At 30.2% G+C, this 57,671-nt stretch carries 61 protein-coding genes (1 of these 61 running past the window's edge); 31 read left to right on the plus strand and 30 right to left on the minus strand.

All coding sequences use genetic code 11. The features are described 5' to 3' along the window. Window positions 1-893: 893 nt before the first annotated feature. The gene (locus ACWYN7_RS14725; RefSeq protein WP_462860731.1) at window positions 894-1,706 is read right to left on the minus strand and encodes an RDD family protein; all 813 of its coding nucleotides are present in this window, start codon (window positions 1,704-1,706) and stop codon (window positions 894-896) included. Window positions 1,707-1,727: 21 nt separating this feature from the next. Between ACWYN7_RS14725 and ACWYN7_RS14730 the strand changes: the two genes are divergently transcribed. The 8 genes from ACWYN7_RS14730 to ACWYN7_RS14765 all read left to right on the plus strand — a co-directional run bounded on the left by ACWYN7_RS14730 (window position 1,728) and on the right by ACWYN7_RS14765 (window position 9,396). Continuing rightward, on the plus strand, window positions 1,728-2,693 hold the full coding sequence (locus tag ACWYN7_RS14730; protein ID WP_462860732.1) for a stage II sporulation protein M: 966 nt from the start codon (window positions 1,728-1,730) through the stop codon (window positions 2,691-2,693). Further along, a complete protein-coding gene (locus ACWYN7_RS14735; protein WP_462860733.1) occupies window positions 2,694-3,458 on the plus strand; it encodes a hypothetical protein in 765 nt (254 codons plus the stop codon). Beyond that, the gene (locus ACWYN7_RS14740; protein WP_462860734.1) at window positions 3,458-4,675 is read left to right on the plus strand and encodes a DUF4350 domain-containing protein; all 1,218 of its coding nucleotides are present in this window, start codon (window positions 3,458-3,460) and stop codon (window positions 4,673-4,675) included. Before ACWYN7_RS14735 ends, ACWYN7_RS14740 begins: the two co-directional genes overlap by 1 nt. 4 nt (window positions 4,676-4,679) lie before the next feature. After that, window positions 4,680-5,705 carry an AAA family ATPase gene (locus ACWYN7_RS14745; protein ID WP_462860735.1) on the plus strand — a complete coding sequence of 342 codons (1,026 nt, stop codon included), beginning with the start codon at window positions 4,680-4,682 and terminating at the stop codon, window positions 5,703-5,705. Window positions 5,706-5,837: 132 nt separating this feature from the next. Continuing rightward, window positions 5,838-7,172 carry a DUF58 domain-containing protein gene (locus tag ACWYN7_RS14750; RefSeq protein WP_462860736.1) on the plus strand — a complete coding sequence of 445 codons (1,335 nt, stop codon included), beginning with the start codon at window positions 5,838-5,840 and terminating at the stop codon, window positions 7,170-7,172. A gap of 28 nt (window positions 7,173-7,200) precedes the next feature. Beyond that, complete coding sequence (locus ACWYN7_RS14755) at window positions 7,201-7,584, plus strand: DUF805 domain-containing protein (protein WP_462860737.1); 384 nt, start codon at window positions 7,201-7,203, stop codon at window positions 7,582-7,584. Between the two features lie 12 nt (window positions 7,585-7,596). Beyond that, window positions 7,597-8,013 carry a DUF805 domain-containing protein gene (locus ACWYN7_RS14760; protein WP_462860738.1) on the plus strand — a complete coding sequence of 139 codons (417 nt, stop codon included), beginning with the start codon at window positions 7,597-7,599 and terminating at the stop codon, window positions 8,011-8,013. A 177-nt stretch (window positions 8,014-8,190) separates the two neighbouring features. Next, entirely contained in the window at window positions 8,191-9,396 is a 1,206-nt protein-coding gene (locus ACWYN7_RS14765; protein WP_462860739.1) for a multidrug effflux MFS transporter, read from the plus strand. Window positions 9,397-9,399: 3 nt separating this feature from the next. Here the strand turns inward: ACWYN7_RS14765 and ACWYN7_RS14770 are convergent, their stop codons facing one another. Next, window positions 9,400-9,942 carry a DUF4251 domain-containing protein gene (locus tag ACWYN7_RS14770; RefSeq protein ID WP_462860740.1) on the minus strand — a complete coding sequence of 181 codons (543 nt, stop codon included), beginning with the start codon at window positions 9,940-9,942 and terminating at the stop codon, window positions 9,400-9,402. A gap of 113 nt (window positions 9,943-10,055) precedes the next feature. On the opposite strand from ACWYN7_RS14770, the gene ACWYN7_RS14775 reads away from it, so the two are divergent. Continuing rightward, window positions 10,056-10,760: a pseudouridine synthase gene (locus tag ACWYN7_RS14775; RefSeq protein WP_462860741.1), complete on the plus strand. Its 705-nt coding sequence runs from the start codon at window positions 10,056-10,058 to the stop codon at window positions 10,758-10,760. A gap of 82 nt (window positions 10,761-10,842) precedes the next feature. Here ACWYN7_RS14775 and ACWYN7_RS14780 read toward each other — a convergent pair whose 3' ends face one another. From ACWYN7_RS14780 to ACWYN7_RS14800, 5 genes are all read right to left on the minus strand, one after another. Continuing rightward, window positions 10,843-11,025, minus strand: coding sequence for a CPXCG motif-containing cysteine-rich protein (locus ACWYN7_RS14780; protein WP_462860787.1), 183 nt, complete (start codon window positions 11,023-11,025; stop codon window positions 10,843-10,845). After that, complete coding sequence (locus tag ACWYN7_RS14785; protein ID WP_462860742.1) at window positions 11,022-12,029, minus strand: NADP-dependent oxidoreductase; 1,008 nt, start codon at window positions 12,027-12,029, stop codon at window positions 11,022-11,024. Before ACWYN7_RS14785 ends, ACWYN7_RS14780 begins: the two co-directional genes overlap by 4 nt. Window positions 12,030-12,040: 11 nt before the next feature. Continuing rightward, the gene (locus ACWYN7_RS14790) at window positions 12,041-14,032 is read right to left on the minus strand and encodes an alpha-ketoacid dehydrogenase subunit alpha/beta (RefSeq protein WP_462860743.1); all 1,992 of its coding nucleotides are present in this window, start codon (window positions 14,030-14,032) and stop codon (window positions 12,041-12,043) included. A gap of 105 nt (window positions 14,033-14,137) precedes the next feature. Further along, window positions 14,138-14,617 carry an Lrp/AsnC family transcriptional regulator gene (locus tag ACWYN7_RS14795; protein WP_068359914.1) on the minus strand — a complete coding sequence of 160 codons (480 nt, stop codon included), beginning with the start codon at window positions 14,615-14,617 and terminating at the stop codon, window positions 14,138-14,140. 75 nt (window positions 14,618-14,692) lie between these two features. After that, entirely contained in the window at window positions 14,693-15,751 is a 1,059-nt protein-coding gene (locus ACWYN7_RS14800; RefSeq protein ID WP_462860744.1) for a M14 family metallopeptidase, read from the minus strand. A gap of 343 nt (window positions 15,752-16,094) precedes the next feature. Here ACWYN7_RS14800 and ACWYN7_RS14805 point away from each other — a divergent pair, with 343 nt between their 5' ends. The 3 genes from ACWYN7_RS14805 to ACWYN7_RS14815 are packed head-to-tail and all read left to right on the plus strand — an operon-like array spanning window position 16,095 to window position 17,615. Further along, window positions 16,095-16,448, plus strand: a complete 354-nt coding sequence (locus tag ACWYN7_RS14805; protein ID WP_459485871.1) for a helix-turn-helix domain-containing protein — start codon at window positions 16,095-16,097, stop codon at window positions 16,446-16,448. Window positions 16,449-16,462: 14 nt separating this feature from the next. Next, window positions 16,463-17,242 (plus strand): HipA family kinase, encoded by a 780-nt coding sequence (locus ACWYN7_RS14810; protein ID WP_462860745.1) that lies wholly within the window; start codon window positions 16,463-16,465, stop codon window positions 17,240-17,242. After that, window positions 17,232-17,615 carry a DUF3037 domain-containing protein gene (locus ACWYN7_RS14815; RefSeq protein ID WP_462860746.1) on the plus strand — a complete coding sequence of 128 codons (384 nt, stop codon included), beginning with the start codon at window positions 17,232-17,234 and terminating at the stop codon, window positions 17,613-17,615. Before ACWYN7_RS14810 ends, ACWYN7_RS14815 begins: the two co-directional genes overlap by 11 nt. On the opposite strand, the gene ACWYN7_RS14820 is transcribed toward ACWYN7_RS14815, so the two are convergent. The 6 genes from ACWYN7_RS14820 to ACWYN7_RS14845 all read right to left on the minus strand — a co-directional run bounded on the left by ACWYN7_RS14820 (window position 17,610) and on the right by ACWYN7_RS14845 (window position 23,678). Further along, on the minus strand, window positions 17,610-18,914 hold the full coding sequence (locus ACWYN7_RS14820) for a leucine-rich repeat-containing protein kinase family protein (protein WP_462860747.1): 1,305 nt from the start codon (window positions 18,912-18,914) through the stop codon (window positions 17,610-17,612). The genes ACWYN7_RS14815 and ACWYN7_RS14820 overlap by 6 nt on opposite strands. Window positions 18,915-18,969: 55 nt before the next feature. Further along, window positions 18,970-21,408: a M1 family aminopeptidase gene (locus ACWYN7_RS14825; protein WP_462860748.1), complete on the minus strand. Its 2,439-nt coding sequence runs from the start codon at window positions 21,406-21,408 to the stop codon at window positions 18,970-18,972. 178 nt (window positions 21,409-21,586) lie between these two features. Further along, entirely contained in the window at window positions 21,587-22,126 is a 540-nt protein-coding gene (locus ACWYN7_RS14830; RefSeq protein WP_462860749.1) for a DUF4252 domain-containing protein, read from the minus strand. Between the two features lie 60 nt (window positions 22,127-22,186). Then, on the minus strand, window positions 22,187-22,705 hold the full coding sequence (locus ACWYN7_RS14835; protein ID WP_462860750.1) for a DUF4252 domain-containing protein: 519 nt from the start codon (window positions 22,703-22,705) through the stop codon (window positions 22,187-22,189). Window positions 22,706-22,747: 42 nt separating this feature from the next. Then, the gene (locus ACWYN7_RS14840) at window positions 22,748-23,182 is read right to left on the minus strand and encodes a hypothetical protein (RefSeq protein ID WP_215995417.1); all 435 of its coding nucleotides are present in this window, start codon (window positions 23,180-23,182) and stop codon (window positions 22,748-22,750) included. Next, entirely contained in the window at window positions 23,169-23,678 is a 510-nt protein-coding gene (locus ACWYN7_RS14845) for an RNA polymerase sigma factor (protein WP_462860751.1), read from the minus strand. Before ACWYN7_RS14845 ends, ACWYN7_RS14840 begins: the two co-directional genes overlap by 14 nt. Window positions 23,679-23,871: 193 nt before the next feature. Here ACWYN7_RS14845 and ACWYN7_RS14850 point away from each other — a divergent pair, with 193 nt between their 5' ends. Together ACWYN7_RS14850 and ACWYN7_RS14855 are read left to right on the plus strand one after the other, a co-directional pair. Beyond that, window positions 23,872-25,287 (plus strand): S41 family peptidase, encoded by a 1,416-nt coding sequence (locus tag ACWYN7_RS14850; RefSeq protein WP_462860752.1) that lies wholly within the window; start codon window positions 23,872-23,874, stop codon window positions 25,285-25,287. A 3-nt stretch (window positions 25,288-25,290) separates the two neighbouring features. Next, the gene (locus tag ACWYN7_RS14855) at window positions 25,291-26,757 is read left to right on the plus strand and encodes a S41 family peptidase (RefSeq protein WP_462860753.1); all 1,467 of its coding nucleotides are present in this window, start codon (window positions 25,291-25,293) and stop codon (window positions 26,755-26,757) included. Window positions 26,758-26,767: 10 nt separating this feature from the next. Here ACWYN7_RS14855 and ACWYN7_RS14860 read toward each other — a convergent pair whose 3' ends face one another. Next, window positions 26,768-27,736, minus strand: coding sequence for a patatin-like phospholipase family protein (locus tag ACWYN7_RS14860; protein ID WP_462860754.1), 969 nt, complete (start codon window positions 27,734-27,736; stop codon window positions 26,768-26,770). Window positions 27,737-27,778: 42 nt separating this feature from the next. Between ACWYN7_RS14860 and ACWYN7_RS14865 the strand changes: the two genes are divergently transcribed. The 3 genes from ACWYN7_RS14865 (at window position 27,779) to pepT (ending at window position 30,764) form a co-directional block, all read left to right on the plus strand. Beyond that, window positions 27,779-28,822: a WD40/YVTN/BNR-like repeat-containing protein gene (locus ACWYN7_RS14865; RefSeq protein ID WP_462860755.1), complete on the plus strand. Its 1,044-nt coding sequence runs from the start codon at window positions 27,779-27,781 to the stop codon at window positions 28,820-28,822. Between the two features lie 163 nt (window positions 28,823-28,985). After that, complete coding sequence (locus ACWYN7_RS14870) at window positions 28,986-29,501, plus strand: hypothetical protein (protein ID WP_462860756.1); 516 nt, start codon at window positions 28,986-28,988, stop codon at window positions 29,499-29,501. A 21-nt stretch (window positions 29,502-29,522) separates the two neighbouring features. Beyond that, window positions 29,523-30,764, plus strand: coding sequence for a peptidase T (gene pepT, locus ACWYN7_RS14875; RefSeq protein WP_462860757.1), 1,242 nt, complete (start codon window positions 29,523-29,525; stop codon window positions 30,762-30,764). A 197-nt stretch (window positions 30,765-30,961) separates the two neighbouring features. On the opposite strand, the gene ACWYN7_RS14880 is transcribed toward pepT, so the two are convergent. Further along, window positions 30,962-31,501 (minus strand): 1-acyl-sn-glycerol-3-phosphate acyltransferase, encoded by a 540-nt coding sequence (locus ACWYN7_RS14880; RefSeq protein WP_462860758.1) that lies wholly within the window; start codon window positions 31,499-31,501, stop codon window positions 30,962-30,964. 44 nt (window positions 31,502-31,545) lie between these two features. Between ACWYN7_RS14880 and ACWYN7_RS14885 the strand changes: the two genes are divergently transcribed. From ACWYN7_RS14885 to ACWYN7_RS14900, 4 genes are all read left to right on the plus strand, one after another. Then, a complete protein-coding gene (locus ACWYN7_RS14885; RefSeq protein WP_462860759.1) occupies window positions 31,546-32,886 on the plus strand; it encodes a DNA recombination protein RmuC in 1,341 nt (446 codons plus the stop codon). Between the two features lie 99 nt (window positions 32,887-32,985). Then, a complete protein-coding gene (locus ACWYN7_RS14890) occupies window positions 32,986-33,222 on the plus strand; it encodes a hypothetical protein (RefSeq protein ID WP_462860760.1) in 237 nt (78 codons plus the stop codon). Between the two features lie 32 nt (window positions 33,223-33,254). After that, window positions 33,255-33,440, plus strand: a complete 186-nt coding sequence (locus tag ACWYN7_RS14895; protein ID WP_462860761.1) for a hypothetical protein — start codon at window positions 33,255-33,257, stop codon at window positions 33,438-33,440. Between the two features lie 52 nt (window positions 33,441-33,492). Next, a complete protein-coding gene (locus ACWYN7_RS14900) occupies window positions 33,493-33,678 on the plus strand; it encodes a CsbD family protein (protein ID WP_462860762.1) in 186 nt (61 codons plus the stop codon). 52 nt (window positions 33,679-33,730) lie between these two features. On the opposite strand, the gene ACWYN7_RS14905 is transcribed toward ACWYN7_RS14900, so the two are convergent. Both ACWYN7_RS14905 and glyA read right to left on the minus strand, forming a co-directional pair. Next, the gene (locus ACWYN7_RS14905; RefSeq protein ID WP_462860763.1) at window positions 33,731-34,975 is read right to left on the minus strand and encodes a cation:proton antiporter; all 1,245 of its coding nucleotides are present in this window, start codon (window positions 34,973-34,975) and stop codon (window positions 33,731-33,733) included. 89 nt (window positions 34,976-35,064) lie between these two features. Then, window positions 35,065-36,339, minus strand: a complete 1,275-nt coding sequence (gene glyA / locus ACWYN7_RS14910; protein WP_462860764.1) for a serine hydroxymethyltransferase — start codon at window positions 36,337-36,339, stop codon at window positions 35,065-35,067. A gap of 197 nt (window positions 36,340-36,536) precedes the next feature. On the opposite strand from glyA, the gene fahA reads away from it, so the two are divergent. Genes fahA through ACWYN7_RS14925 form a run of 3 tightly spaced genes read left to right on the plus strand, consistent with a single transcriptional unit; the run spans window position 36,537 to window position 38,406 of the window. Beyond that, entirely contained in the window at window positions 36,537-37,814 is a 1,278-nt protein-coding gene (gene fahA / locus ACWYN7_RS14915) for a fumarylacetoacetase (protein ID WP_462860765.1), read from the plus strand. A 49-nt stretch (window positions 37,815-37,863) separates the two neighbouring features. Further along, entirely contained in the window at window positions 37,864-38,103 is a 240-nt protein-coding gene (locus ACWYN7_RS14920) for a hypothetical protein (RefSeq protein WP_462860766.1), read from the plus strand. 9 nt (window positions 38,104-38,112) lie between these two features. Next, window positions 38,113-38,406 (plus strand): type II toxin-antitoxin system RelE/ParE family toxin, encoded by a 294-nt coding sequence (locus ACWYN7_RS14925; protein WP_462860767.1) that lies wholly within the window; start codon window positions 38,113-38,115, stop codon window positions 38,404-38,406. A gap of 34 nt (window positions 38,407-38,440) precedes the next feature. Here ACWYN7_RS14925 and ACWYN7_RS14930 read toward each other — a convergent pair whose 3' ends face one another. The 7 genes from ACWYN7_RS14930 to ytxJ all read right to left on the minus strand — a co-directional run bounded on the left by ACWYN7_RS14930 (window position 38,441) and on the right by ytxJ (window position 46,342). Next, the gene (locus ACWYN7_RS14930; protein WP_462860768.1) at window positions 38,441-38,716 is read right to left on the minus strand and encodes a hypothetical protein; all 276 of its coding nucleotides are present in this window, start codon (window positions 38,714-38,716) and stop codon (window positions 38,441-38,443) included. A 74-nt stretch (window positions 38,717-38,790) separates the two neighbouring features. Then, window positions 38,791-39,759, minus strand: a complete 969-nt coding sequence (locus ACWYN7_RS14935) for a deoxyhypusine synthase family protein (protein ID WP_459486573.1) — start codon at window positions 39,757-39,759, stop codon at window positions 38,791-38,793. Window positions 39,760-39,907: 148 nt separating this feature from the next. After that, window positions 39,908-41,431: a GNAT family N-acetyltransferase gene (locus tag ACWYN7_RS14940; protein WP_459486574.1), complete on the minus strand. Its 1,524-nt coding sequence runs from the start codon at window positions 41,429-41,431 to the stop codon at window positions 39,908-39,910. Window positions 41,432-41,440: 9 nt separating this feature from the next. After that, window positions 41,441-42,385, minus strand: a complete 945-nt coding sequence (gene speB / locus ACWYN7_RS14945) for an agmatinase (protein ID WP_462860769.1) — start codon at window positions 42,383-42,385, stop codon at window positions 41,441-41,443. 17 nt (window positions 42,386-42,402) lie between these two features. Further along, the gene (locus ACWYN7_RS14950; RefSeq protein ID WP_462860770.1) at window positions 42,403-43,851 is read right to left on the minus strand and encodes a type III PLP-dependent enzyme domain-containing protein; all 1,449 of its coding nucleotides are present in this window, start codon (window positions 43,849-43,851) and stop codon (window positions 42,403-42,405) included. Between the two features lie 481 nt (window positions 43,852-44,332). Continuing rightward, on the minus strand, window positions 44,333-45,880 hold the full coding sequence (locus ACWYN7_RS14955; RefSeq protein WP_462860771.1) for a DEAD/DEAH box helicase: 1,548 nt from the start codon (window positions 45,878-45,880) through the stop codon (window positions 44,333-44,335). A gap of 60 nt (window positions 45,881-45,940) precedes the next feature. Continuing rightward, window positions 45,941-46,342: a bacillithiol system redox-active protein YtxJ gene (gene ytxJ, locus ACWYN7_RS14960; protein WP_462860772.1), complete on the minus strand. Its 402-nt coding sequence runs from the start codon at window positions 46,340-46,342 to the stop codon at window positions 45,941-45,943. Window positions 46,343-46,533: 191 nt separating this feature from the next. Between ytxJ and clpB the strand changes: the two genes are divergently transcribed. From clpB to ACWYN7_RS14975, 3 genes are all read left to right on the plus strand, one after another. Then, window positions 46,534-49,146, plus strand: a complete 2,613-nt coding sequence (clpB, locus tag ACWYN7_RS14965; RefSeq protein WP_462860773.1) for an ATP-dependent chaperone ClpB — start codon at window positions 46,534-46,536, stop codon at window positions 49,144-49,146. A 230-nt stretch (window positions 49,147-49,376) separates the two neighbouring features. Then, window positions 49,377-49,805: an Hsp20/alpha crystallin family protein gene (locus tag ACWYN7_RS14970; RefSeq protein WP_462860774.1), complete on the plus strand. Its 429-nt coding sequence runs from the start codon at window positions 49,377-49,379 to the stop codon at window positions 49,803-49,805. Between the two features lie 87 nt (window positions 49,806-49,892). Then, complete coding sequence (locus tag ACWYN7_RS14975) at window positions 49,893-50,393, plus strand: SixA phosphatase family protein (protein ID WP_462860775.1); 501 nt, start codon at window positions 49,893-49,895, stop codon at window positions 50,391-50,393. Between the two features lie 19 nt (window positions 50,394-50,412). Here the strand turns inward: ACWYN7_RS14975 and ACWYN7_RS14980 are convergent, their stop codons facing one another. The 5 genes from ACWYN7_RS14980 to ACWYN7_RS15000 all read right to left on the minus strand — a co-directional run bounded on the left by ACWYN7_RS14980 (window position 50,413) and on the right by ACWYN7_RS15000 (window position 54,616). Continuing rightward, window positions 50,413-51,069: an MCP four helix bundle domain-containing protein gene (locus tag ACWYN7_RS14980; RefSeq protein WP_462860776.1), complete on the minus strand. Its 657-nt coding sequence runs from the start codon at window positions 51,067-51,069 to the stop codon at window positions 50,413-50,415. 44 nt (window positions 51,070-51,113) lie between these two features. Then, complete coding sequence (locus ACWYN7_RS14985) at window positions 51,114-51,422, minus strand: hypothetical protein (protein WP_462860777.1); 309 nt, start codon at window positions 51,420-51,422, stop codon at window positions 51,114-51,116. Between the two features lie 128 nt (window positions 51,423-51,550). Beyond that, complete coding sequence (locus ACWYN7_RS14990; RefSeq protein ID WP_462860778.1) at window positions 51,551-52,177, minus strand: response regulator; 627 nt, start codon at window positions 52,175-52,177, stop codon at window positions 51,551-51,553. 10 nt (window positions 52,178-52,187) lie between these two features. Beyond that, the gene (locus tag ACWYN7_RS14995; protein ID WP_462860779.1) at window positions 52,188-53,831 is read right to left on the minus strand and encodes a sensor histidine kinase; all 1,644 of its coding nucleotides are present in this window, start codon (window positions 53,829-53,831) and stop codon (window positions 52,188-52,190) included. 41 nt (window positions 53,832-53,872) lie between these two features. Then, window positions 53,873-54,616 (minus strand): DUF6503 family protein, encoded by a 744-nt coding sequence (locus ACWYN7_RS15000; protein ID WP_462860781.1) that lies wholly within the window; start codon window positions 54,614-54,616, stop codon window positions 53,873-53,875. 87 nt (window positions 54,617-54,703) lie between these two features. Here ACWYN7_RS15000 and smpB point away from each other — a divergent pair, with 87 nt between their 5' ends. The 4 genes from smpB (at window position 54,704) to ACWYN7_RS15020 (ending at window position 57,475) form a co-directional block, all read left to right on the plus strand. After that, window positions 54,704-55,165, plus strand: a complete 462-nt coding sequence (gene smpB / locus ACWYN7_RS15005; RefSeq protein WP_462860782.1) for an SsrA-binding protein SmpB — start codon at window positions 54,704-54,706, stop codon at window positions 55,163-55,165. Next, entirely contained in the window at window positions 55,158-55,733 is a 576-nt protein-coding gene (locus ACWYN7_RS15010; RefSeq protein ID WP_462860783.1) for a Maf family nucleotide pyrophosphatase, read from the plus strand. Before smpB ends, ACWYN7_RS15010 begins: the two co-directional genes overlap by 8 nt. Window positions 55,734-55,874: 141 nt before the next feature. Further along, window positions 55,875-56,825 carry a transketolase family protein gene (locus tag ACWYN7_RS15015; protein ID WP_462860784.1) on the plus strand — a complete coding sequence of 317 codons (951 nt, stop codon included), beginning with the start codon at window positions 55,875-55,877 and terminating at the stop codon, window positions 56,823-56,825. A 50-nt stretch (window positions 56,826-56,875) separates the two neighbouring features. Beyond that, complete coding sequence (locus tag ACWYN7_RS15020) at window positions 56,876-57,475, plus strand: porin family protein (protein WP_462860785.1); 600 nt, start codon at window positions 56,876-56,878, stop codon at window positions 57,473-57,475. Between the two features lie 78 nt (window positions 57,476-57,553). Here ACWYN7_RS15020 and bcp read toward each other — a convergent pair whose 3' ends face one another. Continuing rightward, on the minus strand, window positions 57,554-57,671 hold the final stretch of the coding sequence (gene bcp, locus ACWYN7_RS15025; RefSeq protein ID WP_462860786.1) for a thioredoxin-dependent thiol peroxidase. The gene runs 335 nt beyond the window's last position; the window shows 118 of its 453 coding nt (coding positions 336-453); the start codon falls outside the window, past its right edge — the gene reads right to left on this strand; it ends in the stop codon at window positions 57,554-57,556.

Raw genomic sequence — 57,671 nt, forward strand, 5'->3', positions numbered from 1 at the left:
TACTCAAGCGGCCAACGAGGACGGACTGTAACTCCGTTGACTATGTCTTCGCAGGTTCGAATCCTGCTCTCCCCACACTTTAAACCAGTCGTCATTGCGAACGAAACGATAGTGCAGTAAAGCAATCTTTGAATGTCAACTAACAATTTACTATAACAGTAAATAACTTCATAAATACAATTCTACAAACAATTACAATTAACATTCAATTACTGTCATTCCTGCGTAGGCAGGAATCTCCTCATTAACTATTAGACCTTTTAAAAACAATAGGAGAGAGGAATGTAATATTTTAGTGAGTTAGTAATAAATATCATTGACTAAAAAAATATTAAGATATTTATAAAGTTAGAATCTATTCTAAAATATAGAGAAACGAACCGTAATTGTTTCCAAAATTATATGTAAATCTTGATTTTTTTGTTAAAGTCTGTGCTGAACATGATTCAGTATTTTAATCAAGGAAAAATGAAAATACTAATAAATGAATAGTAAAATCTTTTTTCTATTTAACATAATAACACAAGTGTTTTGTATATCTAAATATTAGATTTCTCAATCGCATGACATTTCGTTTTAAATGGCAGTTTATAATTTACAGTTTATTTATGAATACAGATATTTCCGATACACATACAAAGAACTTAAATACATTATAAATTTTAAACACCATAATTTCACTTCATTAAGCATAGTTTACAAATAATGTCATCTCGAATGTAATGGAGAAATCATATATAAAAAACTATATATAGTATATTAATCATTTTAAATAAAATGGCTATTAAACATCACTAGAATCAAACAACACTAATAGTGTTATAATTTATATTATGTAAAATAGAATATTTTAAAACCAACCTATTGGCGGAGATTCAACATAAAATATCAAATTACATGTTTTGTGTGTAGTAATTGTAATCCTTTAAAATAGTATCAATAAATTCAGAATCACTTTTGTGTACAGATTTAATGTCGGTTACTTCCAAGATTTTGGTACGCAATTTAATTAAGGTCTTAAAATCGTTATTTTTAACGGCATTCTTAAAGGTCTCTTTAATAATTCTTGCATCGTTGTCAGATAATTTAATAACGTTGGCATATGTAGGCACATAAGTATCCTTAATATTTTCTAAAATGGTTTCAGAAAATTTAACATCATCCTTTAAATAAATCACTATGGTATTGGCAATAATATCACCAAAACGCTGACTCTTTGGGGTTAAAATAATCAACAGAAACCCCACCAGTTTCCCAAAAACAAATAAGCTCATTAACAACCCTGCTTGATCGCCAAATCCTAAGGAAGCTGCGTAAATAAAAATAAGAATAAACAAATTAAAATCGATAATGCGTAAAAACCATCTAATAATATAATCGGTAATAGACGGTTTAAAACCATCTACATTAATCACTTTAATTTTTAACAGGCGTTTGCCTAAGGTTTGCCCATCCATCAGAATTTCAGAATACAGCGTATAAAATGTAATGGGCAATAAAAAAAGCACTTCTATGGCTCTTATGGTCCAACCATCGTTGCTTAAAGTATCGTCTAACAGGTTAAATCCAAACAATTTAGCAGCAAAATAGAAATAGGCAAACTTAATTACATTATCTACCGTAAAAGCCAAAAGACGCTGAAATACATTTGCTGCCGTAAATTTAATGTTTACATTTTGTGCTGTTTTTATTTGGAGTGTTTTCATGCAATGATTAAATTCGCTCTAATGAGAGAGGTCGCTTTTATAAAGCAAAATAAAGAAAAATGGCTTGAATTTGAACAAGGATTTAAAAATAATAACAAAAAAAATCCTGATGATATTGCCAACTTGCATATAAAAATTATGAATGATTTGGTATATGCGCAAACCTATTACCCTAAAAGTAAGGTTACTGTATATTTAAACAAGTTAGCCAAAAACAGTTTCGACCATGTGTACGATGCCAAAAGAACGGATAAAAATCCGTTTCTCTACTTCTTTTTAGACAAAGTACCACTACTCTGCTACAAATACCGCAGTTATTTCTATTTGTCTTTCATTGTCTTTTTTGTCTGTTTTTTTGTAGGATTATTATCTACCTTTAATGATGAAACCTTTGCCAGACAAATTCTAGGAGACAATTATATAGACATGACCCTAGAAAATATAGAAAGTGGCGATGCTATGGCTGTTTACAAAGGCGGCAGCAATTGGGGGACTTTTATTGGCATTTACGACAACAACCAACGTGTAGGATTGTACATGTTTTTATCGGGAATTTTTCTGGGGATTGGTACTGCTTTTTACATTATTAAAAATGCCATTATGGTGGCTGTGTTTCAGGCGTTCTTTTACCAATACAATAGTTTGTTCGATAGTTTAAAGGGCATTTGGATTCATGGAACTTACGAGATTTTCGGAATAATTATAGAAGCTGCAGCTGGTTATATTATTGGCGCAAGTATTTTATTTCCAGGCACTTTAAAACGTTTTGAATCCTTTAAAAAAGGAATTAGAGATGCTTTTTATATCTTTATCAGTACCATTCCGTTTACCATAATTGCTGCATTTTTAGAAGGTTATGTTACACGATATTCCAACAAAATGCCGGTTGTTTTTTGCTTTTTAATTATTGGTTTTAGTTTGGTAAGCATTAGTTATTATTATTTGATTTTGCCTTATAAAGTGGCACGTAAACACAGTTTAAGGTAAATGAAAACACTATTGGCTTCCCTCCTTTTTTGGTGTACATTTTTTGTACAAGCGCAAGTAAATTCGGCTGTAGATTCCGTTTATATTCAGGTTGATGATATTGTAGAGGCTATAATAGATTCTACAGCGTTTCAAAAAGATACGATTGTGTATCAGAAAAACACAGTTATAGCTGCAGAAAGAGTGTTTACAACCGATATTAACGAAAAATACAAAGGCAAAGATTTTGAATATACAGAAGACAAAACAGTAAAACAAGAAGAAGCACCTAAAAAGAATTCAGGGTCACCACTACTAGGAATGTTTGCTTTTTTTATGTCGACTATTTTCCCTTTTCTATTAGGAGGTTTTGTCATATTTGTCATTTTAAAATCCGTTTTGGGTATCGATGCCCGTTTTTGGCAAAAAACCAATAAGGCCAAGGTAACATCAACGCAATTGATTTACGAAGACGAAGACATTAACGAAATGAACTTACAAGGCCTATTGCAACAAGCCATTGACCGCAAAGAGTATCGCTTGGCCATTAGATATTATTATTTAACCACTTTAAAAGCACTGTCTAACAAACAATTCATCGATTATCATAAAGACAAAACCAATTCAGAATACCTTTTCGAGATAGAAAACACTCAAACCAGAACCGAGTTTTCTTACCTTTCTTATGTGTTTTCTTATGTTTGGTATGGCGAATTTGCTGTGGATGAAAATAGCTTTCAAATAGCCCAAAATAAGTATCAATCTTTTTTAAAAACTTTAGTTTGATGCTGATAAGGAAAATAGTAAAAATACCATTGCTCTTTATAACAACTTTAGTTCTACTTACAAGTTGTAACAAAACCAATTGGGACGAAAATTACCGCGAAAAAGAAAAAAGTCCTTTTGGTACTTATATCATTTACAATGAGGTGGATGATCTTTTCCCCAACCAAGAAATTGTACAATTAAAAGAAAACTTCTACGATTATCTATTTTTAAATTACGATAGCTCTAAAGCTGATTTTGGCAACTATATTTGTATTAAAAATACTGCCAATAAATTACCAGAAGAGGGTGTAACAGATTTGTTATCTTTTGTATACAATGGTAATAATGCTTTTATTTCTTTAAATTATTTTAGTGATGATTTGTTAACTCAGTTAGACATCACCACCAATAATCTAGACAAAAATGTGTACAATAAGGCAGCATTAAAAGCCTTAAAAGGTGAATTCTCTCTAGTAGATGAACGTTTTGAAGATCAGCAATTTACCTTTGATAGAAACATACAAAGGCACTATTTTGTAACGTATAACGAAGACAAAACCATGGTATTAGGCAATGCCAAAATAGACGGAGAATTAGTACCGAACTTTTTAAAGATTTATCATGGTAAAGGGGCTATTTATGTACATAGCAACCCGATTGTATTTACCAATTACAATTTATTAAAAGACAAAGAGAAGTATGCAGCACACCTACTCTCCTATTTGCCATCGAATACCATTTTTTGGGATCCTCAAATAAAATGGAGCAAATATGCCAACAATAGAGCCAAAGACCAAGACTCCGTGTTTAAATTCTTTCTACAACACAAAACCCTTACTTGGTTTTTGTTTGTGGCTTTGGCAGGCGTTTTATTGTTTATGCTTTTTAATTTTAGAAGAAAACAACGTGCCATACCTGTAATACATCCGTTGCAAAATACCACAGTTGCTTTTACACAAACCATTGCAAGTTTGTATTTAAAAGAGCAGAATCATAAGAATTTAGTCGATAAGAAGATCGCCTATTTCTTAGAAAAAGTACGCACAAAATACTTGCTAAATACCACCAATTTAAACAAAGAGTTTATTAGAGATTTAGCAGCAAAATCGGATAATGAAATTAGAAATACCAAATATTTAATCAATACAATAATCACTTTAAATAAAAAGTCAGAATGCTCTGAAGAAGAGTTAATTGTACTTCATAAAATGATTGTAAAATTCTTTAAAAAATAAGTTTATGGAAACACCAAATGAGCCATTGCAACAACCAGAACATATAGAAACACCAAACAACCTAGCCTTTGAGAGTAGAATCGATTTGTCTGAATTGCAAGAAAGTGTTTTTAAAATAAAACAACAACTGCAAAAGGTAATTGTAGGTCAAAAAGAAATGATGGATTTGCTGCTAGTTTCGTTATTAGCAAATGGCCATATTTTAATAGAAGGTGTACCAGGAGTTGCCAAAACCATTACAGCCAAATTATTGTCTAAAACCATTAATGTAGGCTTTAGTAGAATTCAGTTTACACCAGATTTAATGCCTTCGGATATTTTGGGTACTTCTGTTTTTAATGTAAAAACCTCTGAATTTGAGTTTAAAAAAGGGCCTATATTCTCTAACATGATTTTAATTGACGAGATTAACAGAGCACCAGCCAAAACACAAGCAGCCATGTTTGAAGTAATGGAAGAAAAGCAAGTAACTATGGATGGAACAACTTATACCATGCAAGAGCCATTTATAGTATTAGCCACGCAAAACCCTATAGAACAAGAAGGTACTTACAGATTGCCAGAAGCACAATTAGATCGTTTTCTGTTTAAAGTGATTATAGAATACCCAAATGCAGAAGAGGAATTGCAAATTATAATGCGAGAACAAGCCTTAGAAAACACCACTAAAGTGGAAAAAATTGAAGCAATTATAGATGGTGCTAAAATAGTAGAATACAGAAGTTTAGTCAACCAAATAAAAATAGAAGAAAACCTGTTAAAATACATTGCGAATATTGTAGTGAATACACGTACCAATTCCTTTTTGTATTTAGGGGCTTCACCAAGAGCTAGTATTGCTATTTTATCGGCATCTAAAGCCTTTGCAGCCATAGAAGGTCGTGATTTTGTTACACCAGAAGACATTAAAAAAGCCACCATTCCTGTTTTGCAACACAGAGTTATTGTTACACCAGAAAGAGAAATGGAAGGATTAACAAGCAAACAAATTATAGCACAAATTATAGAGGCAGTAGAAATACCTAGGTAGGTTTACAGTGGGCAGTAGGCAGTAAGCAGTTGGCACTAAGCAGTAAAACAATCTATTGAGATGTCATTTCGAGTGATTTTGAGGAACAAAAAATAGTATCGAGAAATCTAAACATAAACAATTACACAGTAAGTGAAACATTTTTACAACACATTATTCTTAAACCATCGATTCTTTTATGCACTCGCCATAATTGCAACCTTATTTGTTGTTGGTTTTTTTGCGCCTATCTTTTTCGAGGTTTCTAAAGTGTTGTTATTTATGCTAATTGTGCTAACATTTATAGATATTTTAATCTTATATCAAACTAAAAAAGGAATTCATATAGATCGTAATTTACCAGAAAGGTTGTCTAATGGCGATGAAAATAAGATCTCGTTGTTCATCAAAAACAATTATCCTTTTGTAGCACATTTATCATTAATAGAAGAATTGCCTTATCAGTTTCAAAAGCGTGACTTTATTTTTAAACAAATCATTCTAAAAAAAGAAGACAAAACACTGCATTACAAATTAACTCCCAAAGAAAGAGGTGTTTATTTGTTTGGTCATGTAAATGTATATGCCAATTCAGCCTTGCAATTGGCAACACGAAAATATGTTTTAGGTGATGAAAAAGAACTCAAATGCTATCCATCCTTCTTAAAATTAAAAGAGTTTGATATTCAGAATTTTAACAGTTCTACCACTTCTTATGGATCTAAAAAAGTACGTAGAATTGGGCATTCTTTAGAATTTGAACAAATTAAAGAATATGTTTCTGGTGATGATATTAGAACCCTAAACTGGAAAGCCACTGCCAAAAGAAGTCAATTAATGGTGAATCAATATGTAGAAGAAAGATCGCAATCGGTTTATGCCATTATCGATAAAGGACGTGCCATGCAAATGACTTTTGATGGATTAAGTCTGTTAGATTATGCTGTAAATGCAACTTTAGCCATTAGCAATGTCATCTTAAAAAAACAAGACAAAGCTGGGATGCTCTCTTTTTCTACAAAATTAGAAGATTGGGTGGTTGCCGAACGCAGAAACTCGCAAATGAGCTTAATTTCTGAGGCCTTACACAATATTAAAACCAATTTCGAAGAACCTGATTTTAGTACTTTATATTCCGTGGTAAAAAGAAAAATAACCCACAGAAGTTTATTAATTCTTTTCACCAACTTCGAAACTATTGATGGTTTAAACAGACAACTCCCCTATTTAAGAGCCTTAGCTAAAAACCATTTGGTATTAGTGGTGTTCTTTAAAAACACAACATTAGATGCTTTAATTGATTCAGAATCAGAAGATATTCAAGGAGTTTATGACAGTATTATTGCAGAGAAGTTTATGTACGAAAAGAAACGTATTGTAAACGAATTAAAAAAGTACGGCATACAGTCTGTATTGACCAAACCACAAGATTTAACAGGCGCAAGTATCAACAAATATTTAGAATTAAAATCGAGAGGTTTGTTCTAATTTATTAAATTTGAAAAAAAATGTAACTATGAATTGGTATTTAAAAGTATTAAAACAATACGCAGATTTTAAAGGTAGAGCAAGACGAAAAGAATATTGGATGTTTGTATTAATTAATACAATCATTTCTATGTTAATGATGTTATTAGATGAACTTTTAGGTACAACTTATGGACCTTTAAATGAAGAAGGTTATTTTGATACATTTTATACTTTAGCCACTCTTGTCCCTTACTTGGCTGTAAGCGCTAGAAGATTGCACGACGTTGGTAAAAGTGGTTGGTATATGTTAATCCCAATTTACAATTTAATTCTTTTTTGCACAGATGGCGAATATGATGTTAATAAATGGGGAGCAAACCCAAAGCACGATCAGCAAGAGTTAATGATAAATGAAATAGGAAAAGAATAAAAAAAGGCAACTATGAATTGGTATGTAAAAGTATTAAAACAATACGCAGATTTTAAAGGTAGAGCAAGGCGAAAAGAATATTGGATGTTTTTTTTAATTCATCTACTCATTTTAATTGGTTTATCCTTTTTACTTGTATTTATTTCTGGTGGATTGGTTGATAATGGTGAACCAAGCACACTAGGTTTGGTAATTATTGGTGGCTATTTTTTAGCGACTATTTTACCAACATTGGCTGTTACTGTAAGAAGATTACATGATACTGATAAAAGTGGTTGGTGGTATTTAATTACATTAGTACCGTATATTGGTCGTTTTATCATATTAATTTTTACTTGTATGGAGAGTTATCATGGCACAAACAAATGGGGAGAAAACCCAAAAGGTGTTGGTAACGAAAAACTAATCAACCAAATAGGAAAAGAATAATAAAATATCTTGATTGGTTCCTAAAAGGAATCCAAACTGTAGTGCAAGCCAAATAACTTTTTAACCAAAGGATTTTCTATTCAAAAATATATTTATTCGATTATCTTCTTTTTTTTTTTGCATTTGTTTTAGAGTTTTAACTATTTAGTGTAAGTAATATCACCTAATTTTGCGGCCATGAAAATAAAGCAAAAATCGGAGTTAGAATTTATTATTGTAATGGCCTCTTTAATGTCTTTAGTTGCCTTATCTATAGACGCATTATTGCCAGCCATTGAAAGTATTAGCACTTCGTTAAATGTTGTAGATCAGCACAATAATCAATTGTTAATTACAATGATTTTTTTAGGTTTAGGAGTGGGACAATTAATTTCTGGACCATTATCAGATAGTTTTGGGAGAAAACCTGTTATTTATGTAGGATTTATCATTTTTGCGATAGCCAGTTTTATTTGCATTTTTTCCACAAGCTTAGAAATGATGATTTTTGGAAGAATACTACAAGGTATGGGGCTTTCTGCACCAAGAACCATAAGTATTGCCATGGTTAGAGATCGTTTTAGTGGTAATTATATGGCTAAAGTAATGTCTTTTGTAGTGGCTATATTTATTCTTGTACCTGTAATTGCGCCTGCTATTGGTAAAATAATAGTAGATGCTTATGGTTGGAAAGCCATTTTTTACAGTCAGTTAATGTTAGGTGCTTTTTTTATGATTTGGTTCTGGCAAAGACAGCCAGAAACCTTAAAACCAGAAAATAAAAAGAAGTTTAAATTCACTCTGTTTATAGAAGGTAGCAAAACGTTTATAAAGGATAAATATGCCGTAATTTTTACTATTTTTTCAGGATTTATCACAGGTTCTTTTATGGTCTATTTAAGCGCTAGTCAGCAAATCTTCGAAAGTCAATACAATTTAAAAGAAGAGTTTCCTTTTATTTTTGCAGGTTTAGCTTTTGGTATCGGACTTTCTACTTTTTTAAATGGGACGTTAGTCGTAAAATTCGGAATGTTGAAATTGGTAAAAATGTTTGCAATCATTTTTACAATCATTCCTTTAATCTATACAGTTTTGTTTTATGGAGAACCTAACCCAAGTGTGTCTGTTTTAATTGTCTTTTTCTGGTTTCAATTTTTCGCTTTAGGATTTTTATTCGGAAATACAAGAGCATTAGCCATGAACAATATTGGGCATATTGCAGGAATTGGAGCTGCTTTAAATGGATTTGTTTCTACAATTATGGCTGTGCCTATTGCCACATTTATAGGTAGTTATATCAGCACTTCTGCTTTACCCCTATTTTTAGGCTTTCTATTCTGTGGTACAATTTCTTTAGGATTAATTCAATATTTGGAATTTTCTAAGAGAAAAGCAATTTCGTAAAAACTAATTTGTTTCTACTGATTCTTGCCAAGTACCATTGTAACTGATATTGCTTCTATGGCTGCTGTTAATTGATAAAGTAGCTTTGTTATTTACAAACAGAATTAAATTAATATTTAGGTTTTCATCTTTGGTTTTTACAAAGTATTTTAGAGAATACCTGTTTTTCTTTTTGTTAAAAGTAGTAGATGTTTTTTCTGGAATGCCTTCAAATTTTAGCCCCACATCAGAACCATAAGTACCACCAATTTGTCTTACTCCATAATAAGGTAATTCAAAAGAAATAGAATCGTTGTTTACTCTAAAATAATTCGAATTCCCAATTAAATTGATGTTTGCCATATTGCTACCTACAGGCAATAAATTTTCTAAACCTCTAACATTAGCCATAGGCATTGGGTTTGCAGAACCTGCAGTAAACTCAAAATGATTGTTGGCAACCATTTTTTGTAAAGCCTCAAGTTCTGGTATGCTAACTGTACTTTTACAAGCTGTAAAAAACAGTACAGAAATCACTAAAAATAAATATCGAAATTTGAAATTCATAAAATATTGATATATAGTGTTTTAAATTTACTAAAAAAGAATTGAAAATCAATTAAAATAATCTTAAAAATTTAATACTAAAATATAGTATTTTTATCCTCTTAAATTAAAAAATGAGTTTAGAAATTATTTTTGAAGACGATTATTTGCTATGTGTAAGTAAACCTAATAATGTTTTGGTACATCATGCCTATCATTCTAGAAATGTGGCAGATGAAGCCTCTTTATTGCAAATTATAAAAAATGAAACGGATTTAAAAGTATATCCCATTCATAGATTAGATCGTAAAACCTCAGGAATTATTTTATTGGCAAAAGAAAAAGAATATGTTGCTAAGTTTCAAGAATTGTTTACTAACGATGTAATTCAGAAAACCTATTTTGGGGTCGTTCGTGGTTTTTCTCCGGATGTAAAAACCATAGATTCTCCTGTAAAAGGTCGCGATGCAAATGTACACAAAGATGCATTAACAGAATTAAAAACATTAGCAAACATCACTTTAGATATTCCTGTAAAACCCTATGATTCTTCACGTTACAGTTTGGTTCAATTATCACCAAAAACAGGAAGAATGCATCAATTAAGAGTGCATATGAATAAAATCAGTCACCCTTTAATTGGCGATGCAAAATATGGTGATAAAAATCACGATGTAATGTATGCTGAAAACTTTGGCTGGCAAAACTTGTTTTTACACGCAGGGAAATTAGAGTTTACACATCCTTTTTCATCAGAAAAACTAATTTTACAAGCTAGTTTTCCAAAAGATTGGTTGGCTTTGTTTGATGAGTTTGATTGGGAAAATCCTTTAGTATAAAGAAAATAAGAAAACTATATGGAGTTCAAAACTTTAGGAACTTATGAAACCTACAAGGTTTTAAAAACCTTGCAGGTTGTTTTTACTGTTCTATAGACTGTGCATTAAAACCAATTAATTCGCCGTTTTCAAAGGCAGGTGAAACCTCAATAGGATTGCAACAAACCTCACAATCTTCGATATATGTTTGTTGTTGAACACTACTATCTAATAACATTGAAATTTCTTCCCAACAATAAGGGCATTGAAAAAAATGTTCCACTATTCTTCGATTACTTTTAAAACTAATTTGCCTTTTTTATCCCCAGAAAATAATCTGTGATAGGTTTCTTGAAAGTTTTCTATGCCTTCGTAAATATCTTCTTTCGATTTTAATTTACCTTCTTGCATCCAAGTGCCCAATTGTTGTGCAGCTTCACCAAACTTATCAGCATAATCCATAACTACCATGCCTTGCATTGTAGATCTGGTGATTAATAACGACAAGTAATTGCTTGGTCCGTTTATTTTAGATGTATTGTTGTATTGAGAAATGGCGCCACAAATTACCACTCTTGCATGTTTATTTAATTTAGTCAATGCTGCATCTAAAATTGCGCCACCAACATTATCGAAATACACATCAATTCCATCAGGACATTTTTTCTTTAAAGCTGTATAAATATTTTCTGATTTATAGTCGATTGCATCATCAAAACCTAATTCATTTACTACATAATCGCACTTTTCTTTTCCACCAGCAATTCCGATAACTGTACAACCTTTAATTTTTGCTATTTGCCCTACAATACTACCAACAGCGCCAGCAGCTCCAGAAACCAAGACAATATCTCCTTTTTTAATTTTACCAACTTCTGTAATTCCGAAATAAGCAGTCATACCAGGCATCCCTAAAGTACCAATATACACAGGCATTTGCGCTAAATTGGTGTCAACTTTATACCAATTATCGCCATTGGTAATTACAAATTGTTGTACACCACCCCAACCCGAAATTACATCGCCAACGCTAAAATTTGGGTTACCATTATTTTTGATAATTGTACCAATAGAACCCGCTCTCATAACAGCATCTAAAGCAACTGGTGGAATGTAAGATTTAGAATCATTCATCCAACCACGCATTGCAGGATCTAATGAAATATAATGCTGTTGTACTAAAATTTCGCCTTCTTTTAACTCCGGAATTTTATTTGATTCTAATTGCCAAGTATCAGAATCTGGGGCTCCTACAGGACGTTTTTTTAAGATGATTTGTTTATTTTTCATGTATGTTTTAATTAATATTGATGTAAAAATTGTATTCTTTCTTTTAATTTATTTTTTGATAAATATTGTTGTTCTAAATCTGCTTGAAAAGGAATGGGTGTATCTAAACTTGCCACACGTTGCACAGGCGCATCTAAAAATTCAAAACAATTTTCGTTGATTAATGCTGATATTTCACTTGCAATTCCGCCAAAAAGTGAATCTTCTTGTACAATCATTGCTTTTCCTGTTTTTTTAACGGATGAATAAATCGTATCAATATCTAAAGGTTGTAAAGTTCTTAAATCAATTACATCAGCATAAATATTTGATAGATTTTCTAATGCTTCTAAAACCCAATGCACTGCAGCTCCATAGCTAATAATTGTAAGGTGTATTCCTTGTTGTACTAAGTTTGCTTTGCCTATTTCTGTAGTATAATACTCTTCAGAAACATCTTGATACACAGATCTATACAATGCTTTATGTTCAAAAAACAAAACAGGATTTGGGTCTTGAATTGCACTAATTAATAACCCTTTTGCATCTTGAGGAAATGCAGGATAAACAACCTTTAATCCAGGCGTTTTTGTAAACCAAGCCTCATTAGTTTGACTGTGAAAAGGACCAGCCCCAACTCCTGCTCCACAAGGCATTCTAATAACAACATCTACAGCTTGTCCCCATCTGTAATGCGATTTTGCTAATAGATTTACAATCGGATTAAAACCAGAAGAAACAAAATCTGCAAACTGCATTTCTACCACTGATTTAATGCCATTTACAGCCAAACCATAAGCTGTGCTTACAATTATGGATTCGCAAATAGGTGTATTTCTCACTCTTTCTTTTCCAAATTTTTCTAAAAAACCTTCTGTAATTTTAAACACTCCACCATATGCTGCAATATCTTGACCCATAATTACCAAATCAGCATGTTTTTCCATGGCTAATTTTAATCCATCAGAAATTGCATCAACAAAACGAATCTTTTTTTTGTTTGATGAAGGTTTGATTAGCTGATAATTAAAAGGTTTAAAAACATCATTCAATTCTGTTTCTAAATTCGGAATTATGTTTTCTTCGTCAAACGCGAGTTGTAAATGCTCATTGATTTCAGCCGTAATTTCTTTTTTATATTCATCGATTAAAGAACTGGTTAAAACCCCTTTATTTATTAAGTAGTTTTCAAAATTATCAATTGGATCTCTGGCTTTCCAAAACGCTAACACATCTTCAGGAACATATTTTGTGCCACTAGCCTCTTCATGACCACGAACTCGAAATGTTTTAAACTCAATTAAAATGGGTCTCGGATTTTTACGAATACTTTTCGCAAGTTCATCCACTTTAGTGTAAACTTCTAAAATATTATTGCCATCTATAATAAGACTTTCCATTCCATAGCCAATACCTTTATCAGCAATATTTTTACAATTAAATTGCTCTGAATTGGGCGTAGACAAGCCATAACCATTATTTTCTATGCAAAATAAAACGGGTAAATTCCAAACAGACGCAACATTTAACGCTTCATGAAAATCGCCTTCACTTGTGCCACCTTCACCAGAAAAAACAGCACAAATTTTATTATTGTTTTTTAGTTTGTTGGCCAAGGCAATTCCGTTTGCAATTCCCAATTGAGGCCCTAAATGCGAAATCATACCAACAATCTTGAATTCTTGTGTACCAAAATGAAAACTTCTGTCTCTGCCTTTGGTAAATCCGTTTGCTTTACCTTGCCACTGAGAAAATAATCGATGTAAAGGAATCCCTCTATTTGTAAAAACACCAAGATTTCGATGCATGGGTAAAATATATTCCTCTTTCTCTAAAGCTAAAGTTACACCTACAGCAATCGCTTCTTGCCCAATACCAGAAAACCATTTCGATATTTTGCCTTGACGCAACAGAATTAGCATCTTTTCCTCGATTAAACGAGGTTTTAATAAACTTTTGTATAAATGCAATAAAGAAGCAGTATTAAAGCTTGTATTTAAAGAATAATCAATATTTAAAGGCATTAAATCTGTTTTTGGCAACCCTAACAAATATAAATAACTTTATTCCATAAAAAAATCCTTATCATTTTTTGTGATAAGGATTGTAGAATTGATGTGATTTTATTTCTATAATTCAGCAAAAATTGCGTGCATCATACGTTTTTTATCGTTAATGCTTTCTTCTAGTGCAATCATTGTTTCAGTTCTGTTTACACCTGGTACATCATCAATTTGATAAATAATGTCTTTAGCATCGTTAGTGCCTTTAGCTCTTACTTTACAAAAGATATTGTATTTGCCAGCAGTTACATACGCAACAGTTACGTTTGGTATTTTTCTTAAGTTTTCGATAACACTTTGCGTCATAGATGTTTTCTCTAAATAAACCCCAACATGAGCTATAAAAGAATACCCCATTTTTTCGTAATTTAAGGTTAACGTAGAGCCTTGAATAATGCCTTCATCTTCCATTTTTTTAACACGAACGTGAATGGTTCCTGCAGAAACTAACAGTTGCTTAGCAATGTCTGTAAAGGGAGTTCTAGCATTTTCAATTAATATATCTAAAATTTGATGATCGATTTCGTCTAAGATAAATTTTTTCATTTTTATATATAATTCAATTTATAAGACAAATTTATGAATTTAATTTAACTAAACAAGTATAATTTTGATAAATACCTAAATAATTTTATCTTCGAAAACGATTTCGTTATGTCCGAATTTGCCATTTAGTGCTGTTTCCTCTTGCTCAATTAATTTAGAAACCAATTGATTATTTACAATTTCATCTTGGTATTGATAGGCTTTATTAAGTTGATTATCAGTATATTTATGAATTACATCGTAAAATATTTTAGCATTATTTGGGATGTCGAAATAAGGCGAGTAATGAGAAAAATCGTCAGAAACTGCAATGTGAAAAATACCTTGTAAAATTGAATAAAAAGTATATTCTCTAGAAATTTCTCTGTCATAATCATCAGGATAATGTCCTGACTCAATTAAAATGGTATTATACCCTAATTTCTGAAAATTATCTCCTGTAGCTGTTGGATAAAACTCATCTGTGTATCTACCCACAAAACCAGGAATCATTTGTTGTAATAAACTATTCATGGCTACAATTACATTCATAGTTTCTTTTCTGCCTTCTGTAATTGCTCTTGTTTCTTCTTCTGATGGCGCTAAAAATGATATTGTTGCTGGATTTTTAGTGCCTTCTACTCCAAAAATAGTTCTTTGATCGTGCAAATTGAAACAAAACTGCGGATTAAATTGCTCTAAAGTGTTTCTTAACAATAAGCTTTCTTTTGCAACTCGATCTACAGCATCTCTGTTTAAATCAATTCCATTAGCGTTAATTCTTGTGTAGGCTTGTGCACCATCAGGATTTAACATCGGAATAAATACTAACGTACATTCTTTTAAAATGGTTTCTAAAATTTGATTTGAGGTATTAGAAAAACAATTAAACAGATCAAAAAGTGCTTTAGTACCTGTACTTTCGTTTCCATGCATTTGAGACCATAACAAAATCTTCTTTTTACCTGAACCAATTTTTAAAGTATAAATAAGTCGTTCTTCTTCCGAAGTTCCAAGTTCATGTATTTCGAAAACTGCAAGATGCTTCTTAAGTAATTTTTCGATGTCTTTAAATGTAATCCATTTGCCAAAAAGCTCGGTTTCTTTTTGTTCTTTAAAAATGGTTTTTAAAATTTCGGGTGATAAAATATTCACTGAGTTGTATTTAGAACGACAAATTTAGACTATTGTAAATTAGTATACAATTCTATATTTACAATTGTAAATTGCTGTGATGTTACAAATGTAAATCAGAAAACACTGTCCATTTGTTAACTTTGTAAACTAATTTTTCAGAATAGGTTTTTAAGTTATTTTAAAAAATAAAAATAATCAATACTAGAATTAAAAATACCTGTAAAATACTTATAATAAATTGTTTAATAAGTTTTATTAAAGTATTGGTTTAATCAATATATTATCAATTAAAAGAATCAGTATAAAAAAATTGGATGCTATTTTATATTGATTTACATTTGTAATAAACAAGCTATTTACAATGTTAAACAGTTTAGAATTTACAACTCGAATAAAAAAAATAATGGATTATCATCAACTAACAGCATCTTTATTTGCTGATAAAATTGGTGTACAACGTTCTAGTATTTCTCATATTTTATCAGGCAGAAATAAACCGAGTTTAGATTTTATTCTTAAAATTACTTCTCAATTTAATGATGTAGATATTGATTGGTTGATAAAAGGAGAAGGAACTTATCCAAAGAAAATTGAAAAAAAAGAGGTTGCTTCTACTCCAACTTTGTTTTCAAATCCGTCTACAAGTGATGAAAAAAAGATTCAAAGAATTGTTGTTTTTTATTCTGATGGAACTTTTGAGGAATATCACAAATAACATATCTTAGTTTTATGAAAACAATTGATATTAGAACTGTAAATGTGGTGCAGTATGTTCAACCTTTAAGAGAAGGTGGTTCTTTGCCTGCTATTGTAAAAGCTGATGACGGATTTTTATATGTTCTAAAATTTAGAGGTGCAGGACAAGGAAAAAAGGCTTTGATATCAGAATTTATTGGTGGCGAATTGGCTAGAGCTATTGGTTTACATGTTCCTGAATTGGTTTTTATGAATTTAGATGATTCTTTCAGTAAAACTGAACCTGATGAAGAAATTCAAGATTTATTAAAATTTAGTGTAGGCCTTAATTTAGGATTACATTTTTTATCTAGCGCTATTACCTACGATCCTTTAGTTTCTATTGCAGATGAATTTACAGCCTCTAAAGTGGTCATTTTAGACAGTTTAATTAGCAATATTGATAGAACAGCAAAAAACACCAATCTTTTAAATTGGAACAACGAACTTTGGATTATAGATAATGGAGCGAGTTTCTATTTTCATCATAATTGGGAAACTTGGGAAAATCATTTAACTCGAACTTTTCCTTTAATTAAAGATCATGTTTTACTACCCAAAGCGACTCAATTACAAGAAGCTTCTAAAGAAATTAAGCAATTGATTACTCATGATGTAATAACAGAAATTGTTTCTAATATTCCTGAAGATTGGTTGATTAACGAAGGTGAAACTTTAACAACCAACGAAATGAGAGCTGCTTACAATCAGTTTTTATGTGCAAAACTTACAATGATTGATAAATTGGTAAAAGAAGCTGAAGATGCAAGATAAAGTTACTTTTGAATATGCCATTATTAGAATTGTACCCAAAGTGGAGCGTGAAGAATTCTTTAATATTGGCGTGATTCTTTTCTCGAAAAGAAAGAAGTTTTTAAATATGAAATATCATATTAATCCTGATAAATTAAAGGCTTTTGCTCCAGATTTAGAAGTTGATTTTTTAAATGATTATCTAAAAGCCTGGAAATTAATTTGCGATGGAAAATCTACAGGAGGAAAAATAGCCGAGTTTGAAATTTCTGATCGTTTTAGATGGTTGGCTGCTTGTAGAAGTACTATTATTCAGAGTTCTAAAACACATCCAGGCCTATGTGATGATCCAGAAAAAGAGCTTCAAGATATTTTTAAAAAATATGTTTTATAAAGTAAAACTATCGAGTTTAGCTAAAATATCTGAAAAATTAGGACGCTGATTTACAATAGAATATAAGCAATCATCCATCAAATTAACTAGTGCTTTGTATTTAGAATTTTCAATTTCTGATTTATCAACTAAATTTAATAAATCTTCTAATAAGCAACCAAAAGCCCTAACTTCTACCCTTTCAATTTTTTTTGAAATTTGAGAATTTCTATCATAAAAAGAAGCTGCTCCAAAATCACCAAAAAGAATTTCTGAAGTATTATTGATTAAAATATTATGCGCATACAAATCTCCATGATGAATCCCTTTATTGTGCAAATGATTAGCAACTGAAGCCATACTTTTGGCTATTTTTAAAACTTCATCCATCGTAAAATGCTTATCCTCAAAAACATCTCTTGTGCAAGTTGCTAAACTTGGCGGATTTCCTAAATTGATAAAACTCGGCGCTATCAATTTCATTAATAAAGCATTTTTATTTTCTGGATGCTCCTTAATTTTTCCTAAAATCGGGATTAAATTTTTATGATTTCCTGCAGCAATAGACGCTTTCATTTCATCTTCTGGCAAACCATCACTCGTAACATCACCTTTAAAAACTTTTAGAGCAACATCTTGATTTTTAGAAACCCAATGCGCTTTTGATATAATTCCTGAAGCTCCTTGACCCAACACATCATTTACTTTAAAATCATTCCAATCATAAGATTTTATTGTAGATTCAACTTTTATAGAATTAGTAATCGGATTTCCTCCAAAAGCAATCCAAGATAATTTTGGCAAAGAAAACAACCAAGTTGGTAACGTTTCTAATTGATTTGATGAAATTCTAAGCAGCTCTAAATTGTGGCAGTTTGCCATTTCTTTGGGCAATTCTTTAATCTGATTTCCTGCGATTGGAAATTTTTGTAGAAACTGACAAGTACCAATGCTTTTGGGTAATTTTTTAATTTTATTGTTGGTTAAAATCAACCATCTTAATAAAGGCGGAAATGCATTTTCTGGAACGATTTCAATTTGATTGGCTTTAAAACCAATCATGCTTAATAAAGGTAATTGCGATAAAATTTTTGGAAATTCAGAAAACTTATTGTTTTCGAAAAAAACGATTCTTAAATTTTTAAGTAAAATAAAATCATCTGGTAAAGCTGACAAGTGATTGTCAGACAAATCTAAAATTTCTAAACTATCTGCTAAACTGTAGATTTCTTTAGGAAAATCGGTTAAACCCGCTGCTAATTTTAGCTTTTTAATTCCTTTTAATTTACCCGCTTTTAAATCCTTTAAAGTATGCATCATATTTGGCAAATTTAAACCAAATAAACCAAGTCTAAAAATGAGTCTGAATTAAAAATTACAGCAATTTTGCCATTCCAGTTCTAATAATTTGGATATTTCTTTCTCTGTTGGGCTTATTCGCTTTTTTCTGATCTTCTACCATAGTACGCATGTAGTTAATCATAACTTTATCGAAATTAAAACCTTTGTATTGCTTGCCTTTTACAACCATATCTTCTACAACATTCTGAATAGCAAGGGTGTTGTTACTTTCGGAAATTTGTTTAAATGCTTTTTGATAAATTACTTTTACAGCGTTGTCATTTGCCAAGAACATTCCAGAAACTACAGATTTTGCAATGAATGGTAATTCAGATTCGTCTTTTTCTTCGATAAAAATTTGCGTTAATGGAGTTGCTAAAATTTGACGGACTTCATCTGGCAATGCTTTCGATTTTTTTATGGCCAAATCTTTATCAACATAATACATAGAAACCAAAGCTTTACCTAAAACTGAATATGATTTACTTTCCAATCCTTTTTCGAAAATTGGTTTTAACTCAGGATCAGTTAATTTACCCAAAGTATTGATTGCTTCTGCTTGTACTAAGGTTTTGCTATCATTATTTGCCATCTGCATAATTTTTCTGATGGCATCTTTTTTAGAAAATTTATTGATTAAATCTATCTTTTGCAATGCCAAAATTCTAATTTTATACGCATTATCATCTAAAGCGCTAACAACAGCATTAAAAGCATCTTTATCTTCTTGTTTTTTAACAACCTCTAACAAAGCTGCTCTTCTGTGTGCAAAATTATCCGCATTTTTTAATTGAAAAATATAATCGCTTAACACCTTGTTTTCGTTGATATTACAAACTAAAGTGTTGTCTGCATTTACTTGAATTAAATCTGGTTGCTTAATATAAGGAAATGTAAAAGATGCATCTTTGCTATCTACAAAAACTTGATGTCTTGTTCTTTTTGTGCCTTCAAAAATATCAATAGCAAAAGGGAATTTAAAAGTTTCTGCCTGCAATTGTATAATATTTATAGTAACTGTTTTTCGTAAAGTATTGTAATCGTAAGAAATTTCTAAGTTTGGATGATTCGCTCCAAAATACCATTGGTTAAAAAACCAGTTTAAATCTTTACCTGTTAATTCTTCGAAAATTAATCTTAGTTGATGTACTTCTGCAGTTTTGTATTTGTAAGTGGTTAAATAGGTGTTTAAGCCTGTAAAAAAAGCTTCATCACCCAAATAATTACGCAACATGTGCAATATTGCTCCACCTTTGTTATAACTAACTAAATCGAACATATCTTCTTTATCATCATACTGAAAACGGACTAAACTTTTGCTTTCATTTTGACCCGTTTTATAAGCTTCTACTTGCTCATAATAATGCATTTCTGCAGCCACTTTTCCGTATTTATATTCTCTCCATAAATACTCGCCATAATTGGCAAAAGATTCATTTAGTGTTAAATTAGACCAGCTTTCTGAGGTTACCAAATCTCCAAACCAATGATGCATAATTTCATGCGCAATTGTATTTTCTTGCACATTTTGATCTATTAATTGTCCTGGTTTTTGATAAGCTTGCTCTCCATGAACAACAGCTGTTGTATTTTCCATAGCACCAGAAACATAATCTCTAACCACAATTTGACTGTATTTGTTAAAAGAATATTCAACCCCCAATTTGTCTGCAAAAAAACCAATCATTTCAGGAGTTAAACCAAAAATATCTTTGGCATAAGGCGCATATTCTTTTTCTACATAATAGTTTACAGGAATGTTTTTATAAAAATCTTTTATGATTTCAAATTCACCTATTCCCATAAAAAATAAATATGGAGCATGTTTTTGATCGAATTTCCAATAATCTGTTCTGTTGTTTCCAGATTTTGTTTGACTAACTAATTCCCCATTAGAAAGTGTTTGATATTGATTAGGAACTGTAATGTAAATTTCTTGTGAAGTTTTCTGATTTGGACTATCTATAGTAGGAAACCAAGCTGAATTTGCTTCAGTTTCACCTTGTGTCCAGATTTGAGTAGGTTTGTTTTTATCTATGCCATCAGCATTTATAAAATACAAACCTTTGGCATCTGTAATTGCTTGACTTCCTTTATCTTTTACCTTTTCTGGTCTTGCAGTGTATTTTATATAAAGTGTAAATGCTTCGTTTTTTTGATAGGTTTTAGGCAAATCAATAATTAAATTATAATCATCATAATTATAATCTAATTTACTGTTATTTAAAGTGATACTATGAATTAACATAGACTTGGCATCTAATGTAATTTTATCAGTAGCATAAAAATGTGGTTTTGCTGTAATCCATGCTTCACCATTCATAGTTTTATCAGAAAAATTAAAATCGACTTTTAACTTTGTATGGACCAAATCGTGGATTTTTTCTCTTTCTGCTCTGTAAATTGTACTTTGTGCAAAATTGGTGTAACTAATTAATAAAACACAAAAAGCTACTATTTTTTGAAACTTCATAAATATCATATTCTTCAAGTTTCAAAAATACTAAATATGATTATAGTAGCTGTTAATGAGCAGTTAAAAAGTTATGTTAGTTTGATGTTTGGTGAAGTTAGTTAAGTGTTGGGTATAAAAAAATGGAGATATAAAGTTCTTCGTCTTTATACCTCCATTTTAAGCAAACTTTTGGTTTTTATTTTTCTTTAAAAATAGCACTAAAACTTTCTAGGTTTCCACTATCCATTTTTACGCTATTCATCATTTCAATTACTTTTGCAGGATTCATATTTTCGCCCAACAATCTTGCAACTCCTACTCCATTTTTATCTCCATAACCAAATGCAATTACTTCGTCTATGGCATCTGTATCTCCTGAATAATAAACTTTTACATTCATACCCTGAGCCTTCATAGCCATTAGGGTTTTGTAATTGTCATTGTCTTTAAAAATGTTTTTAAGTTTGGCTTTTTCTGTTTCATAAGCAGCTGTATTATCTTCCGTTTTTGGTAAAAAAGCGATGTTTATTTTTTTAATACTTTTTATGGTTTCTTTTACATCATCAGAAACATCAGCTTTAGCAGATAAAACCGAACTTACAGGTAAATCTCCAGTATAAAAACCTTCTTTACCACTGGTATCTACTAAATAACTTTGCAAAGATTTTTCGTTTTTACAAGAACTTGCAAAAAGTACTAAAAAAGCTAAAGCACAAATTTGGGTTAATTTTTTCATTTTTAATGTTTTTATGTAAAAGTCAGGTTTAAAACATTAAACCTGACTTTTTAAAGTTAATTACTTGTTTTCTTTAACAATCTTGTCTGTGTATTCAGACATTTTGTTAATGTCTATGTTACCTGTTAAAGATAACACCATAGCTTCTGATACACCTTTGGTATGTTTATCTATGCCTTTTACAAACATTAAAACTTCGCTAACATAATCTTTATTGCTTGTGGCTTTTACATAAATCTTAACTCTAGAACCATCTTCTTTAATTCTCATTAATTGAGTTAATTTCTTAGATTTAATTGATGTGTTTACCATACTTTCCATTTTAGAAGCAATATCTAAATCTTTTGTAGAAAACATTTTAAATTCGCTTAAATCACCAATCATTTCGAAGGCCTGAATTACTTCATTATCATCAGATTTGACATTTTTAGGCTGAAACTTTTTTAACAGCTGAAAAGCATCTTTGGTAACTACTACCATATCTACACCATCCATATCTTCTAAACTATCGAAAAGTGATTGTGCGCTTGTAACCATTGGTGCTACAACAAATGCTATTAATATTATTATTTTTTTCATAATTTCTGTGTTTACTTGGTTTTACTAATTTTTACTTGGTTTTTATTTTAAAGCTTTATTGGCTTTGTCTTCTTGTTTGTACAATTGTGCTACTGCTTGTTCTCCTTTCTTTAAGTTATTAGACAACAATTGTAATCCTTCATTTACTTGTGCGTAAATTCTTTCTGCTTCTTTTCTATCTTGATAATCCTTAATTAAAGGTTTACCTATAAAAACACTAAACAGAAGTGCTATTGATGCTGCTACAGACAACCATTTAAAGTTTATCTTATTCGATTTTTTAGGTTCTAACTTTATGGTTTTTGTGTAGGTTTCATCTTTTACAGCAGTAAAATAATTAAACATATAACTGTACTCTTGCAAGTGTGGTGCAACATCCTCTTTTGTAAAATAGTCTTTTAGGATTGCCTCTTCTTGTAGCGTAGTTTCTGCGTTTTCGTATTTTTCTACTAATTTTTCTATGTTAGCTAACTCCATAGTTGTGTTTTTTAATTAATTCTTGTCTTATTGTTTTTCTTGCTCTAGATAATGCTACTCTTACTGCAGTCGGTTTCATATCAACCATTTTACAGATTTCTTCAAAATCATACTGTTCAACATCTCTTAATTGAATAATTATTTTTTGTTGCTCAGGTAAATTTTCTATCAATTTGTGTACTTGGTTTACACTGTCTTGATATTCCATTTTCTTATCTAAAGACGTTTCTTTCTCTTTATAATTACTGTGTACTAATGTTAAATTACTTGCTTGTTTTGATTTTAATCTGTCATAGCAATAATTTTTTGTCATTGTCATTGCAAATGCTTCTACATTTTTATAATCAGCAATTTTTTCTCTGCTTCTCCATAATTTAAAGTATAATTCTTGAGTAGCATCTTCAGCTTCTTCTGTAGAAACTAAAAGTCTTTTAGCTAGTCTAAAAACTTTATCTTTAAAGGGTAAAACAACTTTTAAAAAGTCTGATTGGTTCATTGGTTTTATTTGTTTTTCTGATATTTTTTCATCTCTTATATCAGGTTTACATAATTACGACGAACAACAATTTATTTTGTTACATCTTATTTCAAAATAATACTAAAAAGGTTTAAATTGCGTTAAATTTACTACAATATCTATATATTATTTTATGAGGTTTTATTTAAAAGCTATTTATTTTTCGATACTAATGGTAACAATAGTAAGTTGTTCTAAAGAATATGAGATTCCTCAAGAATTGGTAGTACACGATTTCGTTTGGAAAGGATTAAACGCATATTATTTATATCAAGATCAAATTGAAGATTTATCTGACAGAAGATTTAGTTCTGATCAAGAATTAAACACCTATTTAAGTTCTTTTACAGATTATAATTCTTTATTTTCTAGTTTGTTAATTCCAGAGGATGTAAAATCAACTTTAGTTGAAGATTACAATACGATTACAGAACCAGAATTAAGAACAGCTTTTATAAATGGTTTGGAATTCGGAATTATTGCAGACCCAAATAGCACAACTAATGTTTTAGGTTATGTAACACATATTTTACCAAATTCTGATGCATCTGCAAAAAACATCATTAGAGGCGAATATTTTTATGCGGTTAATGGTGTACAACTAAGCAGAACTAATTACCAAAGTTTACTTTTAAATGGTTTGGATAGCTTTACACTAAACATGGCAGATTTTGATGGAACTACAATTACACCCAATACAAAAACGGTATTTTTAGAAAAGCAAGATTATACGTATCCTGCCACTTTTTTAGAAAAAGTGATACCTGTAAATGCTGATAATATTGGTTATTTAATGTACAATAATGATTTTTCTGATAATTATACAATTGATTTAAATAACACTTTTTTAAACTTTAAAAATCAGTCAATTAACGAATTAATTTTAGATTTAAGATATAGTGTTGGTAGTAATGGTTTTGCAAAGAATATATCTAAGATTGCAAGTATGATAACTGGCCAATTTACAGACGAAGTTTTAATAAAAGAAGAATGGAATTCAAAGGCACAATCTTGGTTTTTAGAAAATCAGCCAGATTCTTTATTAACGAAGTTTCCAACGCAAATCAATCAAAATACAACAATTAATGGTTTAAATTTAACGGATGTTTACATCATTTTAAATGGAGAAAATTTTACAGGTTCTTCTGCTGTAGAATTATTAATTAATAGCTTAAAAACACATATTAATGTACATATTATTGGTAATCAAACTGCAGGGAATAACACAGGTTCCATTACTTTATACAATTCAGAAGATTACGATTTTGGTTTAAAAAATGAAACCCATACAGTGGCTTTGCAACCAGTAGTGTTAAGTTTTTTAAATAATAACGACGAAACTTATGAAAACGGATTTACACCCAATTTAGATCTTTGTAATAATGAAGATGTATTAAATTTAGGTGTTTTGGGCGAAACTTCAGATCCGATTTTAAATAGCGTTTTAAATTACATCTCTACAGGTACTCCGATTTCTAACAACAACTGTAACTCTAATAATTATGAATATTTGTTTAATAGCATAACCCCACAAAGAACTACTGATTATGGTGTTTTTATTGAACAAAATTTACCAAATACACACTAATAAATGAAGCAATTCTTAAAAATTAGCCTTTTATCAATAGCAATATTTTTTTTTTCTTGTGAAAAAAATAGTCCTTTTGATCAAAACACATCTACAAACGACGATCTTAACTTTTTTATTTGGCATGGTTTAAACCTTTATTATTTGTGGCAAAAAGAGGTGCCAGATTTGGCTGATGATCGTTTTTATAGTTACGAAGATTTGTATTCTTATTTTGGTGAATACGAATCGCCAGAAGCCGTTTTCGAAAGTTTATTAAACAGACCTGATGATCGTTTTTCGGTTATTGTTGATGATTATATTGCTTTAGAAAATTCTTTTCAGGGCTTAAATTTAAGTAATGGTATGGAGTTTGGCTTGGTAACTTATACAAATAACAGTAACAATGTGTATGGTTATGTACGTTATGTAATTCCGAATTCTTCTGCAGAAACTCAAAATGTAACAAGAGGAATGATTTTTAATGAAGTTGATGGAAATCAACTAACAGTAGACAATTATATTGCGCTGTTATTTGGCAGCAATACCAGTTATACCATAGGTTTGGCCGATTTTAATAATGGAAACCCAATTGCAAACGGAACAACAATTGCTTTAGACAAAACAGAATTGCAAGAAAATCCGATAAGTATATCAAAAGTAATTACAGACGGAACTCAGAAAATAGGCTATTTAATGTACAATCAATTTGCCAGTAGTTTCGACAGTCAGTTAAATGCAGCATTTGCCAATTTTAAATCAGAAAATATAAACGATTTAATTGTAGATTTAAGATACAATTCAGGAGGTTCTGTAAACACAGCAACCTATTTAGGAAGTATGATAACAGGACAATTTACAGGTGAATTATACTCGCAAGAAATTTGGAACGATAAAGTTACAGCTGCTTGGCCTTCTGATTCTTTTGTCAATAATTTTACAGATCAAATTAGAAATGTAGATGCTAATGGTACTGTTATTTTAGAAGAAACCATAAATAGTTTAGGTTTAAATAGAATTTATTTTATAGTTTCTTATGGTTCAGCCTCTGCATCAGAATTGGTGATTAATGCTTTAAGCTCTCATATAGAAGTAAATTTAGTTGGTAAAACCACAAGAGGAAAACAAGAAGGTTCTATAACTTTATACGATTCTGAAAATTGGCAAAGAACAGGCGATAATTTAAACCCAAATCATAAGTATGCTATGCAACCACTAGTTTTAGAAATTAGTAATAAAGATGGCGTTAATTATCCAGAAGGAATTGTACCTGGAAGTACTAATTTTCCTGGTATTGAATTGGGTGAAAATTATGGTAATTTAGGGGTTTTAGGAGAACGTTCAGATCCTTTATTAGATAGAACTTTACTTTATATTTCTACAGGTAACAAAACATCAACAAAAACAAGTAATCCTTTTAATTATAAAGAAATCTACAGTTCTAAATTGGCAACACCTGCTACAGATTATATGTTTGTCAATTTAAAATAATGCAAGAATTTTAATGAATTAAATTTTCTACATCATCTATACCTTCTTCAATTTCTTTATCTGTTAAAACATCAGGTCTAAATTCGCTCATCAATTCTTCTCGTTTCGATTTTGCGTATTTAAAACCAGATTTCCACCATTTACGCATTAGTTTATCATCAAAAACTAAAGAATTTGTGGTTAAAACTGTAGGTGTATAATATAAATTCAATTTTACATTTTTATTATTTGCAGCCAATTTACCAATAGTAATATTATGTCTTTCTACGTGGGTTAACATAAAATCAAAAACATCAAAAAGAAGAGCAAACGGATTTTTAGAAGGGATTCTGTTAAACTGCGTAACTTCGGTTTCTAAAATAATAGCATCAATTTCTGTTGCACCTCTTAAAATAGCTTCTCTAATTGGCACTAAAGATCCAAAACCACCATCTGCATATTGTTGGTTATTTTTTTCTAACAAACTCATAAAAGGTACGTAATTGCAAGAACCCCAAATCCAATCGCAAAAATCTTGGTAAGTACAGTCTTTACTAGACTTATATTCTATTTGGTTGGCTGTTAAATTAGATACTGTAACCACAATTTCTTTATCATTCTCCTGAATTTGTTGATACATTTCTTGGGTAATTTTTCGCTTAATTAAACTGCGTAAATTCTTGCTCTCACCAAAAGTTTTTCGTCCTCTAATAAAATTTACTAAGGTGTTAAAATGATTGATATTCACCACTTTTTCGCCAGCAACTTTTTTTATCGTAAAAGGATTATTGCTAAAAATTGTTTCTTGATTTACGTTGGTGTATAATTCTTTCAATTCATCCAACATTCCTAAAGCCAAATGAGAAACCATCAAACTACCTGTAGAAGTACCTAAAAACAAATCATAATCTCTATTTTCTTTTTTCATTAAATACTGGGCTACACCACCAGCAAAAGCTCCTTTGCTTCCACCACCCGAAATTACCAATGCTTTTTTCATTAACTCAAAATGATTTGTTTATTTTCGTTAAAAATATCAAAAATGAAAAGAATAACACTAGTATTTTTCGCTTTACTTTTAATAAACTCTTGTGCTAAAGAATATATCCCTAGAAATATTGATACAATTCATATTCAAGAATTTAAAATGGATAGCACAAGCATAAGAGCAATAAAAGTTCTAGATTCTGAAAAAGTTTATTATGCTGGCTCTAAAGGAAATGTAGGTTTTAAAACAGATAGAGGTGTTTCTTTAAATGCTTTAAACATCAAATACAAAGATTCTATAATTCCGAATTTTAGAAGTGTTGCCTTTAATGGCGATGATTATTTTGCCCTTTCTATTGGTAATCCTGCTTTATTGTATAAAATTTCTGAAGGCGAAACGAGTTTAGTGTACAAAGAAGAACACGAAAAAGTATTTTATGATGCGTTAACTTTTTTTGATGATAATTTACATGGAATTGCAGTTGGAGATCCTACAGAAGACTGTGCCTCAATTATTTTAACTTCGGATGCTGGTAAAACTTGGCAAAAATTATCTTGTACTGCATCTCCTAAATTTGAAACTGGTGAAGCTTTTTTTGCTGCTAGTAACACCAACATAAAAACAATGGGAAGCACAGTTTGGATTGCTTCTGGAGGCGCAAAAGCAAGAGTTTTAAAATCTACGGATTTTGGTAAAACTTGGCAGGTTTATAACACACCAATTATTCAAGGCAATGGACCTCAAGGAATTTATTCTATCGATTTTGCTGATAAAAACAACGGAATTATTATTGGAGGGGATTATTCTAAATCACAAGAAAACAAAGCAAATAAAGCCATAACAACAGATGGTGGAAAAACTTGGACACTAGTTGCAGACAACCAAAACCCAAACTATAAAAGTTGTGTACAATATGTACCAAATACAAATGGTAAAGAGGTTTTTGCAGTAGGCAAAACAGGAATTTCTTTTTCTAATGATGCTGGTAAAACCTGGAAAGATGTTTCTAAAGAAAGTTATTATGCCATTCAGTTTGTAGATAAAAACACAGCTTGGTTAAGTGGTAATGAGAAAATTGGGAAATTAATATTAGAATAAAAAGATCCTATTTATTTCCCAAAAGGGGAAAAATATCTGCAAAAATTTAGTGAAATTAAATTTTTAAAACTAGTTTTAATCAATAGTAATTAATCTGTGTAAATCTGTAAAATTCGTGTCTAAAAATAGTTATAACATCCTTTTTCTAGCATCTCTCTTACTTTTGTCTTGCCAAAAACCATCAGAAATTAGCAAAGATTTCAATTGCGAAACTTCAGCGTTTAATAATTTAGAAACGGTTGATGATGTAAAAAATCTGTTTTCTATAGAAATTCCTAAAAATTGGAAAACAAATTTATATCAAGATGAAGTGCAATCTTCTATTTTTACAGCAGACACCACAAAACAACTTACAGAAACTGTACTTTTAGATGTCACTTTTATCCAAAATAAAATAGATTTTAATGATGCATTTTTGCTGCAACAAGAACAAGAAAACTTAGCTAAAGGTCTTATAAAGACAAAAACAACAGAGGTTTTACTATTAGAAAAACCATCATTATTTATGGTTTTTAAAGGCAAAAAAGGAAAGTTTAACTATCAAGTTTGTAATGCTTTTATAAAAGTAAACGAGTCGAATTTTGTTTTAGCTAAAACAGAAGTTTATGGAGATTCTCTAGTAAATCAAAGATTTTGCGAAGCTTTTTCGTTGATAGAGAACATTAAACTAAAAAATTAAATAGAAAATATCATCTAGATTATGATTAATAAAGAACAAATTACAGAACGTTTTATAAGTTATGTAACTATAGATACTGAATCAGACCCAAATAATCCTGCTTTTCCAAGCACAGAAAAACAGTGGGTTTTGGCCAAAAAATTAGTAACTGAACTTCAGCAAATTGGTTTACAAGATGTTGAATTAGACGAAAATTGTTACATAATGGCAACTTTGCCCAGTAATATCAACCATAAAGTGCCAACAATTGGTTTTATTGCACATATAGATACAAGTCCAGATTTTACAGGAGCCAATGTAAAACCTCAAATTATTGAGAATTATCAAGGCAATACAATCATTTTAAATGAAAAAGAAAACATTGTCTTGTCTCCAGATTATTTTGATGATTTGTTGCAATACAAAGGTCAAACCATTATTACTACTGATGGCACAACACTTTTAGGAGCAGATGATAAAGCAGGAATTACAGAAATTGTTACTGCTATGGAATATTTAGTAAACCATGCAGAAATTAAACACGGAGAAATTAGAATTTGTTTTACTCCTGATGAAGAAGTTGGCAAAGGAGCTCATTTATTTGATGTGGATAAATTTGGTGCAGAATGGGCGTACACCATGGATGGCAGTCAAATTGGTGAATTAGAATATGAAAATTTTAATGCAGCTTCTGCAAAAATCACCATTAATGGTAAAATTGTTCATCCTGGTTATGCAAAAGGAAAAATGATCAATTCCATTTTAATTGCTAACGATTTTATCACTGCCCTACCAACCAAAGAAGTGCCAGAACAAACAGAAGATTATGAAGGTTTTTTTCATTTGCATGATATAAAAGGTGATGTAGAACAAACTGTTTTAGAGTATATTATTAGAGATCATGATTTTGAATTGTTTGAAAAAAGAAAAAAATTGATGCAAAAAATTGCTGATGATTTTAACCATCGCTTGCAACAAGAATTAATTACAGTAGAGCTAAACGATCAATACTTTAATATGAAAGAGAAAATTACACCTGTAATGCATATTGTAGATATTGCAGAAGAAGTAATGAAAGATCTTGGAATTACCCCTTTAATAAAGCCAATTCGTGGAGGAACAGATGGTTCTCAACTTTCTTATAAAGGTTTGCCTTGCCCTAATATTTTTGCTGGTGGCCATAATTTTCATGGTCGTTTTGAATATGTACCTGTAGAATCTATGATAAAAGCAACAGAGGTAATTGTAGGTATTGCACAAAAAGTGGCTCTAAAATACCATTAAAAAACAAATATTTTATCATTCTGATTTTTTGGATAATATGCAAAAAAAATCTCCAAAAATTTCTTTTTGGAGACCATAGTTAATTATTCGTAACAATGATAAACTATATACATCTTTATTGATAAAAAATCCCTAGACTTTATTTCATAAAGAAATGTACCGCAATTTAGCTTAACTACAGAATTTATAAAAATGGTTTACGATAATTCAGGGTTTTTCCCCTTTACATTCAAGAAAAACCCTCTTAAAAAAGCAATATCTTTTTCTTTATTTTCAGTAGTATAAAAAGGTTCCGAAATTTTTATTTTTTTGTTTTCAAAATCGAGAGTTGCCATCACAATAGGCACATTGGCTCCTTTTGCAATGTAATAAAAACCTGTTTTCCACGTAGTAACCTTTTTACGAGTGCCTTCAGGAGAAATACCTAATCTAAATTCTTCTTTACTGTTAAAAATTTCGATAATAGCATCAACCAATTTATTATTCTTACTTCGATCTACAGGAGTGCCTCCTAAGGCTTTAAAAATAAAACCAAAAGGCCCTTTAAAAAGTGAAGCTTTACCAATAAAATTAATCATGATACCTGAACTCATTCTGGTTAAAATTGCAATCGGAAAGTCTACCCAACTCGTATGTGGAGCAGCAATAACTACATATTTCTTGATGGTTTTGTTGAATTCTCCTTCAAACTTCCAACCTAAAATTGTAAATAATATAAATCTTGCAAATCCTTTCATTGTCTGTTTTAAAAGTGATAAATTTAAGCACTTAATTTGATACAATGACAGATTTGATTGCTTACTTTTTAATAGCACTGGTTTTTAGTGCAATAGGTTTTTTTATTGGTAAATTACTTACCAAATTAAATTTAGAAAAAGAGAACACAATTGTAGAGAAAGAAAAATCTACTTTACAAGAACGTGTTGTTTTATTACAGCAATCTAAAGATTTGGCTGAAAACAATTTTATTGAATTGCAAAAAGAGGTAAAAAGCAGTCAGCAAGAAAAAGAAAATTTACTACAATTAAATACACGACAAGATTCTGAAATTAAGAACTTACAGTTAAAATTAGAAGAACACAAAGCAGAAGTAGAAAATCTTCAGAAAAAATTCACCAGTGATTTTGAGGTTTTAGCTAATAAAATTTTAGAAGAAAAATCGAATAAATTTACAGAACAAAACAAAGAAAATTTAAAAGTAATTTTAAATCCTTTGCAAGAAAAAATAAAGGTTTTCGAAGATAAAGTGGATAAAACTCACAAAGAAAGTATCGATTATCATGCAGCTTTACGTCAGCAAATTTTAGGTTTAAAAGAGCTCAATCAACAAATGAGTAAAGACACTTTAAATTTAACAAAAGCCTTAAAAGGTGATTCTAAAATGCAAGGTAATTGGGGTGAATTGGTTTTAGAACGAGTGTTAGAAAAGTCTGGTTTAGAGAAAGATAGAGAGTATTTTGTACAGCAGAGCTTTACTACAGAAGAAGGCAAAAGAGTATTGCCAGATGTTGTAATTCATTTGCCAGATAACAAAAAAATGATTGTAGATTCTAAAGTTTCATTAACCGCTTACGAGCAATATATTAATGAGGATGATGAAACCATAAAAGCACAATTTTTAAAAGATCACATCAATTCTTTAAAAAGGCATATAGAGCAATTATCAGAAAAAAAATACGAAGATTTATATCAAATAGAATCGCCTGATTTTGTATTGTTATTCATCCCAATAGAACCTGCTTTTGCTGTAGCTTTAAATGCTGATAATCACTTGTACAACAAAGCTTTTGAGAAAAACATTGTAATTGTTACGCCTTCTACTTTATTAGCCACTTTAAGAACTATAGATTCTATGTGGAATAACGAAAAGCAACAAAGAAATGCAATGGAAATTGCAAGACAAGCTGGTGCTTTATACGATAAATTTAATGGTTTATTAACCGATTTAATTGGTATTGGTAAACGTATTGACGATAGCAAAAAAGAATATTCTAATGCCATGAACAAATTGTTTGATGGTAGAGGAAACTTAATTACTTCTGTAGAAAAGCTCAAGAAAATGGGCGCAAAAGCTAAAAAATCACTTCCCGAAAAAATTATTGAAAGAGCAAAACAAGAATAAATTTCTCCATTTGCTTTTGAGTTAAGATTAACTTTATACGAGTTAAGCCTCACCTTATTTCTGCTTTACTTTTGTAGTGTAACCAATTAAAGACACATTATGAAAGATAATAAAGATAAAGAAACTGAGCTATATAAAGACGTCGAAACTGAAGGTGTTACCGAAAATGTTGCTGGCGAACAAACCATACAAACCGAAGAAACTAAAATTTTAAAAGGTGAAGATGGTGATAAAGATAAAGAGGTTTTGATTGGTAAAGACATTGATAAAATTGATGAAATTAAAGAAGGTCATGATACTTTGCAAAAAAGAATTTTAGCAAAACTTATGAAATAAGAAACCGAAATAGGAACCCAAAAATTTACAAAATGGCAGAAGATAAACAGGAGCCTAATTTACATCCATTAAAAGGAACAGTAAAAGAAGGCTATAAAGATAAAGATAGTAGTAAAAAAAGACTACAAGGAGAAGATAAAGAGTTATTAGAAAATCAAGTACATAGTGCTACAGATGAATCTGATAAAAAAGTTGCTGATAAAATTCAGAATACTTAAAAGCTCAAAATATTCTCAAAAATTAAATAAATAACAATAAAAAAAACACATTATGAACACAGACACAAACGAAGGTAAATGGAAACAAATTAAAGGTGAATTTAAAGATAAATTCGGACAAATTACCAATGATGAATCTACAGAAGCCGAAGGAAAAAAAGACAAATTAATTGGAGAAATCCAAGAGAAATATGGAAAAACCAAAGACGAAATTGCTGAAGAAATTAAAAATTGGTAAGCGAATTAGACTTCAAAATTAAAGTATCAAAGCACAAACTTTGATACTTTTTTTATGCTTTTAATTTAAATCTATTTACCAATTTACCTACAGTTAAACCTTGTACAATTATAGAAAACACAACTACAATGTAAGTAATTACCAAAAACAATTCTCTATGCATTTCTGCTGATAAACCTAAGGCTAACGCAATAGAAATTCCACCACGTAAACCTCCCCAAGTCATAATTAAATTGGTTTTTGGAACAAAATCTAACTTCTTTTTAAAGATGTTAATTGGCAAAAATAAAGAGATATATCTACAGATTAAAACTATTGGCACTGCAATTAAACCTGCTATAATATATTTACCATCAAATACAAGCAATAACATTTCCATACCAATTAAAACAAATAAAATGGCATTTAAAAGAATGTCTAACAACTCCCAGAATTTATCAACATATTTCTCAGTAACTTCAGACATGGAAGTTGCTCTAACAGTATCATTACCCACAATTAAACCAGCAGTAACCATTGCTAAAGGAGCAGATAAATGCAGTTTATGCGCAATAACTGTACCTCCCATAACTGCAGCTAATGTTATAATTACTTCTATATCATAATCGTCTATAGATTTTATTAAACGATAAGATATCCATCCTAACAAACCTCCTAACACAATTCCACCAATTACTTCTTGTCCAAATAATTGAGCCACATCTGCTACAGAAGTATTTTCAATACCCGATTTTGCAATTTCATAAATGGTTAAAAAAACAACAACTCCTACTCCATCATTAAATAATGATTCTCCAACAATTTTGGTTTCTAATTTTTTTGGTGCTCCTGCTTGTTTTAAAATTCCTAAAACAGCAATAGGATCTGTAGGCGAAATTAATGCCCCAAATAACAAGCAATAAATAAAATTAACATCAAAACTTAAAGCCTGAAGGATAAAGAACATTACAATACCCACTAAAAATGTAGACGTTAAAACACCTAATGTAGAAAATAATAAAATGGGCCAACGTTGAATTTTTAATTGCTCAAAATTGGTGTGTAGAGCACCTGCAAATAATAGAAAACTTAGCATTTCGTCTAATAAAACCGTTTTAAAGTCGATACTAGATATAATCGATTTTTCGATATCTAATAAAGTAGGATCAAAATAACTTATCAATAAAACAATTAAAGTAAACACAATGGTCATTATCATTAATCCGATTGTATTTGGCATTTTTAACAAACGCACATTTACATAACCAAAAATGGCAGAAAGAAAAACTAAAACTGTTGCTATAAAATAAGTATCCATAAATTTTTATTTTCAGGTTGAAAGATATAAAAAAAGCATCAAGATGTTACTTGATGCTTTTAGTTTTTTATGATTTAAAAGTAAAACTCTTACATTACAAATAATCGTCTTGCGCTCATCATAGTTGCAACACGTTCTCCTATTTCATGTAGAGCTTCGTCATTATCAGCATTCTGAATAGCTTCATCAATAAAATCAACAACAGCTTTCATATCTTCAGTTTTTAAACCACGAGTTGTAATTGCTGCAGTTCCTACACGAATTCCGGAAGTTACAAACGGACTTTTATCATCAAAAGGAACCATATTTTTATTTACTGTAATATCAGCTTTACCCAAAGCAATTTCTGCATCTTTACCAGAAATATCTTTGTTACGTAAATCGATTAACATACAGTGATTGTCTGTACCACCAGAAATTAAATTATAACCTTTAGCAACAAATTCTTTGGCCATTGCAGCTGCATTTTCTTTTACCTGAATTTGATATTCTAAAAACTCATCAGTTAAAGCCTCTCCAAAAGCAATTGCTTTAGCAGCAATAACATGCTCTAAAGGTCCACCTTGATTTCCAGGAAAAACAGCAGAATTTATTAAAGTAGACATTTTTTTAGGCTTCCCAGATTTTAAAGTCTCACCAAACGGATTTTCAAAATCTTTACCAATCATAATCATTCCTCCTCTTGGCCCTCTTAAAGTTTTGTGAGTGGTAGTTGTTACAATATGACAATGAGGTAATGGATCGTTTAAGATACCTTTTGCAATTAACCCTGCAGGATGAGAAATATCTGCCATTAAAATTGCCCCAACAGAATCTGCAATTTCTCTAAAACGTTTAAAATCAATATCTCTAGAATATGCAGAAGCACCAGCAATAATTAAATTTGGTAATTCTCTAGTAGCAGTTTCTTGAATTTTATCATAATTTAAAACACCAGTTTCTTTTTCAACTCCGTAAAAAGAAGTTTCGTATAATTTTCCAGAAAAATTTACTGGAGAACCGTGTGTTAAATGTCCTCCATGAGATAAATCGAAACCTAAAATTTTATCACCAGGTTTTAAACAAGCAGCAAAAACAGCTGTATTTGCCTGAGAGCCTGAGTGTGGCTGAACATTTACATACTCAGCACCAAATAATTCTTTAGCTCTATCTATGGCAATTTGCTCAACAATATCTACAATTTCACAACCACCATAATATCTTTTTCCAGGATATCCTTCAGCATATTTGTTTGTTAAAATAGAGCCTTGTGCCAACATTACTTGGTCGCTCACAAAGTTTTCTGAAGCGATTAACTCCAAACCATTTAATTGTCTTTCTTTTTCTTCCTGAATAAGGTCAAAAATTTGATTGTCTATTTGCATTGTTGCTTATATTAATTAGTTGTGCAAAAATAATTAAAATCGAGATGTAAATAAAGCTATTTTTTTGATGTTTTTAACAACTTATTAATAATTCTTAAAAGACATTTAAACTATTCTTAAAAAAACTACTTTTCATTCAATAATAGTTTTAAAATGACAAAAAATTATGTAGGTTTGATAAAAATTAATTTATTACAATGATCATAACAGCAAATAATCCTAAAAGAAAATCTTGGTTAAAAGTAAAAGAGAATTCAGATTTTCCGATTCAAAATATCCCTTTTGGCGTTTTTATTACCAGAGATGATATTATTACAATTGGAAGTAGAATTGGCGATTTTGCAATAGATTTAGGAGCCTTTCATCAATTAGGTTATTTTGATGGAATTCCGCTTACAGACGACATCTTTTTACAAGATAATTTAAACGATTTTATTGCTGATGGTAGAAAAACATGGAGGTTAGTACGTAACAGAATTGCAGAAGTTTTTGATGTTACCAATGGTAAATTACGTGATAATGCAGACCACAAAGACAAAATAATTTTTAGAATGGACGAAGTAGAAATGCTTTTGCCTGTTGCTGTTGGAGATTATACCGATTTTTATGCAAGTAAAGAACACGCAACCAATGTGGGTTCTTTATTTAGAGATCCAGAAAATGCATTATTGCCAAATTGGTTACACATCCCTATTGGTTATCATGGAAGAAGTTCTTCTATAATACCTTCAGGTACACCAATAAGAAGGCCTTATGGACAAACAAAACCTGCAGAAGGTAGCAATACTCCTGGTTTTGGACCAAGTAAATTAATCGATTTTGAACTAGAAATGGCTTTTATTACTACAGATGCCAATGTTTTAGGTGATAGAATTCCGATTGACGAAGCAGAAGAATATATTTTTGGTTTGGTACAATTTAATGATTGGTCTGCAAGAGATATACAAGCTTGGGAATATGTGCCTTTAGGGCCTTTTTTAGGAAAAAGTTTTGCCTCAACCATTTCTCCCTGGATTGTAACTTTAGATGCTTTAGAGCCTTTTAGAGTAGAAAACCCAGAACAAATTCACGAACCATTACCTTATTTAAAACAACAAGGAAAAGGTAGTTACGATATTCATTTACAAGTTGGCATTCAGCCAGAAAATGGAGAAGAAACTGTTGTTGCCAATTCTAACTTTAAATATATGTATTGGACAATGGCGCAACAATTGGCACATCATACTGTAAATGGATGCCCAGTAGAAGCAGGAGATATGATGGGTTCTGGAACCATTTCTGGACCAACAAAAGATAGTTTTGGTTCTATGTTAGAATTAACTTGGAAAGGAGAAAATCCGATAAAATTAAAAGACGGTACAGAACGTAAATTTATTAATGATAATGATACTGTAATTATGCGTGCTCATTGTAAAAATGATAAAGTACGTATTGGTTTTGGTGAATGTGTAGGTAAAATATTACCAGCTAAGTAATTAGTTTAATATTTTTTATATTTGATAAAGAATTTTTAAAATAATATTGATGGATATCGCTTCAAGAAAATTAGAACTTATTGAAAAATTGATGGGGATTATCAATCCAAATACTATTGATAAAATTGAAAAATTCTTTAAATCTGAAATTGAAGAGTATTCAAATAATGAATTTCCTGAAATTGTAAACGAGTTATTAAATCAAAGTGAACAAGATTCTTTAGATGGTAAAGTTATTTCTCATGAGATTGTTATTAATGAAGCTAAAGAAAAATACAAGCTTTTATAACACTCTCATATGAAAATTACTTGGACTGAAACTGCTAAAATCACTTTTGAAGCTGAACAAGAGTTTATTTTCAAGAAATGGAATGCTAAAGAAGTTCTTAAATTTATAGATTTGATTAATCTAACTATTCTGAAATTATCAAATTTTCCTGAATTAGGTATTAAAGTTAAAAACAAGAGGCATCTAGTTATTTCTAGACAGACAACTTTAATTTATAAGATATTATCAGACGAACACATTGAAATACTACTTTTCTGGAATAATAAATGGAATCCAAAAGATTTTGAAAACATATTAATCTAAAAAGCTCTGAAAATTCAGAGCTTTTTTATTTTAATTAATCTTCATCAGAAATATTTACATCAAAATCATCATTATCTTCAAAGAAATCTTCATCATCTGCATACTCTTCCATTGCTTCTTCTAACTTGGTACTAATTTTAACTAAATAGTCAGTATCATCCGTTTTCACTTCAACAGCCTTAATGGTTTCTCCTTTTGCATTTTTAAAAGAAATAATATCATCATAATCATATCCATCAGGATATTTTTCTATTAATAAATCTAAAATGTCTTTTGTTAATTTTGCGTACTCTACAATTACTCTCTTCATTTTAATAAATTTTCAATAAGTTTTACAAGCAATTTTAAAAATAAAAAATAAAATTCAATAAAACTTAAACGGGTTTACATTTCTAATAAATATGCAAAAATTAACGGAGCCACAATGGTTGCGTCACTTTCTATGATAAATTTAGGCGTATCTATATCTAATTTTCCCCAAGTTATTTTTTCATTGGGCACAGCTCCAGAATACGAGCCATAACTTGTGGTTGAATCTGAAATTTGACAGAAATAACTCCAAAATGGTGTGTCAGTTCTTTCCATATCTTGGTATAACATGGGTACAACACAAATTGGAAAATCACCTGCAATCCCTCCTCCTATTTGAAAAAAACCAATTCCGTTTTTAGAATTTTCTGTATACCAATCTGCTAAAAATGTCATGTATTCAATACCAGATTTCATGGTACTTGCTTTTAATTCGCCTTTTAAAACATAAGAAGCAAAAATGTTTCCCATTGTTGAATCTTCCCAACCAGGAACTACAATTGGTAAGTTTTTTTCTGCGGCTGCATACATCCAAGAATCTTTGATGTCAATTTCATAATACTGCTCTAAAACACCAGACAATAACAATTTGTACATGTATTCATGTGGCAAATAACGTTCTCCATTCGCTTCTGCTTCTTTCCATATTTTTACAATATGTTCTTGTATTCTTCTAAAAGCTTCTTCTTCTGGTATGCAAGTATCTGTAACTCGGTTTAAGCCTTTTTCTAACAAATCCCACTCTTCTTGTGGTGTTAAATCTCTATAATTGGGTACACGTTTGTAATGAGAATGTGCCACCAAGTTCATGATATCTTCTTCTAAATTAGCACCTGTACAAGAAATGATTTGCACTTTATCTTGACGAATCATTTCTGCAAAAATCTTTCCTAATTCTGCTGTACTCATTGCGCCTGCCAAAGAAACTAACATTTTAGATCCTTTATTTAATTGGTCTTCATAGCCTTTTGCGGCATCTACTAAAGCAGCAGCATTAAAATGTAAAAAGTATTTTTCTATAAAATTTGTAATCGGTTTTTTCATTTTTTTATTTTGTTTGATACAATTTCTAAATGTTCTTGATACTATTCAGCAAAAAAATAAAAATCACTCGAACTGACAGTCCTATCTTTAAGTAATTATTTATTTAGAGATTTTATCGGTATTCTATTAATTAATTAATTATTTTTTTTTAAAGTTTTTTAACTTCGAAGATGTCTTTTCTTCTATCTTTTAAATTACGTACACTACCAAACTGATTTAAATCTTTTAACAAATCTAAATCTACATCAGCAATTAAAATCATTTCGGTATTTGTAGTGGCTTCTGCTTTAATTCCGTTTGCTGGAAACGAAAAGTCACAAGGTGTAAATACCATGGATTGTGCATATTGTATGTCCATATTATTTACCTTTGGCAAATTACCAACACTACCAGCAATGGCTACATAACACTCGTTTTCTATGGCTCTTGCTTGTGCACAATGACGCACTCTAGAATATCCATTTTGCGTATCCGTTAAAAACGGAATAAACAAAATATCCATGCCTTCTTCTGCCAAAATTCTGCTGAGTTCTGGAAACTCGGAATCGTAACAAATTAACACACCAATTTTACCACAATCCGTATCAAACGTTTTTAGCTCATTTCCACCTTGCATTCCCCAAACTTTGGCTTCATCTGGGGTAACATGCAATTTTTCATAACGCTCTGTGCTACCATCTCTTTTACAGATATACCCCACATTGTACAGCAAACCGTCCTTAATTTCTGGCATACTACCTGTTATAATATTGATGTTATAACTGATGGCCAATTCAGAAAATTTCTGAACAATACCAGGTGTATATTTTGCCAATTCTCTAATGGCTTGCGATTCTGGTAAGTGATTGTTATCTGCCATTAAAGGCGCATTAAAAAATTCTGGAAACAATGCAAAATCAGAACGATAGGCAGAAACTGCATCCACAAAATATTCTGCTTGTTGCATCAATTCTTCCAAATCTTTGTACAAACGCATTTGCCATTGAATTAAACCCAAACGTACTACTTTTTTCTTTGTAGCTGCTTTTTTAGATTTTTTCTCGTAATAAATGTTGTCCCATTCCAATAAAACTGCAAATTCACCAGAATTTTCATCGCCTTCTAAATATCCTTTTAAAATTTTTGAAGGATGAAAATCGTTAGAAATTTGAAAATTTAAAACAGGATCATTTATTTCTTTGCGTTTTACTTTTTCGATATACTCTTTAGGCGATAAACTTGTTGCATACTTGTGGTAATTAGGAATTCTACCACCAAAGGCAATCCCTCTTAAATTCTGCTTTTCTGCCAACTCTTTTCTGTAATCGTACAATCTTCTACCCAAGCGTAAACCCCTGTATTCCGATTTTATAAAAACATCAATTCCGTATAAAATATCACCATTTTCATCATGCGTATCAAAGGTATAATTATCAGTAATGTCTTTATAAGTATGCTGATCATCAAAACTATCGTAATCTAATTTTATAGACAATGCACAACCTGCTAACTCTCCATTTATTTTGATAACTACTTGTCCTTCAGGAAATTTATCAATCAACGTTTTAATTTGATTTTCTTTCCAATAGGCATCTGGCATACTTGCATACGCTTGAATCATTGCAGCTTTTAACGCTTTATAATCGTCTAAAGTTAAAAACTGCAATTCGATATTTTCTATGTTTTTTATCATTATAGAAACTTAAAAATCGTCGTCATCGTTTTTAAACTTTGATAATTTACTAAACGGATTTGTGTTGTTGATATCATCTCCAATATCATAAGTATCATCATTTGAAGCAAACTTATAGCTTAACATTTTGTAAAACAATTTCGCTGCTAAAAAGTCTGAAGATTTATCCATTTCATTAGGACATAATTCTACCATATCAAAACCAACCACATTTTTTTGCTCAAAAACTTGCTTTAAAAATTCTAAGGTTTCGTAATAAAATAATCCACCTGGTTCTGGAGTTCCTGTTGATGGCATTATTGATGGATCTAAAGCATCTAAATCGAACGTAATAAAAACGTTTTCAGTTAATTGATCAATTACATCTTCCATCCAATCTTCATTTACGGCCATATCGTGTGCAAAGAAAACTTTATCAAGATTCATGTTTCTTTTTTCAGAAATATCCATACTTCTAATTCCAACTTGCACTAAATTAGTTGTAGAGTTGGCCTCGTAAACAGCACAAGCGTGGTTGCATGTAGAACCTTCATATTCTTTTCTTAAATCTGCATGAGCATCTATATGCAACACTGTTAAATTGTTAAAACACTCGTTAAAAGCTCTAATTGTACCTATAGAAATGGAATGTTCTCCTCCAAAAACAGTTACAAATTTATTTCTATTTATGTATTTTTTGGTGATGTCATGTACAGCATCTACCAAAGTTTCTGGAGATGCATTTTCTGTAATTGCGTCTGCCAAATAAACACCTTCTTTATACACTTCAGAATCCGTTTCTATATCATACAATTCCATGTTTTCAGAAGCTTCTAAAAAGGCTTGGGGGCCTTTGTCTGCTCCTTTTTGCCAAGTGCTTGTTCCATCATAAGGAACAGGGATTAATACAATTTTAGATGTTGACAGTTTTCCATATTCTTCGGAAATTCCTGCATAAGTTTTACGCGTATTCATTTTGTTATTTTTTGAAGTTAAAAAACTTCTGCTTTTATTAATTTTTCTGATTCTATGTTGTTTTCCTTAGCGTTTTCATATCCTAATATCGATAGTAATTCGCTACTTTTTTGTTGTTCTTTAAATATGCTTGTTATCAAGTTTCCATCTTGATCTCTATCAATAATTAAATGTTTTGGATGCGGAATTAAACAGTGTTGTAAACCGCCAAAACCTCCTATAGATTCTTGATAGGCTCCTGTATTAAAAAAACCGATATAAAGCGGATTTTCTTTTTCGTAAACAGGCAAATAAATTCCGTTAATGTGTTGTTCTGAGTTGTAGTAATCATCACTATCACAAGTTAATCCGCCTAAAAGCACACGTTCATATTGTCTGTTCCATTTATTAATTGGCAACATTATAAAACGTTTATTTATAGCCCAAGCGTCTGGTAAAGTTGTAATGAATGATGAGTTGATCATGTTCCAACGTTCTCTATCATTTTGCTTTTTTTGATATAAAATTTCATAAATAGCAGCACCAGATTCGCCAACCGTAAAACTACCAAACTCCGTAAAAATATGAGGCACTTCTACTCCTGCTTCATCACAAGCTTGTTTAATTTGATTAATGATTTCGTCTATCATATATTCGTAATCATAATCAAAACCCAATGAATTTTTAATCGGGAAACCACCACCAATGTTTAAGCTATCTAAACTCGGGCATACTTTTTTTAGGTTGATGTAAACATTTAAACATTTCATCAATTCATTCCAATAATATGCATTGTCTTTGATACCAGTATTGATAAAAAAATGCAACATTTTTAAATCAACTTGTTTATTACCAGCAATTTCACGTTCGTAAAAAGAAACAATATTTTTATACCCAATTCCTAAACGAGAAGTATAAAATTCAAATTTTGGTTCTTCTTCGGATGCAATTCTGATTCCAACATGTAGTTTTTTATCAGTTTCGTCTAATAAAAGGTTTAGTTCTTCGTAATTGTCTATAATCGGAATGCAGTTTTGATGTCCGTTATTGATTAAATCTCCAATATTTTTAATGTATTGATCGCGTTTAAAACCGTTGCAAATAACATAAGTATTCTCTTTTATTTTGCCTTCTTTTTTTAAACTGTTTACAATATCAATATCAAAAGCAGACGAAGTTTCTATATGTATTTCGTTTTTTAAAGCTTCGTTTAAAATGTGTTTAAAATGCGAGCTTTTTGTGCAATAACTGTAAAAATAGTTGCCTTTGTAATTGTGTTTTTCAATACTATTTTGAAACCATCCTTTTGCTTTATTGATGTTTTCTGAAATTTTTGGCAAATAGGTAAATTTTAATGGAGCTCCGTATTTGGCGGTTAATTCCATTAAATTAATGCCATGCCAAAATAATTTGTTGTTTTCTGTTTTAAATTCCTCTTGAGGAAAATCGAATGTTTGTTCGATTAAATCTTTGTATTTAGTGTTCACTTGTTTTTTAAATTAATTGTATGATAAATCCACCTAAACTAAAACATATCAACATTTTAGAATAGAAATTATAACCCTAGAAAAAGGGTGATTATCACTGTAATATTTGCAAGTAAACAACATGCAACTTTGAGAAAAGCTGCAATTCTTGAAGAAAAGAAAATGGAGATACCTTAATTTTTTCGTTGCATTTCCAAAATGCAATGTACCCTTCATTCTCCAATAAAGAGCTACTTCCGAAATAAGAAAAACTAAACATTTTACTTAACAATAAGTGTTGTAAAAGTAAATTATTTTTCAATACAAAAAACAAAATCAAAAAAAAAGTAAAAAAATAATGCGTTTTTATTTTTCCCTTTAAACATAAGGCTTTCAACACAAAAGAAATTCTATCGCAAAGGAAATAAACTTAAGAACAAGCCAAAACAGAAAAGATAAAACAAAAAAAAACGCTGACTAATCAACGTTTTTTTAAAATATGTTATTCTTCAATTGGTGGATGACCATGAATTTTCTCATAATCTTCGTCGAAGTTTTCTCTTAGATAAGAATTTAGTTTTTTTCTGTAATCGTCTTTTAACCAAGTTACAAAGTTGTGTGTACTTTTAGAAATACATTTTGCGTATCTGTTTATTCTATCGTCTATTTCCTCACCTAGCATTTTAGCTAAAATTAAGGCATCAAAAACATCTTCGCTATTTTCGATACACATTTTTGCGTGGTGAACAATCGATTTTTCTAATACTCTTTTAGAAGATTCTCCTGAACGAATGGTATCTATGTATACTTTTTTCATATCGAAATAGGTATCTGTAGATTTTGCAAATTCTTTTTTAACATCTGCAGGTAATTCGTATCTAAAAGTGCTTTCTATTTCTTCATCAGAAAGAATGGCATTTAAATAATAATCTGGAGCTCTAAACATTTTTTGCCAATCTAAATCAGCGCCCCAAGGTCCAAATCTGTAAAAATTGTTACCTAAATCAACAACATCAAACGTCTTTTTATCTTTAAAAATACGAGAACCACGCCCTATCATTTGGTAATACAAGGTTAACGATTTTGTGGCTCTATTTAAAATGATAGCTTCTATACTTGGTTCATCAAAACCAGTTGTTAAAATACTTACAGAAGTAATAATAGCATTTGGTGTTTTATGAAACCATTTTAAGATAAATTCTCTTTCCTTTTTTGTGTTGGTATTGTCTAAATGTGCAATAGGATAACCTGCTTTTTTAAAAGCATGAAACACTTGAATAGACGTATTAATACCATTGTTAAAGATTAATGTTTTTTTGCCTTTTGCAGTTTCTTCGTAAGCAGAAATTAACTTAGAAAGCATGTCTGAATTTGTATATAAATCTTCTGAAGATTTTACAGTATAATCTCCATTTGCTCCTACTTCTAATGAGGTAAGACCAACGTTATACGAATACATGTTTGCTTTTGCTAAATATTCATTATCAATTAAATCTTGAATAGATTCACCTACAAATAATTCTTGATAATTCTCATACATTGGTAATTTAATGTTGGAACTTAAAGGAGTTGCAGTAACCCCAAGAATAAAAGATTGATCAAAAAACTTGAAAATTTTTGTAAAAGAATTGTAATGTGCTTCATCAACAATTACCAAACCAATATCAGAAATGTCTAATTTATCGTCATTTAAACGATTTTTTAACGTTTCTACCATGGCTACAAAACAATCAAAATCGTGCTGATCGTCTAATTTTGCAGTAGAATTGATAATTTTATTCCTAACACCAAACTCTTTTAGCATTTTAGAAGTTTGCTTGCTCAACTCAATTCTATGCGTTAGCACTAAAACTTTCTTTTTAAAATTAGCAATATAACGTCTTACAATTTCTGAAAATATTACTGTTTTTCCACCACCTGTTGGTAATTGATATAATAAATGATAATCTTTAGGTGCATTTTCAAATCTCTGAAAGATTTCGCGAAGTGCATCTTTTTGATATCCATATAATTCCTTACCAACTTTTTTTGTAGTATTTATTTCTGCCAAACGTCTAAAAATTTAAAAAAACAAAAATAAGATTTAAATAAGGTTTAATGCAAGTTTATGCTAAATAAATCTTGACAAATCAGTTAAAGTAATGTCGTAATGAGATGCATTGTGAACAGAAACTCCATTTTTTATGACCAAAAGTTGTGGAGATTGATGCATCACCTGAAAAGTGTAGCCGATTTCATCAGAAATATTTCTATAACTTAATAAATCTAAGTAATAGACTTTTAGCGCTTTATGCTCTTCTTTAAACAATTTTTCAAATTGTTTAATAACCATACTGCTAATTCCACATCTGGTAGAATGTTTAAAAATAAGGATAGCCTCTGTTTCAGATTGTTTTTTTATTTCTTCTAGTTGGTCTAATGACGTTAAAGGAATCCAATTTAAAAATGTTTCTTTTTCATTTTTAGCTTTTTGATTGTCTTTTGCTCCAAATAAATTATCGAATATACCCATGTATTGTTTTTCTTATTTTATACAAAGATACTAAACTTTAATCAGTCAAAAAGTCAGTATTTATAAGGTTTTTCAGACATTTTGACTTATATTTAAAATAAATAACCAATGGTATTACTATTGTTATTTATCAATTGAAAAATAAAAAACAATAACAATGAAGTAAAATTCATTGTGTAAAAAAAAGAAAAATGAACCTTAATAATTATACAACAAAATCACAAGAAACCATACAAATGGCGCAGCAAATTGCGCAAGGTTATGGGCATAATCAAATAGAAAACGAACATATATTTAAAGCATTAACTCAAGTTGATGAAAATGTATTGCCTTTTTTATTAAAGAAATTAAACATCAATATTACTGTTGTAGCCCAAATTTTAGATAAACAATTAGAAAGTTTGCCTAAAGTTTCTGGTGCTGAATTAATGCTATCTAGAAAAGCAGGTAAAACCTTAAATGAAGCGTCTATTATTGCTAAAAACATGAAAGATGATTATGTTTCTATAGAGCATTTAATTTTAGCAATTTTTAAATCGAAATCTAATATTGCACAGGTTTTAAAAGACCAAGGTGTTACAGAAAAGCATTTAAAGTCGGCTATAGACGAGTTGAGAAAAGGAGAAAGAGTAACCTCTCAATCTCAAGAAGAAACGTACAATTCTTTAAATAAATTTGCTAAAAACCTAAACGATTTAGCAAAAAACGGAAAATTAGATCCTGTAATTGGTAGGGACGAAGAAATTCGTAGACTATTACAGATTTTATCACGTAGAACCAAAAACAATCCAATTTTAGTAGGAGAACCTGGAACAGGAAAAACCGCGATTGCAGAAGGATTAGCACACAGAATTGTTGATGGTGATGTACCTGAAAACCTAAAAGATAAATTGATTTTTTCTTTAGATATGGGGGCTTTAATTGCTGGCGCAAAATACAAAGGTGAGTTTGAAGAACGTTTAAAAGCGGTAATTAAAGAAGTAACCACTTCTGATGGAGATATCGTTTTATTTATTGATGAAATTCACACATTAGTTGGTGCTGGAGGTGGACAAGGTGCCATGGATGCTGCAAACATTTTAAAACCTGCTTTGGCTCGTGGAGAATTGCGTGCAATTGGTGCTACTACCCTAGATGAATATCAAAAATATTTTGAGAAAGACAAAGCTTTAGAACGTCGTTTTCAAAAGGTTTTGGTAGATGAACCAGATATTGAAAGTGCCATTTCTATTCTTCGTGGAATTAAAGAAAAATACGAAACACATCATAAAGTGCGTATAAAAGATGAGGCTATTATTGGTGCTGTAGAATTATCGCAAAGATATATTACCAATCGTTTTTTACCAGATAAAGCCATTGATTTAATGGACGAAGCTGCTTCTAAATTACGAATGGAAATCAATTCTAAACCAGAAGAACTGGATGTTTTAGATCGTAAAATAATGCAATTAGAAATTGAGATTGAAGCCATTAAACGTGAAAAAGATGAAGTAAAATTAAAATCTTTACGTTCTGATTTGGCAAATATTAAAGAACAACGTAATGAAATTAATGCCAAATGGAAATCTGAAAAAGAAGTTGTAGATAATATTCAAAATGCAAAATCGAATATCGAAAACTTTAAAATTGAAGCCGAAAAAGCAGAACGTGAAGGAGATTATGGTAAAGTTGCCGAAATTAGATATGGTAAAATTAAACAGGCTCAAGAACAGTTAGAAGAATATCAGCAAATTTTAGCAGCAAATCAGAATGGAAATTCTTTAATTAAAGAAGAAGTTACTTACGAAGATATTGCTGAAGTTATTGCAAAATGGACAGGAATTCCTGTTACTAAAATGATACAATCTGAACGTGAAAAACTCTTAGTTTTAGAAAATCAATTGCATAAAAGAGTTGTAGGGCAAGAAGAAGCTATTGTTGCTGTTTCTGATGCTGTTAGAAGATCGAGAGCTGGTTTGCAAAATCCGAATAAACCCATTGGTAGTTTCTTGTTTTTAGGTACAACTGGTGTTGGTAAAACAGAATTGGCAAAAGCCCTTGCAGAATATTTATTCGATGATGAAAATGCCATGACACGTATAGATATGAGCGAATATCAAGAACGCCATTCAGTAAGCAGATTGGTTGGAGCGCCTCCAGGATACGTAGGTTATGATGAAGGAGGACAGTTGACAGAAGCTGTTAGAAGAAGACCTTATTCTGTGGTACTTTTAGATGAAATTGAAAAAGCGCATCCAGATACATTTAATATTTTGTTACAAGTGTTAGATGAAGGAAGATTGACTGATAATAAAGGTAGAATTGCCGATTTTAAAAACACGATTATTATTATGACTTCGAACATGGGAAGCCATATAATTCAAGAAAAATTTGCAGACCCTAAAGCTGATGTTGATGCTGTTACAGAACTCGCAAAAATTGAAGTACTTGGTTTGTTAAAAAAATCGGTAAGACCAGAATTTTTAAATAGAATTGATGATGTAATTATGTTTACCCCTTTAAATGAGTCTGATATATTTAAAATTGTAAAATTACAAATAGAACATTTAAAGAAAATGATTGGCAAACAAGAAATTACCTTAGATGCTACTGATGAAGCCATAACCTATTTAGCAAAAAAAGGGTATCAGCCAGAATTTGGAGCAAGACCTGTAAAAAGAGTCATTCAGAAAGAAGTATTAAATCAGCTTTCTAAAGAAATTTTATCGGGTAAAATTACTACAGATAGCATTATTCTTTTAGATGCTTTTGATGATAAATTGGTCTTTAGAAATCAATCAGATTTAGTTGAAAATAACCTCTAATAATTGTAAGTTTAACTATACAATTTGTTTGCTATAATTTAGTTGTGTTTAAAAAGGCAATGCTTCACAAAGCATTGCCTTTTCTTTATTTAGATATCTAAAAAACAGCAAAGTAACTGTCAGAAAAGCAATTCAAAAACTGAAAAAATGTCACTTTTAGCAATTGGCATTTTTTTTGTTTTAAATAGGTTGTTATTAAAATTAATGTTCAACTTAAAAAATGTAAAATTATGTTATTAAAAAGTAAAGATTTTCCAGTTTTACCAAATGTATTTAACGACTTTTTTAGAGATTGGTCTACATCAAATTTTTCTGACACAAACACAACGCTACCAGCAGTAAACATTAAAGAAAATGAAAATGAATTTTTGGTTGATGTTGCAGTACCTGGTATGGAAAAAGGAGATTTTAAAATTGATTTAGACAACGATATTTTAACCATTTCATCAGAAAAAACACTTAATAACGAAGATTCTGATGAAAAATATACAAGAAAAGAATACAGTTATTTATCTTTTAAAAGAAGTTTTACATTGCCTAAAGGGATTGTAGATTCTGATAATATTAGTGCTACTTACAAAAACGGGGAATTAAAAATTACAATTCCTAAACTGGAAGAAGCAAAACCAAAGCCAGTAAAATTAATTGAAGTAATGTAACGTTTTACAAACTAGATTTTATAAAAAGCGATGTTTAAAACATCGCTTTTGCTTTTTTAACTATATTCGTTCTTTAAACTCAACCAAATGAAAAAATATTTTTTACTTTTTGCTTTTGCAATTAGCTTTCTTAGTGCATGTACATCAGATAAAACAACTACTTATTATCTAATTCGTCATTCAGAAAAAGACAGATCTAATGAAATGAATGCCAATCCGCATTTAAATTTCGAAGGTGAAAAAAGAGCACAAAAATGGTCTAGTTATTTTGCTGATATTCCTTTAGATGCTGTATATTCTACCAAATATTTTAGAACTGTAGAAACGGCAACACCTACTGCAAAAACTAAAAACTTAGCCATAAAATATTATAACCCAAGTTCTTTAAACGATTCAATTTTTAAAGTTGAAACCTATGGTAAAACTGTTTTAATAGTTGGCCACAGCAATACAACTCCTAGTTTTGCAAATAAAATTTTAGGTGATAAAAAATATGATAATATGGATGATCATGACAATTCAAGTCTATTTATCATTACAGTGAAAGGCGATGAAAAAGTTTCAAAAATTGAAAAAGTTGAATTATAAACCAACTTTTTCTAGACTATTACTTTTTAGGATAATAAAGTATTACAATCTGAATGATTATTGCTAAAAAGACCAAAATATAGATTTCTATTTGAGTAAACAGCTCTATAGTAGAAAATGCTTTATTACTTAAAGACACTTGCCTCTCTCCTTCTTTTAGCTGGATTTTAGACAAATTGTACAATGTGTTTTTTACCGTTTTTATATGATTTAACATCTTTATTTTATCATTATTTACATCATCCAAATCATTTATTTCTATTTTATTTAAGGCAATAACTTGATTTTTTAAAGTATTAAAAACTTGCGCTTCTTCTAAAGTTAAATTTGTATCCTCAAACTTTTGTAGTAATGCATTAATATCATTATTTATTTTGAGATTATTAACCTTAAAAAACGCGATATCAGCCATAAGAATTGCATGCTCTTTTTGATTTATATTTTTATAGATGGTAAAAATAATGTCTTTGGCAATTAAACGATCTTCGTAAATATTGGTTACAGAATTATTGATTCTTTTAAAGTTTTCTTTATCAATTAAATTGGTAGTTATAATCAATAAAAAGATCATTAAAACTCCAAGAATCCACTTTAATTTAGCATAAATATTCATATTTATTATTTTACATTGTTTTACAAAAAAGCCCCAAGAGATTACTTCTTGAGGCTTAGTCATTATTATCTTAAATCACTCAATTAAAGATAATAAACAACACCATTTTATCTGTTTTTTCTACGCCAAGGTTTGTAATTTTTATACGCTGGTCCCATTAATTTTTTTCTTTCAGAATTTAATTTTACTACCTTTTGCGCTTGGTAATTATCTTTATTTTGCCAAGGTTTATAGTTTTTATACGCAGGGCCTTTTAAATCATTTTTTGCGGTGTTTGTATACACCACCATTGGCTCAGATTTATATTTCCAGTATTTGTAGTTTTTATATGCAGGGCCTTTAAAATCACTTCTTTTTTGGGCATAAGTACCTAAGGTAAATGAAATTAATCCTAATACAATAATTATATTTTTCATGATGTTGTTATAATTTTAAGTTCTGCTAAACCCTATTGTTTAACAGTTATAAAATTACTCATGAAAACCCGACAATGTTGGTATCAGAAAATTGGTAAATTGATATCCGTATAAATACGGATGTTAACTTATAATATTTTCTTTTCGATGGCTTTTTTAATTAAGGCTGCAGTATTTTTTACCTCAAACTTTTTTAAAATATTAGCTCTGTGAGTTTCTATAGTTCTGGCGCTTACAAACAATTTCGATGCAATTTCTTTTGTTGTGAATCCTTTAGCAATAAACTGTAAAACCTCGTTTTCTTTGTTTGATAAAAGCTGTGAACTCACTTTATTTTCAGACATAAAATTAACCATTTTTTCAGAAATTTGCGGTCCGAAATATTTTTTTCCTTTGGCCACACTTCTAATGCTTAAAAGCAATTCGTCTTCATCTGCATTTTTTATCAAATAACCATAAGCGCCTTTTTTGGCGCATTTTGCAATATAATTGCCTTCATTATGCATCGAAATTATAATGGGTTTAATTTTAGAATTCAATTGATCTATTTTATCTAATACCTCAAAACCATCCATATCTGGCATGGTAATGTCGAGTAAAACAACATCAATACTTTTATTGGTTTTTAGTAATTCTAAAAGTTGCTTGCCATTAGAAACTGTTTTTACAACGCTAATATCGTTATGTTTTTTAAGAAGTTCAGACAAACCAAACCGAAATAAATCATGATCGTCTGTGATTACTACATTTATCATTGTTTAACTTTTAAACTGGTATTTCAATTTCAAAAATTGTATTGCCATTGTTGGTTTGTATATCGATTTTACCATTAAAAATGGAAACTCTTTCTTTAATATTTGTAATTCCAGATCCTAAAATTATACTATTCATATCAAAACCACCTCCATCATCAAAATAAAATAAAGAAATAAAAGTATCAAATTCTGAAAGGGTAATTTTTATTTGGCTAGCATTTGCATGTTTTAAAGTATTGTTAATCAATTCTTGTACAATTCTAAATAAATTAATGGCCAACTCATTAGAAATATTACCTTGAGATGCATCATCAAAATCTATTTGTAACGTTACAGATTGCTGAATTGTATCTACATAATTTTTTAATGTTGGGCCTATTCCAAAATCTTCTAAAGTAGCTGGCATTAATGCATTTGTCATAGATCTTACTTCAGAAATGGTCGTATCTATCATCGTATTAATCTCTTTTTTATGCGCTTCTTTTTCTGTGGTATTCTGAATGTAAAATTTTAACGTTGTTAAAAACGGGCCTATTCCATCATGGAGTTCTCTTGCTAATTTTTTTCGTTCGCTTTCTAAACGATCAACCAAAACTCTTTTATTATTAATTGCAATTTGCTGCTCTTTATTTCTAAAATCGATTAATTTTTCGCGCATTTTTAAAAGTGTATGCCCTAACAAATCGTCTGAACTTTTGGGCGAATATTTAGCGGTTAAGTTCATATTACCTACATCTACAGAAAAATCTACAGCCCCAGAAAGTGCGGTTTTTAAGCTGCCTAAGGCTTCAAACATTTCATTAATCTCTTTAGGTTTAGACATTACAGAAAAGGTGCTATTTGTAGTATTTTCGATATAATTTCCTTTGGCCATCACCATTAACCTTCTTTTCATTTCTATTATGGGTTGGGTAATTATTTTGGTTAAAAAGAGTGATAAAATGACTGAAACCATAATAATGCAAATTGTAATTAGAATTAACTTTTTACGCATGGCTAACAAAGGTTTCGAAACTTCTTCGATGTCTATTTCTGATAAAATAACCCAATTTAAATTCCCAATATTGATTGGTTGATAAGCACTATACACTGGCACATTTCTATAATCGTTAAAAATACCAGAACTCTGTAAACCTTTATGAGCACTGACAGCTCCTTCTGTTTTGGCTTGTATTGTGTACGGTTTTTTATTGGGATAAAAACGAGATTGAGAACGCAATCTAAAATCGTTTGCCACTAAATAAGATTCTCCACTTAAGCCCATTCCTGTGCGTTCTGTTAAAATATCTTTTATTTTATCATCATCTAAAAGATGTATTTTTTTTGTGCCTTTAAAATAATTGACAAAAATGACAGAAGTTTCTTTTTTAGGATGCAAATGCGTTACATCATAAATACCTTTTGTAGGATATAGATCATCAGGAATTTCAAATTCAGGTGGATTATAAAAATCCTCAGTATTAAATTTTTGCCATTCTGAGTTGATTAATCTCTCTAACTGAATGTGCTTTAATGTTTTAATAGAATTTAATTGCAATAAAACTCGATTGTCTAAAACTTTAGAAAATTCTTTATAAAAAGTAAAGGATAGAAATAATACTACAAATACAATAAGTGTATTAATAATTATAATAATCCAGCTTTTAATATTCATACTATCATTTCAATTTAAAGATACAAAATGATAAAATAAACTTATTCTAACAGTTTTACATCAATATCTTCTAAAACAATTTCAGAAACTTTTTTTAATTGATTGTTTTCAAAAGCTTCATCAATATTTACTAAAGCAATATTTTTGTCTAAAGGTTTGTAGTTGTAATAATCTACAAAACGAATTCCGTTTTTAGTACATTGTTCTTTTAACACTCTAAAACGCTTTCCACCACCATTTGTGTGATATGAATAGGCCAAATAATCGATTAAAAAATCATTTTTACCAATCCAATATATAAAAACATCTTCAAAATCTTCTCCTCCTCCATCTTCCGAAAACGTAATTTCTACTTTATAGTATTCTTTATTGTATATTGTAGATGATGCTAATAATTTTTTATGAACAGCTTTATCATTTAAACCAAAAGGCAACACCGAAAAATAATGCACCGAATTTACAGCATTGCTTTGTGTATGCATTGTTGTTGAATCAATTTCTGCAAGATTACCGTCAATTGTTCTTGTAAAACCAGTATTGGTTAATTCGTCCGTAATAGAATCAAAGGTTCTAGATAAATTAAACTTTCCGTTTTTACGAATGGCTTTATAGCTTTTATCTCTAAAGTTAAATGAAATTTCAGCATTAGCAACCAAATCTGCTCCCGAATATAAAATGGTTTTATCTATAATTTCTTGAGCGGTTAATTTTTTTTCAGTGGGTTTACAAGAAACTGCAATCATCAAAATAAAAAGAAGGCAATATTTCATTACGTTTTGTTTCATTTGGTCTATAATATAGACCTCAAAATTACATTTCTTTGACCAAAGTAAAAATGTATCTTTGTATAAATTTAAAATTTAACTGTAATAGTGCAGAAAAAAATAAACATACAGAATAAAAAAGCGCGTTTCGAATTCGAAATTCTTGATAAATATGTAGCTGGAATTCAATTAACAGGTACAGAAATAAAATCGATAAGATTAAGTCAGGCAAGAATTACAGAGAGCTTTTGCGAATTTAATGATCGAGGAGAATTGTTTATCATAAATATGTACATACAAGAATATATGTATGGCCATCATTTTAATCATAACCCAAAAAGCGAACGCAGATTATTGTTAAACAAGCGCGAATTACGAAGCTTAAAAAAAGATGTAGAAGCCAAAGGAAACACCATTGTGCCTCTAAAATTGTTTATCAACGATAGAGGTTTTGCTAAATTAGAAATTGCTTTAGCCAAAGGAAAACAAACGCACGACAAACGAAATGTTATTAAAGACAGAGATAACAAACGAGATTTAGCCAGAATAAAGAAAAGCTTTAATGCTTAAAGAAAAATTAAAAGACTACAATATAATTTTGGCTTCTGGTTCGCCAAGAAGACAGCAATTCTTTAAAGATTTAGATATCGATTTTACAATTGAGGTAAAAAAAGTCGATGAGATTTATCCAGATCATTTAAAAGGATCAGCTATTACCGATTATTTAGCAGATTTAAAATCCAAAGCTTATAATTTATCAGCAAAAGATATCTTAATTACTTCTGATACCATTGTTTGGTTAGAAAACCAAGCACTTGGTAAACCAAAAGATGCCCCAGAAGCTTTTAAAATGTTAAGAAAATTATCGGGTAAAAAACACCAAGTAATTACTTCTATCAGTATAAAAAACCTTCATTTTCAAAAAATTATAAATGATGTAACCACAGTTTCTTTTAAAGCACTTACCAATGAAGAAATAAACTACTACATTAAAAACTACAAACCTTTTGACAAAGCAGGTGGGTATGGCATTCAAGAATGGATTGGTTTTATAGGTATTGATAAAATAGAAGGCAGTTATTTTAATGTGGTGGGCTTGCCTGTTCATAAACTTTACCAAGAATTTATGAAATTATAATAGAAAAGACCTTTTTACTGATAAATTATTAATTTACCATAAAAAATATTTTAAAAAGAGGCCATTCTAAAGTCTATTTTTCTTCTCTATAGAAAAATAAAAGTTTATTTTTACGCAAAATTTTACAATACAATTATTATAATGAAAAAATATACGTACACAGAAAAAAAAGATACACGTTCTGGTTTTGGTGATGGTTTAACAGAATTAGGAAGAACAAATCCAAACGTAGTTGCTTTATGTGCAGATTTAGTAGGTTCTTTAAAAATGGCAGATTTTATTAAAGAAAACCCAGAAAGGTTTTTTCAAGTGGGTATTGCAGAAGCAAATATGATGGGTATTGCTGCTGGTTTAACCATAGGTGGTAAAATTCCGTTTACAGGTACTTTTGCAAACTTTTCTACAGGTCGTGTGTACGATCAAATTCGTCAATCTATTGCGTATTCAAATAAAAATGTAAAAATTTGTGCTTCGCATGCTGGTGTAACTTTAGGTGAAGATGGAGCAACGCACCAAATTTTAGAAGATATTGGATTAATGAAAATGTTACCTGGCATGACAGTAATTAATCCTTGTGATTATAACCAAACAAAAGCCGCTACTATTGCCATTGCTGATTTTGATGGCCCTGTTTATTTACGTTTTGGTAGACCAAAAGTGCCAATTTTTATGCCAGAAGGTGAGTTTGTAATTGGTAAAGGAATTCAATTAACAGAAGGTACAGATGTTACCATTGTGGCTACTGGTCATTTAGTTTGGGAATCTTTACAAGCTGCAGAACAATTAGAAGCAGAAGGTATTTCTGTAGATGTAATTAACATACATACTATTAAACCTTTAGACGAAGAAATTATCTTAAAATCTGTTGCAAAAACTGGTTGTATTGTTACTGCAGAAGAACATAACAAATTAGGAGGTTTAGGAGAAAGTGTTGCTAGAACCTTAGCATTAAACACGCCTACTCCACAAGAATTTGTTGCAACTGACGATACTTTTGGCGAATCTGGAACTCCTGCTCAATTAATGGAAAAATACGGTTTAGATGCTGCTGCTGTAATTAAAGCTGTTAAAAAAGTAATTTCTAGAAAATAATAACGTTTTTGTTTTTAAGAGCGTCTTTATATAAACTAAAATTAAAAATTATGAAAAAAGTAATCGTATTCATGTTATTGGCTTTCGGATTAAGCCAAACTTCTAACGCTCAAATTCAATTTGGTGTTAAAGGGGGTGTAAACTACAATTCGAATTCTATTAAAGAAACATCTCAAGATGTTTTTGATGGCGCAAAAAGCAAAACGGGTTATCATGCAGGTATTTGGTTGCGTGCCAAATTGCCTATCGTTGGTTTTTATATTAGACCAGAATTGGTGTATACCAACTTAGAAAATGAAGTTTTTTATAAAACATCTGCAGAAACAACAACGCATACTTTTCAAAAAATTGATATTCCTGTTTTATTAGGAAAAAAGATTTTTGGAATTGGTAATGTGTTTATTGGCCCTTCTTTTCAATATATTTTAGATTCTGATTTTGGAATTGAAGATATTAAAAATGTAGATGCTGATGGAATTACTGTTGGTTTACAATTTGGTGGTGGCATCGAATTGGGTAAATTAGGTATAGATGTGCGTTGGGAAAGAGGTTTTTCTGATGTAGAATCTTCTTTTGCAGGTAATTTAGGTAACGTAGAATACGATACAAGAGTCAATCAAATTATAATAGGGCTTTCTATTCAGTTATAATAACTTCTTGTAATTATCATATAAAAAAAGAGGGAAACGTACTGTTTTCCTCTTTTTTTTTGTGGTTTATATTTTCATTTATTCTAAAATCTGAGCTGCATGAGCCTTTGTCTTTACTTTGGTAATTACATCTTCAATTACTCCATTTTCATCAATAATAAAAGTAGTTCTGTGAATTCCATCATATTCTCTCCCC

The organism is Polaribacter sp. M10, from assembly GCF_054968445.1.

Bases quoted from the DNA above. Each gene is read 5' to 3' on its own strand.
- clpB (WP_462860773.1), top strand. From the start codon at position 46,534: ATGAACCTTAATAATTATACAACAAAATCACAAGAAACCATACAAATG.
- ACWYN7_RS14805 (WP_459485871.1), top strand. From the start codon at position 16,095: ATGTTAAACAGTTTAGAATTTACAACTCGAATAAAAAAAATAATGGAT.
- ACWYN7_RS14885 (WP_462860759.1), top strand. From the start codon at position 31,546: ATGACAGATTTGATTGCTTACTTTTTAATAGCACTGGTTTTTAGTGCA.
- ACWYN7_RS14995 (WP_462860779.1), bottom strand. From the start codon at position 53,831: ATGAATATTAAAAGCTGGATTATTATAATTATTAATACACTTATTGTA.
- ACWYN7_RS14990 (WP_462860778.1), bottom strand. From the start codon at position 52,177: ATGATAAATGTAGTAATCACAGACGATCATGATTTATTTCGGTTTGGT.
- ACWYN7_RS14935 (WP_459486573.1), bottom strand. From the start codon at position 39,759: ATGAAAAAACCGATTACAAATTTTATAGAAAAATACTTTTTACATTTT.
- ACWYN7_RS14725 (WP_462860731.1), bottom strand. From the start codon at position 1,706: ATGAAAACACTCCAAATAAAAACAGCACAAAATGTAAACATTAAATTT.
- glyA (WP_462860764.1), bottom strand. From the start codon at position 36,339: ATGCAAATAGACAATCAAATTTTTGACCTTATTCAGGAAGAAAAAGAA.
- ACWYN7_RS14785 (WP_462860742.1), bottom strand. From the start codon at position 12,029: ATGAAAAATAAACAAATCATCTTAAAAAAACGTCCTGTAGGAGCCCCA.
- ACWYN7_RS15015 (WP_462860784.1), top strand. From the start codon at position 55,875: ATGAAAAAATATACGTACACAGAAAAAAAAGATACACGTTCTGGTTTT.
- ACWYN7_RS14835 (WP_462860750.1), bottom strand. From the start codon at position 22,705: ATGAAAAAAATAATAATATTAATAGCATTTGTTGTAGCACCAATGGTT.
- ACWYN7_RS14895 (WP_462860761.1), top strand. From the start codon at position 33,255: ATGGCAGAAGATAAACAGGAGCCTAATTTACATCCATTAAAAGGAACA.
- ACWYN7_RS14795 (WP_068359914.1), bottom strand. From the start codon at position 14,617: ATGAAAAAATTTATCTTAGACGAAATCGATCATCAAATTTTAGATATA.
- ACWYN7_RS15000 (WP_462860781.1), bottom strand. From the start codon at position 54,616: ATGAAACAAAACGTAATGAAATATTGCCTTCTTTTTATTTTGATGATT.
- ACWYN7_RS14740 (WP_462860734.1), top strand. From the start codon at position 3,458: ATGCTGATAAGGAAAATAGTAAAAATACCATTGCTCTTTATAACAACT.
- speB (WP_462860769.1), bottom strand. From the start codon at position 42,385: ATGAATACGCGTAAAACTTATGCAGGAATTTCCGAAGAATATGGAAAA.
- ACWYN7_RS14840 (WP_215995417.1), bottom strand. From the start codon at position 23,182: ATGGAGTTAGCTAACATAGAAAAATTAGTAGAAAAATACGAAAACGCA.
- ACWYN7_RS14880 (WP_462860758.1), bottom strand. From the start codon at position 31,501: ATGAAAGGATTTGCAAGATTTATATTATTTACAATTTTAGGTTGGAAG.
- ACWYN7_RS14770 (WP_462860740.1), bottom strand. From the start codon at position 9,942: ATGAATTTCAAATTTCGATATTTATTTTTAGTGATTTCTGTACTGTTT.
- ACWYN7_RS14775 (WP_462860741.1), top strand. From the start codon at position 10,056: ATGAGTTTAGAAATTATTTTTGAAGACGATTATTTGCTATGTGTAAGT.
- ACWYN7_RS14760 (WP_462860738.1), top strand. From the start codon at position 7,597: ATGAATTGGTATGTAAAAGTATTAAAACAATACGCAGATTTTAAAGGT.
- ACWYN7_RS14905 (WP_462860763.1), bottom strand. From the start codon at position 34,975: ATGGATACTTATTTTATAGCAACAGTTTTAGTTTTTCTTTCTGCCATT.
- ACWYN7_RS14790 (WP_462860743.1), bottom strand. From the start codon at position 14,032: ATGCCTTTAAATATTGATTATTCTTTAAATACAAGCTTTAATACTGCT.
- ACWYN7_RS14865 (WP_462860755.1), top strand. From the start codon at position 27,779: ATGAAAAGAATAACACTAGTATTTTTCGCTTTACTTTTAATAAACTCT.
- ACWYN7_RS14735 (WP_462860733.1), top strand. From the start codon at position 2,694: ATGAAAACACTATTGGCTTCCCTCCTTTTTTGGTGTACATTTTTTGTA.
- ACWYN7_RS14940 (WP_459486574.1), bottom strand. From the start codon at position 41,431: ATGATAAAAAACATAGAAAATATCGAATTGCAGTTTTTAACTTTAGAC.
- ACWYN7_RS14920 (WP_462860766.1), top strand. From the start codon at position 37,864: ATGGATATCGCTTCAAGAAAATTAGAACTTATTGAAAAATTGATGGGG.
- ACWYN7_RS14825 (WP_462860748.1), bottom strand. From the start codon at position 21,408: ATGAAGTTTCAAAAAATAGTAGCTTTTTGTGTTTTATTAATTAGTTAC.
- ACWYN7_RS14755 (WP_462860737.1), top strand. From the start codon at position 7,201: ATGAATTGGTATTTAAAAGTATTAAAACAATACGCAGATTTTAAAGGT.
- ACWYN7_RS15010 (WP_462860783.1), top strand. From the start codon at position 55,158: ATGCTTAAAGAAAAATTAAAAGACTACAATATAATTTTGGCTTCTGGT.
- fahA (WP_462860765.1), top strand. From the start codon at position 36,537: ATGATCATAACAGCAAATAATCCTAAAAGAAAATCTTGGTTAAAAGTA.
- ACWYN7_RS14810 (WP_462860745.1), top strand. From the start codon at position 16,463: ATGAAAACAATTGATATTAGAACTGTAAATGTGGTGCAGTATGTTCAA.
- ytxJ (WP_462860772.1), bottom strand. From the start codon at position 46,342: ATGGGTATATTCGATAATTTATTTGGAGCAAAAGACAATCAAAAAGCT.
- ACWYN7_RS14830 (WP_462860749.1), bottom strand. From the start codon at position 22,126: ATGAAAAAATTAACCCAAATTTGTGCTTTAGCTTTTTTAGTACTTTTT.
- ACWYN7_RS14975 (WP_462860775.1), top strand. From the start codon at position 49,893: ATGAAAAAATATTTTTTACTTTTTGCTTTTGCAATTAGCTTTCTTAGT.
- ACWYN7_RS14815 (WP_462860746.1), top strand. From the start codon at position 17,232: ATGCAAGATAAAGTTACTTTTGAATATGCCATTATTAGAATTGTACCC.
- ACWYN7_RS14820 (WP_462860747.1), bottom strand. From the start codon at position 18,914: ATGATGCATACTTTAAAGGATTTAAAAGCGGGTAAATTAAAAGGAATT.
- ACWYN7_RS14930 (WP_462860768.1), bottom strand. From the start codon at position 38,716: ATGAAGAGAGTAATTGTAGAGTACGCAAAATTAACAAAAGACATTTTA.
- pepT (WP_462860757.1), top strand. From the start codon at position 29,523: ATGATTAATAAAGAACAAATTACAGAACGTTTTATAAGTTATGTAACT.
- ACWYN7_RS14890 (WP_462860760.1), top strand. From the start codon at position 32,986: ATGAAAGATAATAAAGATAAAGAAACTGAGCTATATAAAGACGTCGAA.
- ACWYN7_RS14765 (WP_462860739.1), top strand. From the start codon at position 8,191: ATGAAAATAAAGCAAAAATCGGAGTTAGAATTTATTATTGTAATGGCC.
- ACWYN7_RS14925 (WP_462860767.1), top strand. From the start codon at position 38,113: ATGAAAATTACTTGGACTGAAACTGCTAAAATCACTTTTGAAGCTGAA.
- ACWYN7_RS14845 (WP_462860751.1), bottom strand. From the start codon at position 23,678: ATGAACCAATCAGACTTTTTAAAAGTTGTTTTACCCTTTAAAGATAAA.
- ACWYN7_RS14860 (WP_462860754.1), bottom strand. From the start codon at position 27,736: ATGAAAAAAGCATTGGTAATTTCGGGTGGTGGAAGCAAAGGAGCTTTT.
- ACWYN7_RS14850 (WP_462860752.1), top strand. From the start codon at position 23,872: ATGGTAACAATAGTAAGTTGTTCTAAAGAATATGAGATTCCTCAAGAA.
- ACWYN7_RS14855 (WP_462860753.1), top strand. From the start codon at position 25,291: ATGAAGCAATTCTTAAAAATTAGCCTTTTATCAATAGCAATATTTTTT.
- ACWYN7_RS14985 (WP_462860777.1), bottom strand. From the start codon at position 51,422: ATGAAAAATATAATTATTGTATTAGGATTAATTTCATTTACCTTAGGT.
- ACWYN7_RS14970 (WP_462860774.1), top strand. From the start codon at position 49,377: ATGTTATTAAAAAGTAAAGATTTTCCAGTTTTACCAAATGTATTTAAC.
- ACWYN7_RS14980 (WP_462860776.1), bottom strand. From the start codon at position 51,069: ATGACTAAGCCTCAAGAAGTAATCTCTTGGGGCTTTTTTGTAAAACAA.
- ACWYN7_RS14730 (WP_462860732.1), top strand. From the start codon at position 1,728: ATGAGAGAGGTCGCTTTTATAAAGCAAAATAAAGAAAAATGGCTTGAA.
- ACWYN7_RS14900 (WP_462860762.1), top strand. From the start codon at position 33,493: ATGAACACAGACACAAACGAAGGTAAATGGAAACAAATTAAAGGTGAA.
- ACWYN7_RS15020 (WP_462860785.1), top strand. From the start codon at position 56,876: ATGAAAAAAGTAATCGTATTCATGTTATTGGCTTTCGGATTAAGCCAA.
- ACWYN7_RS14745 (WP_462860735.1), top strand. From the start codon at position 4,680: ATGGAAACACCAAATGAGCCATTGCAACAACCAGAACATATAGAAACA.